The organism is Bradyrhizobium sp. ORS 375 (assembly GCF_000239775.1).
Taxonomy (GTDB): Bacteria; Pseudomonadota; Alphaproteobacteria; order Rhizobiales; family Xanthobacteraceae; genus Bradyrhizobium.
This window is the reverse complement of sequence record NZ_CAFI01000194.1, coordinates 1-51,933: the sequence shown is the minus strand read 5'-3', so window position 1 is coordinate 51,933 and position 51,933 is coordinate 1. Positions and strand designations below refer to the sequence as shown.

Genomic DNA, 51,933 nt, shown 5'->3' with positions numbered 1-51,933 from the left:
GACAGCAACGGCAACTACACGAGCAATGCGATCGGGGCCGTGGCAGGCAGCTCGGCATCTCTCGAGGCCCTGGAGGCCAGCTTCCACCAGGACCTGAACGGCGACGGCACCATCGGAATTCCGGTGTCCGTCAGCGCGGTGAACTCGACTGCCATGACCGCCAACACGTCGGACGTCGCCGACCTCCTCGCCGCACGGGCCTTCGGCGGCAATGTCGTCGGCTTTGGCAGCACCGCAGCCCAGATCGACCTGAAGAGCATCGCCTTCACGTCGCTGCAGACGCATTTCGACGAGGCGAGCGGGGTCCTGTCGCTGAGCGACGGGACGAACAGCTCATCGCTGCACTTCGTCGGTCCGCTGTCGCCGGAGAATTTCCACTTCGCCGCGGATGGCCAAGGCGGCACTTTGATCTCCAACGCGACGGCGCAAGGCGCCGGTGCGGCGTCCCAGACGGTGTCGCTGCAGGGTCACGACACCTTCGTGTTCGCCGCGCATTTCGGCCAGGTGAACATCGCCGACTTTACGCTCGGCACCGACAAGATCGTGCTCAGCCAGAGCCTCTTCGCCGACCAGTCGGCGTTGCAGTCAGCGATCCATGACGATGCGGCGGGCAACGCCGTGATCACCGATGCGGCACTGGACACCATCACGATCCAGCACGTGTCGGCCGCCGAGTTGCTGTCGCACCTGTCCAGCTTCCACCTGGTCTGAGACCCGCGGCGTTACAGACCGCGACAGGGTTGACCACCGCCGGGCCTCCGGCGGTTGGTTCATGACCGCCGGCAAAGCAGATAACGGCTCGCGCCAGGGCGTGTCTTGGCCTATACGGCCTTCGACCGCCTGAGACCGTGAGTTTGATGCCCCCGCCCCGCTCCGCTTCGCCGCGCCGCCTGCTTTATGTGGCCAACGAGGATTTCGCGTTCCTGATGCACCGGCTGCCGATGGCGCGCGCGGCGCGCGATGCCGGCTACGAGGTGCATGTCGCGACCAACGTCAACGCGGGCGCCGCCGCGATCGCGGCCGAGCGCTTCGTGCTGCATCCGATCCCGTTCCGGCGCGGCGGGCTGTCGCCATCATCAGCCATGCCCACGGTCCGCGCGATACGCGCCGTGGAAGCGGCGATTCAGCCCGACATCGTGCACCACTCGGGGCTTCAGGCGAGCGTGCTCGGCTCGCTCGCGGCGCTCGGACGCGCCACCCCCGTCGTCAACGCCATGACCGGCATGGGCTACGTCTTCACGTCGTCGAGCCGGCGCTCGCGGCTGCTCAAGCAGGGCCTGCTGTGGCTGCTGCCAAAGCTGATGAACCGGGCGCCGAGCTGCGTGCTGGTGCAGAATCCGGACGATCGCGATGCGCTGCAGGCGATGGGCGTCCGCCCCGACAAGATCACGCTGATCCCCGGCTCCGGCGTCGACACCGACCGCTTCCAGCCGCTGCCCGAGCCGGAGGGGCCGATCACCTTCGGCTTCGCCGGGCGGCTGCTGACCGACAAGGGCATCCGGGCCTTGGTCGCTGCCCACCGGATGCTGCGCCAGCAGGGCCGCGACGACCTGCTGCTGATCGCCGGCTCGCCCGACCCGGCCAACCCGGCCTCGGTCTCGGCAGTGGAGATCGAGGCTTGGCGGAACGAGCCCGGCATCACCCTGCTCGGCCAGATCAAGGACATCACCGAGCTCTGGCGCCGCTGCCACATCGCCGTGCTGCCGTCGCATCGGGAAGGGCTGCCAGTCAGCCTGCTCGAGGCCGCCGCCTGCGGCCGTCCGCTGGTCTCGACGGATGCGCCCGGCTGCCGGGAGATCGCCATTCACGGCCAGACCGGGCTATCGGTGCCGGTCGAGGATGCGGCAGCCCTGGCGGAGGCGATGGCGCAGCTGGCGACGTTGCCCGAGCTGCGCATCCGCTATGGCCGGGCCGCACGGCAGCTCGTCGAGGACAAGCTCTCGGCCAGGATCATCGGCCGCTCCGTCGTGGCGCTCTATGATCGCCTCACCGCGGCCGCGGACGCAGGCCGATGATCGCCACCCCAGCCGCCAATGCCGCCCTCATCGCCCTGCTGGCGGCAGTGATGTGCGCCGTGGCGATCGTGCTGCTGCGCCCGCTGCTGCAGCGCTATGCGCTGGCGCGGCCGAACGCGCGGTCCTCGCACAAGATCCCGACGCCGCAGGGCGCCGGGATTGCGGTCGTCGGCGCGACGCTCGTGGTCGGGGGCGCCTTTGCCTCGGTGCTGGGCTTTGCGCCCCTGACGATGCTGTTCATCGCCGTGCCGATGCTGGGGCTGGTCGGCCTGGTCGACGACATCAGGCCGATCCCGGTGCTGCCGCGCTTCGTCCTGCAGGGGCTGGCGGTCGGCCTCGTCGTCCTCACCGCGCCTGATGATCTCAGGCTGTTTCCGGTGCCGCTGGCGGTCGAGCGCGCGCTGCTGCTGATCGCAGGTCTGTGGTTCGTCAACCTCGTCAACTTCATGGACGGGCTCGACCTGATGACAGTGGCCGAGGCCGTGCCGATCACGGCGACGCTCGTCCTGTTCGGCCTCTCCGGCGAGCTGCCCTGGCCCGCGACCGCCATCTCCGCTGCGCTCGGCGGGGCCATGCTCGGCTTTGCGCCGTTCAACCGTCCAGTGGCCAAAGTCTTTCTCGGCGATGTCGGCAGCCTGCCCATCGGCTTGCTGCTCGGCTGGGGCCTGCTGCATCTGGCGTGGCAGGGATACGTCGCCGCCGCGCTGCTGCTGCCGTTGTATTATCTGGTCGACGCCACCTTCACGCTGCTGCGGCGGATGGCGCGGCGGGAGCCATTCTGGGCGGCGCATCGCACGCACTTCTATCAACAGGCGACCGACAACGGCTTCACCGTCGCGCGCGTCGTCGGCGAGGTGTTCATCCTCAACATCGCGCTGGCGCTCCTCGCCGTGCTCTCCGTGGCGCTGCAGTCGCGGGCAGCGGACGCCATTCTGCTCGTGTTCGGTCTCGGCGCCGTCACCTGGGTGTTGAGCCGGTTCTCGCGGCCACACCATTGAAGGCTCAGGCCGCGCTCGAGCCGAACTCCGGCACGGCATCTTTCAGCACCGACTTGATCGTGACCGGATCATTGCGCCCGATCGCCTGATCGAGCGCCGCGATCCAGGCTTTCAGCGTCGGCATTGGCGGTTCGTTGGGCGTCGCCGCCATGATGCCGGCGACACCGATCTCCGCCGGCGGCTCCTCGCTCGCGAACAAAATCTCGTTCAGCCGCTCGCCTGGACGAATGCCGGTGAACTTGATCTCGATGTCGTAACCCGGCTGCAGGCCGGACAGCCGGATCATGCGCTCGGCGAGCTCCACGATGCGGACCGGCTGGCCCATGTTCAGCACGTAGACCGAGACATCCGGCCGCTGTGGCGCAAGGGCGTGCGAGGCGGCGGTGATCACGAGGTCGCAGGCCTCGCGGATGGTCATGAAGTAGCGCACCATGTCCGGATGCGTCACGGTGACCGGACCGCCGGCCTCGATCTGCGCCTTGAACTTCGGCACCACAGAGCCGTTCGACGCGAGCACGTTGCCGAACCGGACCGAGATCAGCCGCATCGGCGGCCGCCCCGCCGGCCGATCGGCGAGTTGGCGGTCGAGCGCCTGGCAGTACATCTCGGCGAAGCGCTTGGTGAGACCGAGTATCGACACCGGCTCGATCGCCTTGTCGGTCGAGATCATCACCATCGCCTCGGCTCCTGAGGCCACGGCCGCATCGGCCACGTTGATCGAGCCGAAGATGTTGGTCTTGACACCCTCGCTCCAATCACGCTCCAGGATCGGGACGTGCTTCAGAGCCGCGGCGTGGAACACCAGCGCCGGCTTGAACTCGCCGATCAGCGCGAACACCCGGTCACGATCCCTGATGTCGGCGATGCGGCCTTCGACGACGACATTGGCCTCGGGATCGGCCGCGAGCGCCTCGGTGATCGCATACAGCGCCGGCTCGGAGTTTTCGAGGATGAGCAGCCGCGCCGCGCCGAACGCCACGACGCGCTGACAGATCTCGGCGCCGATCGAGCCGCCGCCGCCGGTGACGACCACGGCCTTGCCGCGCACCAGCGCTTCCAGCCGGCCGTAATCGATCTTGTGGCTGGGACGCAGCAGGAGGTCTTCCACCGCGACGGGCGTCAGCCGCGGTGCATCGCCGCTCTCCAGCGACGGCAGCCGGCTGACGATCAGGCGCAGCCTCCGTGCCCGCATCAGGAAGGTTTCCGGATGGCAGTCCGGATCGAACGCCGTCGGCATCATCAGCGCGCGCGCGATCGGCCGGTCGCGCCGGGCAAAATCAGCCGCGACATCCTCGACGTCGTCGATGCCGCCGAGCACCGGAACGCCGCGGATCAGCTGGCCCCGGTCGGCCATCGACGGCGAGAGAATGCCGATCGGCCAGATGCGCTTGACCGCCCCGCTCTCGATGCCGCGCAGCACGACCTCGGCATCGGCCGCGCGGCCGATCAGAAGCGCCGGCGCGGCGTCGTCGGATCGCGCGTGCCGCCGCACCCGCGTGTAGCGGAAATAGCGGTAGGCGAAGCGCAGCGTGCTGAGCGCAAAGATCTCCAGGAACCAGAACAGGATGATCGTGAGCTTGCCGAAGAAGAACGTGCCACGCACATTGGGCGCGACGATGATGTAGTCGAGCACCAGGAAGGCGAGCGCCAGCACGGTCGCGACGCGCACGATGTTGAGCGCATCGGGCAGCGAGGTGAAGCGCCACTTCGTGGTCAGCAGGTTCGAGAAGTAGAAGACGACGAAGCTGAAGGCGATGAAGTAAGGCAGGATCTGGAGCAGCAGCGGCACCCGGTCCCAGAACGTGCTGGCGCCCTCGAAGCGGATGTAGAACGCCGCGAACAGCGCCACGATGCTGGCCAGCAGGTCATGCGCCGCGATCAGCAGGTTCCGCGAGGTGAGTTGCGACAGGCGCGTCATGGCACGACGGCCCCCTGCTCCACACCGGACTGTTTCCGCGATCGCATCACCATGCCGCCGGCGACGCCGACGCCGATCACATACATCCACCCCTCGTGGAAATCGAAGATGTGGGAGTTGAACAGCGAGGTGAAGATGTTCTGCACCACCACGAGGAGCCCGATCCATGGCACGAGGCCGTCGCCGCGAAACAGCAGGAGATGCACCGCCCACATCGCGTAGAGGATGACCACGCCGAGCGTACCCCACTGGACCGCGACGTTGAGCGTCTGATTGTGCGGATTGCCGACCACGGTGCCGGCGGCGAGGTCCGTGCGGCCGCTCGCAGCGAGCTCGAACAGATGGCGCGTCGAGCCCGAGCCGTGGCCGATCAGCGGAGCGTCGGCGAAGAAGTGCAGCGATTTGCGCCAGAACTCCAGCCGCTCGCCGATCGAGGTGACGGCGCGGTCGTTCCGGTAATCCTGGTACTGCTGCGTGAACGTCGCCACCTTCTGCTGCAATTGCGGCGAGACCGACCATGCGGCCAAGCCGATCAAGACAGCCGTGACCGCGATCATCAGGTTGGCCCGCCATTTCAGATGGATCATGCCGAACACCGCGAGCAGGATCGGGATCGTGACCAGCGCGGTGCGCGAGACGACGATGAAGATCATGTTGGCCAGGAATGCGATCATGATCACAGTGAGAAGGCCGGCGGGCACGAAGCGGCGGGCGCGCAACAGCTGCGCGATCGGATAGGCCAGCGCCACCGCGCAGAGCGAGAACTCCTGCCCCTGGTCGATGTAGTTCTTCACGAAGATGCCGCGATCGGCATTGGCCTTGAGCGCCAGCGCCGGATTGAACGCGACCGCCGTGGACATCACCACCATCAGCACGCAGGAGGCAAGAAAGGCCGTGAACACCCACAGGCCGCGCTCGGAGCGCTGGAAGTGATAGAGCAGCGCCGGCAGCACCAGCAGCTTCGCCGCCGGGCCGACGGCGTAGAGCCGCGCGCCCCAGGCCGCGTCCGACCACAAGGTGCCGACCAGCGCCAGCACGAACAGCGCGACCGGCGCCAGCGAGATCGGCCGCCTGAGGATCTGCAGCAGGCGGTCGAAGTCGAGAAACGGCAGCATCGTGATCAGCATCACGACGCCGAGGATGGACACCAGCGACGTCGACCACGGCAGCGAGGCCGCGAGCAGAATCGCCACCACGTCGACGGTGGTGCGCCACGCCGCCGGATCGCGCCAGCGGCGCGCCAGCAGCGCCGGACCGGGATGACCTGCCAGCGCGCTCATCGCAGATCGCTCCGGGCACGGTCGACCAGCGCGGTCGTGCTGTGTCCCTTCAAGATGTCGATCAGAAGCACCTCGCCGCCGGAAGCCTCGACGACCTCGTGACCCACAACCTGCTCGCGCGTGTAGTCGCCGCCCTTGACCAGCACGCTCGGCCGGACCAGCTCGATCAGGCGCAGCGGCGTGTCCTCGGCGAAGATCGCCACGAGATCCACGGCCTCCAATGCAGCAAGGACCTCAGCGCGGGCACGCTCGTCCTGCACGGGACGGCTCTCGCCCTTCAGCCGCTTGACCGAGGCATCGCTGTTCAATCCGACCACCAACCGGTCGCAGGCAGCGCGCGCTGCGGTCAGCACCTTCACATGGCCAGGGTGGAGAATGTCGAAACAGCCATTGGTGAAGCCGACACGCAGGCCCTCGCCGCGCCACGCCGCGACTCGGGCCGCGAGCTCACCATCGCTCTCGATGATCTTCTCCTCGGCCGCGCGATAGGCATGCGGCAGGATCTTTCTGCGCAACTCCGCCGACGTCACGCTGGCCGTGCCCTGCTTGCTGACCGCCACCGCCGCCGCTGCGCTCGCCATCCGCAATGCGTCTTCCCAGGCCGCGCCGGCTGCGAGCGCAGCGGCAAGGACGGCGACGACCGTGTCGCCCGCGCCGGAGACGTCGCGCACCTTGACCGGGTAGGCCGGCACGTGGACTGGATCACCCTGGCGCGGCACCAAGGTCATACCCCGCTCGCTCTGCGTCACCAGGATCGCCTCGCAATCGGCGAGATAGATCGCATCCTGCGCGGCCGCTGCAATCTCCTGCTCGGTCTCGGCGCGGCTGCGGGTGGCTTCCGAGAATTCCTTGCGGTTGGGCGTCAGCACGCTGGCGCCGCGATAGATCGCGAGATTGGCGCTCTTGGGGTCGACGATCACGCGCTTGCCCGCCCTGCGCGCGGCATCGATCACGTTACGCAGCACACGCGCGGTCAGCACGCCCTTGGCGTAGTCCGACAGCAGCACGATGTCGGCGCGGGCGATCAGCGGCAGAATCGCCGCGATCAGCTTCTGCTCGATGTCCTCGGACGCCGGGGCAGCGCGCTCCCAATCCGCGCGCAGCATGTGGGTGGAGAAATGCTCGGAGACGAAGCGCACCTTGCGCGTCGTCGGCCGCGACGGGTCGCGCACCAGGACGCTCTCGATGCCATCAACCTTGGCAAGCTCGGCCTCGAGTTGGTCGCCGGCCGCATCCTGCCCGACCAGGCCGACGAAGATGCAGCGCGCCCCGAGCGCGGCGATGTTGCGCGCGACATTGCCGGCGCCGCCGATATTGGTCTCGCTGCGCTGGACCGCGATGACCGGCGCCGGCGCCTCGGGCGAAATCCGCGACACCTCGCCATAGACGAACTCGTCGAGCATGAGGTCGCCGACGCACAGCACCGTCTGGCGGGCGATCGCTTGCGAGAGATCGTCAAAGTCGAACATCAGCGGCAGTCTCGGTGCAGTGGTCGGAACGAACTCGTCTAGCGGAAGCGGTCGGCGGAATCGAGATAGTCTCGGACATAGAGGGCCACCGCATCCTCGAGCGGCGTGAAACCGCCGTTGTAGCCGGCGGCCAGCAGGCGGTCGACATTGCTCTGGGTGAAGTACTGGTAGCTGCCGCGAATCGCTTCAGGCATGTCGACGTACTCGATCCGCGGCGTTGCGCCGAGAGTGGTGTAGACCGCCAGCATCATGTCCTTGAAGCTGCGCGCCTGCCCCGTGCCGACATTGAACAGCCCGGAGACCGACGGCGTGGCCAGCAGCCACAGCATCACGCGCACGACGTCGTCGACATAGATGAAGTCGCGGCGCTGGTCGCCGTCGGCGATGCCGTCGCGGTGCGACTTGAACAGCTGCAGCGTCTGACCCGCCTTGATGTCGTCGAAGCGACGGGTCAGCACGCTCATCATCGAGCCCTTATGGTACTCGTTGGGGCCGAACACGTTGAAGAATTTCAGCCCGACATATTGCGGCGGCAGCCTTTCGCCGCGCTCGGCGCGCGCCGCGATCGCGGTGTCGAACAGATGCTTGCTCCAGCCGTAGAGATTCATGGGGCGCAGCGTCTTCAGCGCCGCGAGCGACGGATCATCCACGAACCCCTGCGCGCCGTCGCCATAGGTCGCCGCCGACGAGGCGTAGATGAACGGCGTCAGATTCGCCGTGCACCAGTCGAGCAGGCGCAGGGAACTGCGGAAGTTGCGCTCCATCACGAGGTCGCCGTCGACCACCGTGGTCGCGGAGATCGCGCCCATGTGCAGGACGGCGTCGAGCCTGCGGCCCTTCAGCCAGGCGTCCAGGTCGGATGGCGGCACGACATCGGCCAGCTGCCGCTTGGCCAGGTTGCGCCACTTCCCCTCGCTGCCCAGCGTGTCGCACACCACGACATCGGTCCGGCCGGCCTCGTTCAGCGCCGCGACCAGATTCGATCCGATAAACCCGGCGCCGCCGGTCACCAGCAACATTCCGCAACCCGTCCTTGACCCGAAAACCCGGCCCTCGCGTAGCGCATGCGGCGGCAAAGTGTAAGCGGTTTGGTGACGGCCGGGTCCGGCGCACTTTACCTGTGGCGGCTGAGCGGGTACCAGCGCGCCGGAGCCAGGCAGACAAAGAATGAATTCCAATTCGGCCAAGATCGCGGTGGACGCTGAGGACACCAGCCCCATCCTGATCATCCCCTACATGTGGATCGGGGATTTCGTCCGCGGGCACACCGTGGTGCGGGTGCTCAAGGAGCGCTGGCCGAATCGCCCTGTGGATCTGCTGGTAACATCGCTGTGCGCGCCGCTGGTCGATTACATGCCCGGCGTCCGCTCCGGCATCGTCTGGGACCTGCCGCGCAGCCGGCTGGCGCTGGCCAGGCAGTGGCATCTCGCCAGCATGTTGCGCGAGCGCCACTATCGCACGGCGCTGGTCATGCCGCGGACCTGGAAATCCGCGCTGGCGCCGGCGCTCGCTGGCATTCCCGAGCGGGTTGGCTTCGTCGGCGAGATCAGGTTCGGGCTGCTCAATCGCTGGCGCTGGGGCGAGAAGGCGCTGCCGCGGTTCATCGACAAGAACGCTGCCTTGGCCCTGCCCGACGGCGCGCCGCTGCCGCCGGAATGGCCGGTGCCGCAGCTGCGTGTGCCGGCAGAGGACGTCGCGCGCTGGCGGGAGGCCAACGGTCTCGGCAGCCGCCCCGCTGTGGCGCTGGCGCCGGGATCGGTCGGCGCCGCCAAGCGCTGGCCGTTCTACGGCGAGGCAGCCCGGCTGCTGCTCGCCGCCGGGCTGGACGTCTGGGTCGTCGGCGGCCCCGGCGAGAAGGCGCTGGCCGCTGAGATTGTCGCCACCGGCGGTCCTGCCGTCCGCGACTTGACAGGAACCGACCTGCGCAACGGTATCCTGGCCATGGCAGCCGCGGGCGTCGCGATTTCCAACGATTCGGGCCTGATGCATATCGCTGCCGCGCTTGGGACGCCGACCATGGGCATCTTCGGCCCGACCAGCCCGTACCACTGGGCGCCGCTGAACGGCCTCGCCGCCACGGTCCAGACCAAGACCCAGGTGCCCTGCCAGCCCTGCCACCGCCCGGTGTGCCGCATGAACGATCACCGCTGCATGCGCGACATCCCGGCGACTGATGTCGCTGCCATCGCCCGGCAGATCCTGGCCGGCGCGGCGATCCCGGTCGCCCCCTAGCTTGCCGAGCGCCCCGGCGCCTCCTACACCGGCTTCACCGCAACCCGAGCCGTCATCGTGACCCACGCCCCGGACAGCCTGATCGCCAGCCATCTCGCCCGCTCCCAAGCGGCGATGGAGCATGCTGCCGGCGATGCCACGATGCTCGCCAGCGCCGAGCGGATCGCGGCGGCGATCATCGCGGCGCTACGCGGCGGCCACAAGCTCTTGATCGTCGGCAATGGCGGCAGCGCGGCGGATGCGCAGCACATCGCCGCCGAGATCGTCGGCCGCTACAAGCGGGAGCGGCCCGCTTATGCGGCCATCGCGCTGACCACCGACACCTCGGCGCTGACCGCGATCGGCAACGACTATGGCTTCGACCACGTCTTCGCCCGCCAGGTCGAGGGACTCGGCGTTGCCGGCGACGTGCTGCTAGCGATCTCGACCTCCGGCCGGTCGCCGAGCATCCTCAACGCGCTGCGCAAGGCGCGCGAGCGCGGCTTGGTTACGGTCGGCTTCACCGGTACCAAGGGGCTCGCGATGGGCGAATTGTGCGACGAGCTGCTGGTCGCGCCCAGCGACGACACGCCGCTGATCCAGCAGATCCACCTCGCGACAGCGCATGGCATCTGCGAGACGATCGAGGCGGCCTTGATGCGAGACCAGACCTAGATGACCAGCGCTCCCCTGAAGCCCGCAGCGTTTCTCGACCGCGACGGCGTCATCAATCATGACGACAACTACATCGGCTCGCCCGAGCGCATCCGCTGGATGCCGAATGTGGCGAACGCCATCCGGCGGCTGAACGAGGCCGGCTATCACGTCTTCCTCTTCACCAACCAGTCCGGCGTCGCGCGCGGGCTGTTCAGCGAGGACGACGTGCTCAGCCTGCACGACTGGATGCGGGCGGAGCTGGCGGCGCAGGGGGCCGTGATCGACGACATCCGCTACTGCCCGTACCATACCGAAGGCTCCGTCGAGCAGTATCTGCGCGAACATCCCTGGCGCAAGCCACAGCCGGGCATGATCCTCGACCTGATGCAGCACTGGCCCATCCGGCGCGAGGGCAGCTTCGTGATTGGCGACCGCGCTTCCGACATCGCGGCAGCGGAAGCGGCCGGCCTGCCCGGCTTCCTGTTCGCCGGCGGCGACCTCGATGCGTTCGTCGCCGATGTCATTGCTCAGACCAGTCCGCGATAGACCGCGGCGATCTTCTCGGCCTCGGCTTCGAGGCTGAACTTCTCCATCACGCGCGTTCGCGCCCGCTCGCCCATCACGCGCGCCGCTTCCGGATCCTGCATCAGCGGCTCGAGCGCGGCCACCAGCGCATCGACATCGCCTGGCGGCACCAGCCTGCCCGTCACGCCCTCCTCAACCACGATCTCCGCCGCACCAGCCCGTGCCGCGACCAGCGCGGCGCCGACGGCCATCGCCTCGATCAAGGTCAGGCCAAAGCCTTCGTTGCGCGAGGTGAAAGCGTAGATCGTCAGCCGCTGATACCAGCGCTGCACATCGGCGATGTCGAGTTCGCCGGTAATGACAATGCGCTGCTCGAGCCCCGCCGCGGCGATCTGCTTCTTGAGATCGCTCGCGAACGGCATCTGTTCCGGCGTGACGGCGCCGACCAGCACCGCGGAGAAATCCGGATAGCGCGGCAACAGCCGGCACATCGCGGCGACAAATACGTCGCTGCCCTTTTGCGCGCGGACGCGGCCGAAGCAGCCGATGGCGTATTTGCCCGGCAGGCCGCTTTCGGCGAACGCGGCAGCGCGATCGGCGGGCGGCTCATAAACCTCGGTGTCGACACCGTGCGTGACCACCACAGCCTCGCGCTTCAGATAGGACGCCGAGATGTCGCTGGTGGCGATGATCGCGTCCATGCGGCGGATCAGCCAGCGGGTGATCCAGCTGTGATGGCGCTGCGCGGCTGACGTGAACACCAGCTTGAGTGGCCAGCCGAGCGCGCGCAGGATCACGCCTATGATCATCTCGTCGTTGCGGCGGGCGTGCCAGATCAACGGCCGGCGCCGGCCCCACACCTTGAGCAGATCGCGCGCGTGCATCCGCGCGATCCCGTCCGGCGCGTAGCTGCCGAGCCAGGCCGCGCGCACCAGCTTCGCGAGCTTCGGCGCCACCATGCGATTGGTCGCCGTCACGCCGGAATAGCGGCGGTGCAGGTTCGGCACGATGACATCGAGATCTCCTGCGGAAAACGGCTCGGCTTGCACCATTCACTCCAATTTTAACGGTTCCCTATACGCAACATTCAGCACCGCCGCCAGTTCGCGATCCCCCGCAACAGGTCCTTCATTTCGCGGGCGTTAGTGTGCCGCAAAACAAACAGGGATCGCGTCAAACAATGACCGTGCTTGTCACCGGCGGCGCCGGCTATATCGGCAGCCACATGGTGCTCGCGCTGGCGGAGGCCGGCGAAAGCGTCGTGGTGATCGACAACCTCTCCACCGGCTTCTCCGGCTTCGTGCCGAGCGAGGTGCCGCTGTTCATCGGCGATGCCGGCGACGAGAACCTCGTCGACGGCGTCATCAGCCAGCACGGCGTCGACAGCATCATCCATTTCGCCGGCTCCGTCGTGGTGCCGGAGTCGGTGCGCGATCCCCTGCTGTACTACCGCAACAACACTATGACCACGCGCAGCCTCTTGAACGCGGCGGTCAAGCGCGGCGTCAACCGCTTCATCTTCTCCTCGACCGCGGCCGTCTACGGCAATCCGGACCAGGTTCCGGTGCCCGAGACCGCGCCGACGCGGCCGACCTCGCCCTACGGCACTTCGAAGCTGATGGCCGAGATCATGCTGCACGACACCGCCGCGGCGCACGACCTCAACTATGTCGCCCTGCGCTACTTCAACGTCGCCGGCGCCGATCCGCACGGCCGCATCGGGCTCGCCACCGTCGGCGCGACGCATCTGATGAAGATCGCGATGGAGGTCGCGACCGGCCAGCGCGCCAAGATCGACATCTACGGCACCGACTATCCGACCCCGGACGGCACCGCGATCCGCGACTTCATCCATGTCAGCGACCTCGCCCAGGCGCATCGCGCCGCGCTCGCCTATTTGCGCGCCGGCGGCGCCTCCACCACGCTGAACTGCGGCTATGGCCGCGGCTATTCGGTGCTCGAGACCATCGAGGCCGTGCGCCGCGTGTCCGGCCGCGTCATTCCGGTGCAAACCGCCCCGCGCCGTCCCGGCGACATCATGAGCATGGTGGCCGATACCAGCCGTCTCAAGGCGCTGCTCGACTGGACGCCGGCCTATGACAATCTGGAAACAATCGCCGCCCACGCGCTGGCCTGGGAGGAGAAACTGTTCCTGGAACGCCACAGCGACAGGGAGCAGCGGGCCTCGGCCTAGAATCAAGCACTTAGCCGTGGACCGGGGGGCTTGAAAAAGCCGCCCCGAGCGGGCAAGCACTCTTGTCCGCCCGGCGATTTGCCCGCGCGGCCAGGGACCAGAATGGCCGAATTTCCGAAGAAGATCACCGACGATCCCTATGGCGCCGCGATCCTGATCCGCCGCCTCGTGATGGAACAGGGCCTCGTCTACTGGCGCCGCTATCTCACCGCCTTCGCGCTGATGGCGGTCGCCGCCGGAGCCAGCGCCACGGCGACCTACGTGCTCGGCCAGGTCATCAACAAGGCCTATGTCGAGAAGAGCATCCCCGGCATCGTCGCGCTCTCCGGCGTCACCGTGCTGCTCTTGTTCGTCAAGGGCATCACCACCTACAGCTACGCCGTCATCCTGTCGAAGATCTCCAACGCCATCCTCGCCAACAACCAGCGGCAGTTGTTCGCCAAGCTGATGAACGAGAGCGTCGGCTTCTTCTCCGAGCGCCATTCCTCCGAGTTCCTGGCCCGCCTGACCTCCGGCGCCAAGTCGATCACTGACATCCTGAGCATGCTGATCAACGCGATCGGGCGCGATCTCGTCACCCTGATCAGCATGATCGCGGTGATGGTGCTGCAGGATCCCTGGATGTCGCTGCTCGGCCTGCTCGTGGTGCCGCCGGCGATGCTGGTGCTGCGCAAGCTGGTCAAGCGCATCAAGGGCCTCGCCTACAACCAGTTCACCGGCACCGCCGACATCCTCGAGACGATGCAGGAATCGCTGCAGGGCATCCGCACCGTCAAGGCGTTCACGATGGAAGCGGCGATGCGCGCGCGCATCGACGAGAACATCGCCGCCGTCGAGCAGAACGCCAACAAGATGGCTCGCGTCTCCAACCGCTCCAATCCGCTGATGGAGATGCTCGGCGGCTTCGCCGTCGCCGGCTGCCTGATGTATGCCGGCTACTCGGTGGTCGCGCTCGACGCCACGCCGGGCCAGTTCTTCTCGTTCATGATCGCCTTCCTGATGGCGACCGAGCCGGCGAAGCGGCTGGCGCGGCTCAACATCGACCTCAACAGCCAGCTGGTTGGCGCCCGCATGCTGCTCGAAGTCGTCGACAGCCCGGCCAGCGAGCGGCCCGACGACGACAAGCCGGCGCTGAAGCTCAGCGACGCCAAGATCGAGCTGCGCGACGTCTCCTTCGCCTATCGCGACAACGAGCCGGTGCTCAAGCGCATGAGCTTTACGGCCGAGCCCGGCAAGGTCACCGCCCTGGTCGGCCCGTCCGGCGGCGGCAAGTCGACCGTGCTGGCGCTGCTGCTGCGCTTCTACGAGGCCACCGCAGGCGACATCTTGATCGACGGCCAGTCGATCTCGGCCGTGTCCCGGCACTCGCTGCGGGCGCAGACCGCCTATGTCGGCCAGGACGTCTATCTGTTCCGCGACTCGATCCGCGCCAACATCGCCTTCGGCAAGCCGGGGGCGACGGAGGCCGAGATCATCGAGGCGGCGAAGGCGGCCTGCGCGCACGACTTCATCATGGGCTTCCCGCTCGGCTACGACACGCCGGTCGGCGAGCACGGCACGCAACTCTCCGGCGGTCAGCGCCAGCGCATCGCGGTCGCCCGCGCGCTGATCCGCAACGCACCCGTTATCCTGCTCGACGAGGCCACCGCGGCGCTGGATTCCGAGTCCGAACGCCAGGTGCAGGAGGCGATCGAGCATCTCTGCCAGAACCGCACCACCATCGTCATCGCGCATCGCCTGCACACCATCATGAACGCCGACGCCATCCTGGTGGTCGAGGCCGGCGAAATCGTCGAGCGGGGCCGGCATGACGATCTGTTGCGCCGTGGCGGCCGCTATGCTTCGTTCTTCCGCCTGCAACAGCGCGACATGGGGCCGAACGTCATCCTCATGACCGCGACATCCTGAAAAGCCCATTTCACCGCATCGAGACCTTTCATGAGCTCCACCGTCATCCCGGCCTTCCCGCAGCCTTCTCTTCCCGTCCAGGGCGAAGCCGGTGTCTTCCCGGTCCGCCGCATCTGGTGCGTCGGCCGCAACTATCTCGAGCACATCCGCGAGATGGGCAATGACGAGCGCGATCCGCCGTTCTTCTTCGCCAAGCACGCCGACATGCTGGCGCCCGAGGGCGCCGTCATCCCCTACCCGCCGCTGACCCAGGACATGCATCACGAGGTCGAGCTGGTGGTCGCGCTCAAGAGCGGCGGCCTCAACATCCCGACCGACAAGGCGCTGGACCACGTCTACGGCTACGCCGTCGGCATCGACCTCACCCGCCGCGACCTGCAGCTCGCCTCCCGCAAGATGCAGCGCCCCTGGGAGGTCGGAAAGTCGTTCGACCATTCCGCGCCGTGCTCCGCCATCCAGCCCGCATCCAAGATCGGCCACCCTGCGAAGGGCAAGATCTGGCTGTCGGTCAACGGCACCGAGCGGCAAAAGGGCGACCTCTCCGAGCTGATCTGGAACGTGCCGGAGATCATCTGGAAGCTCTCCCAGCAGGTCGAACTCGCCGCCGGCGACATCATCATGACCGGCACGCCGGCCGGTGTCGCGGCGGTGGTCGCAGGCGACAAGATCGAATGCGGCGTCGACGGCGTCGGCACGCTGAAGGTGAGCATCGGGCCGGCGGCGAAGTAAGCCGTCGCGCCTCGCAGAGCGGCCTCAGCGCCGCAGACCTCATCGTCAAAAGGCCGCGCCCCGCGCGGCCTTTTTTCGTTCGCCAGACGTCTGAAGTGCAGCACCCAGCCACGGCACCCGACGGTGCACTCCCCTCCCCCTTGCGGGGAGGGGAGCGCACCGTCCGCGCGGCGAGATCTTCGACCCCCATGGTGAGGAACGCCGCACCGATCGGGCCGATCCGAGGCGAGATCATCGTCCGCGGCGCGTCTCGAACCATGAGGCCCCGAACGTGCGGCACACCTCATCGCCGACGGCAAAGCCATCAGCCGGCGCATGGGCATGCACCATCATCTGATCCACAATCTCAAACAGCATCGGGCTATCAGGGAAACAAGCACCCACCTTCTCGCGACGCATCCCGCGCCCGAGTGATGCTCCAACTCCCGCCCTCTCCAATCGGAGGGCGCAGGGAAGGCCGGGCGCTGGCCGCGCCCGTGGCCCGCCTGCAGAAAAAAAGCAGGCGGCAGTCACCACAGGTCTGGCCGAACACACCCGGCCTTCCCCGCGCGATGGTTTTAACAGGCTATAGCGCGCTCTTCCTGGTGCACCGGGCTTTCTGGCCACCATGTCGCGCCATGCGCTATCGCGCATGACGCTGGATACTAGCATCGGAGTATCAGAACCACGCGCCTTCACCGTCCGCGAGCGAAACGTTCGTCCGTGCTCATCACACGCCGCCGCCCGCGTCCACCGCTCCCCGCTGCCAACGTCCGTGACGACCGCGAACCGTCCCCTACCGCGCAACGGGATGGGCGAGACTGTAATACTGATTTTACGAAATTATCAAGCGATTTATGTTTTCCGGAAGGACTTGACAGGCTGATGACGGACGTGATTTGCCCGACGACCAGGACCAGCGCGCTGTACGACACTGAGAAAAGAAAGCCGACCGGCAGCGACCCGACCTCAAAAGCAACGATCTCGTATTCTGCTTGCGACAGATCATCAATTCCTCGTTTCAACGAATAAACTGCGCGGAGGCGGCGTTTTGTCAGCGCTTTGAAATCAGTTTTGGGATCAGTGCCTATGTCCGAACTTACTGAACCATCGGCACGTCTCCGATTGGCTGCAGAGCTGGCCATCGGCCTCGCACGACGGCTTGCGATGACGCTCGAACCAAGCGACATGCCGGGCTACTACTGGCACTACGCACAAACGCCGTTCGAGGACGGGTGCTACGTGCTTTGGGAACTCGGCGCCGCCATGACATTGGTAGAGACCCAAAGCGGCTTCGAAGGCATGACTCATCCGCAATACGAGCTCGCAAAGCGGCGTCGTGGCGAGGAAGCATTTGCAGTGTACAGCTTTTTCGAAGCTCCCAAAACACGTGCGAGTGTCCTGGCCTATGGCGAGCTACCGGACGCACTATTTGCGCGCTTACTCGACGTTTATCTGAAAACGGCATGCGAGTATGGTCCGGAGGGAACACAGCTTTATTCGGGACGTGAGCCATTCACGCCGGCACTCGAATTCGTGCAAGAAATTGCGGCATTCATCGCGTGCGGATACGCAGAAGAATGCGGGAACATGATCCGATGGAGCGACAAGATCGCTTCTGCGATCTAGCAAACGTAGGGCGGATTAGCCGAAGGCGTAATCCGCCGTCCCTCCGCGGACAAGGAGCGGCGGATTACGCTTCGCTAATCCGCCCTACCCGTCCCCGCCCCTCACCGAAACGCCGACACCACGATCGCGCCGACGATCGCCACCGTCAGCGTGTACTTCGCCGCGTAGTACACCGTCCTGTTCCACGCCTTCACCTTGCGCGTGGCGAGATGAAACTCATACAGCTTGCCGAACACCTTGTTCAGCACGCCGACATGCTCGCCCTCGACGTTCTGCGTCGCCGAGGCCTTGACGATGTGGTGGCTGACCCAGCGGTTGATGGCGGTGAAGGCGCCGTATTTCATCGGGCGCTCGACGTCGCAGAACAGGATGATACGGTTGACGTCGGTCAGGTTCTCCGCGCTGTGAATAAAAGTCTCGTCGAACATGAAGGCCTCGCCGTCGCGCCAGACGCAGGGCACGCCGTCGACCAGGATGCGGCACTTGTCGGAGTTCGGGGTGACGAGGCCAAGGTGATAGCGCAGCGAGCCGGCGAAGGGGTCGCGGTGGGCGCCGAGCTTGCCGCCGGGCGGCAGCATCGCGAACATCGCGCCGTGGACGTTCGGGATGGAGTTGAGCAGCTCCACCGTCTTCGGGCACAGCGTGCGCGCCGACGGCAGGAAGTCGTCGTACCATTTCAGATAGAAGCGCTTCCAGCCGCTCTTGAAGAAGGAATAGAAGCCCCAGTCGTTGTTGGCGGCGGCGGCGCGGATGAAGCCGTCGTCGAACAGCCGCACCGCCTCCTCGCGGATCTCCTGCCAGTTGTCGGTGAGCTTCTGCAGCTCGGGAAACTGCTCGACCGGGATCACCGGCGTGTTCGGCACGGCCGAGCCGGCATACATCAGCACGTTGTAGGGGGCGAGATAGGTGGAGTGATCGCCGAGCTGGCGGGCGAAGCGCAGCCGCTCCTTGCCGCGGAAATGGACGTAGATGGTGGCCCCGATCAGAGCGTAGAGCCCAATGAGCTGTGGCGCGAAGAGCTGACGCAGCATACCCGATCCCCAATGATCCGGCCGCTCAGAGCGCTAGCGCAGAACCGTGTCGCCCCGATGGACGTTCTCGACGACGGTGATCTGATACAGGCCGCAAGGCCCTACAATAGCCGCATGTGCGGCGGGCTGCATCCCCTCGCCTGGGAGTTGTGAGCAAAAAGCTGGGGTGGCGAGCCGAAATGTGCCTGATGGGCAACAGCAGGAACCAACAGGTCCTCTGCGGAAATTCTGATCAGACTCGGATGCCTACGGAGCCTCCCGCTGTCATCGCCGGCCTTCGGGTCTCGCCTCCGGCGAGCTTGAGGAGAGGCTCCGGCGGACGATCCGGGACGCCGGAAGTCTCAATTCAAGAATTTCTGCCGCGGAGTACTGGATGCTCCGCTTTCGCGGAGCATGACACCTGTGGGGCTCGCGAGAGCCCGCCTCCCACGCTCGCAGAGTTAGCGAACGAGCCCCCTATCCTCTAGCCGCGTATCCGCTAGTTGCGGGTCAGCTCCTGCAGGCCCTTGAAGGTCAGGCGCTTGGGATCGCGGACGCCGGCGAGATACATGCGCCGGATATAGGCGGCGACGGCGTCGCGGTCGTAGCCGGTCAGGACGACGATGGCGTCGACGGCGGTCTTCTGGGCCTCCATGGGACTGGCTCCTCCTGGACGTGCGAACCCGGCGCACACGAGCGTTCACGATGTCGCTTAACACCGCGTTAACTGTGCGAGCGGGTGACCCGTTCCATGCATGGATTCGCGCGCTCGCGGGAATACGCGAAACCGCGCAGGGCGAGCGACTGCGTGAGCCGGCGACATCGAGTCGCCGCGGTCAGACCATGAAGAAGTCCTCGGGCGCCTCGATGCGGCCATCATCGGCATGGGCGACGAGCTTCTGCCGGGTCGGCCGGGTCGGCGGCGTGATGACGCGCCGCTCGAGCTCGGTGGTGGCCGACAGCGCGTCGACGAACTTGATGGCGAAGCCATCGGGGAAGTGCCTGACGACGCGGCCGACGCAGCTGCCGACGGCGAGCGGCGTGCCGATCTCCGGCTGGATCTCCGCCGACACCGCAGCCCCCGACATCGATGCATCGATCACGAAGCACGGGATGATGCTGCCGTCGGCGAGCGTCAGCGCGGAGTGCGGCGAGTTCGGCACAAAGCGCGCATCGCGGCGGGAGTCGCGGACCGTCGGATCCTTCTGCTTCTTCTCCAGCCAGACCAGCTTCTCGGCGAGCTTGGCGCGCTCGGCGCGCGTCATCTCCAGCTCGAGCAGGAAGCCGCCATGCACGGTGTCGCTGATCTCGCCTTCGAACTTGCCGAAGTCGCGGAAATACGACGTCAGCCGGTCCCCGACCTTGCCGACCACGGGCACGTCGAGCAGCGCGCGAAACGGCGATACCCGCGTGGTGCGGCAGGCGAAGGAGCGCAGCTTGCCTTCCGGGTCATACCAGTTCGGCAGCGTGTAGGTCCCCGCCGTCTGAATCCTGACAGCGCGCTGCTTCAGGAATCGGGCAACTGATGACATTGCACGCCTCCCCCCGATCCCCATTCATCCCCGTGACCCGCGACCGCCCGCCGCTGATCGCAGCGCGCCACGGTCAATACAATTTCTGCGTGTATTCTTGAGCAAGATACACCGCGCACGAACCCAGCCATCATGGCCGGACGGTGCGCGCAAAAGCCTAAGGAAGTCTGAAAATCCGGTCGGAAATCCCGCCTAACGGAATCGTATGTCCAACCCCTTTCCGCTTTCTGAAGATGCGGCCCCGTCTGATTACGGTGCAGCGCGGCATGCTGTATCGGCATCGTCGCTCCCCTGGAGAGTGCAGCGCGCACATGTCGTGCGGGCGCGGAGGCAAGCGAGATCGGCTGATCCTCTTCTCCTCGCGCGACGGCACAATCGCGTCGACACCGTCATCGTTCCTCCGCCTGAGTTGTTAGCAAACGATCAAGCTTAACGAGATGACCACTGAGGCTCGGCTGCAACTCACGATCTCATTCTGCTGCGCGCGCGACGACGGATACGTGCGGGCACACCGCGCGCAAATAGCTAACACATTCGCGGCGTTTCACTATTCGTGCGCTAACAACCTGTTCACCACTTGCGCAATCGCCGCTTTGCCGAGGGGTCGCGGCCGGCCTCGTTCAAGTCTGCTTATACCATTGGCGCTTAGTCGTTAGTCAGGGAGAACCGCTGACCGCAGGTCTCGCGTGTTGCTTCCCGGCGTATGAGTAGAAAGTAGTTCCGCTGATGATGACGGCACGCATCGTGGTGTTAACCATCGCTCTCGGCGCGGGCGGTGTTGCGGCCTATCTGGTCAGCAGCTCCGAGAGCCAGCAGCCGGCGCCGGTGGCGCCCGTCGTGCAGCTGCCCACCGTCGAGGTGCTGGTGGCGAAGGCCGACATCGGGCTCGGACAGGCGATCAAGCCGGGCGACCTGATCTGGCAGACCTGGCCGGAGGCCGCGAGCAACATCTTCATTCGCCGCGGCGACCGGCCGGAGGCGGCCAATCAGCTGGTCGGCTCGATCGCGCGTGCACCGTTCGTGATCGGCGAGCCGATCCGCGAGCAGAAGCTGGTCAAGTCGGACGGCTCCGGCTTCATGGCGGCGATCCTGCCTGCGGGCATGCGCGCCATCTCCACCGAGATTTCGCCGGAGACCGGCGCCGGCGGCTTCATCCTGCCGAACGACCGTGTCGACGTGATCCTGTCGAAGCGCGAGAAGAATCCGGACAAGCCGGGCGCGACCGACAGCGTCAGCTCCGAGATCATCCTCTCCAATGTCCGCGTGCTGGCGATCGACCAGGCGCCCAAGGAGAAGGAAGGCCAGAACGCGGTGCTCGGCAAGACCGTGACGCTCGAGCTGAAGCCCGAGCAAGCCGAGACGCTGGCGCGGGCGCGACAGGCCGGCACGCTGGCGCTGGCACTGCGCAGCATCGCCGACATCAACGCGCCGGACACCGGCAAGACCGAAACAGAGCAGCAGCAGATGGCGCGGCGGGGCAACGCCATCGAGATCATTCGCTACGGGATCACGAGCGCCCAGACGGCGCAGAAGTGATGAGAAGGATGGGGACAATGATGGGTGGGGATCAACGCAAGAAAATGGGGATGGCGCTGGTGCGCGCGCTCTCCATGTCGGCGGCCATCGCCCTGGCGCTCAATCCGGCGCTGGCGCCGGTGAAGGCGGCTGAGGACAGGGATACGCCGATGGTGTCGGTCGGCTCGTCGAAGGTGCGCTATCTGTCGCTCGGGATCGGCAAGTCGGTCGTGGTCGACTTCCCGCAGGACGTCAAGGACGTGCTGGTGGCCGATCCGAAGATCGCCAACGCGGTGGTGCGCTCGGCGCGGCGCGCCTACATCATCGGTGCTGCGGTCGGCCAGACCAACGTGGTGTTCTTCGACGGCGAGGGCCAGCAGGTCGCGGCCTATGACATCGCGATCAAGCGCGATCTCAACGGCGTGCGCCAGGCGCTGAGCCAGAGCATTCCCGGCGTCAAGATCGACGGCGTCGGCGACGGCGTCATTCTCACCGGATCCGTGTCGAGCCCGGTCGAAGCGCAGCAGGCCGGCGAGATCGCAGGCCGCCTGGTCGGCGGCGCCGACAAGGTCGTCAACTCGATCGTCGTGCGCGGCCGCGACCAGGTGATGCTGAAGGTCAACGTGTCGGAGGTGCGGCGCGAGATCGTCAAGCAGCTCGGCATCGATCTCAGCGCCAGCATGACCTATGGCACCGCGGTCGTGAACTTCAACCAGACCAATCCGTTCACGGCCTATGGCAAGTCGCTGGTGTCCGGCAACGGCCTCTCCGCCATCGGCGGCGGCAACCTTTCGTCGGTGTCGGCGACGATGCGCGCGATGGAGACCGCAGGCGTCGTCAAGACCCTGGCCGAGCCGAACCTGACCGCGATTTCCGGCGAGTCCGCGACCTTCATCGCCGGCGGCGAATTCCCGGTCCCCGGCGGCTACTCCTGCGATCCCAAGACGGGCCTGTGCAGCACCTCGGTCATGTTCAAGAAGTTCGGCATCTCGCTGAACTTCACCCCGGTGGTGCTGAGCGAGGGCCGCATCAGCCTGCGCGTCATGACCGAAGTGTCGGAACTGTCGAACGACAACGCGATCACGCTGTCCTACGCAACGAGCGCAAACTCGGCCTCGTCGGTCACGATCCCTGCGATCCGCACCCGCCGCGCCGAGACCACGCTGGAAATTCCCTCCGGCGGCTCGATGGCGATGGCCGGCCTGATCCAGAACCAGACCAAGCAGGCGGTCAACGGCCTGCCCGGGCTCAATCAGCTGCCGGTGCTGGGCCAGCTGTTCCGCAGCCAGGACTACGTCAACAACGAGACCGAGCTGATGGTGCTGGTGACGCCTTACGTCGTGCGCGCCGTCGCGCAGAAGGAGCTGTCGCGGCCGGATGACGGCTTCGCGCCGGCGACCGACTCGGAGTCGGCGCTGCTCGGCCGCATGAACCGGCTCTACGGCGTCGCCGCCAAGGTCGACGCGGTGACCGGGCAGCCGGCCGGCTTCGGCTTCATCATCGACTGAGACGGCGGGATCAGGGGCACGGGGGATAAGATCATGACGGGATCATCTGCAGACAGGCGGCGCGCACTGGCCAGCCTCGGCGCGCTGGCGGGGCTGGCACTGACGCTCGGCGCCTGCAATTCCACCAGCGGCGAGGTCGTGGCGACGATCCCCGATGACTACAAGATGCGGCATCCGATCGCGATCGAGGAAGGCCGACAGTCGATCGTCGTCTTCATCGGCTCAGGCCGCGGCGGCCTCACCACGCCGCAACGCGCCGACATCGCGGGGCTGGCGCGCTCCTGGCAGCGCGAGGGCACCGGCGTCATCACGGCCGATGTGCCGGCCGGCACGCCGAATGCGCGCGCCGCGGCCGACGCCTATCGCGAGATCCATGCCATGCTGACCGCCGGCGGCGTGCCGTCGCGCGCGATCACGATGCGCCATACCACGCCCGACGATCCGCGGCAGCTCGCGGTCATCCGGCTGAGCTATCCGAAGATCGCCGCGGTCGCCGGTCCTTGCGGCCTGTGGCCGGACGATCTCGGGCCGAACATCAACAATCCCGGCTACAGCAGCAACCAGCACTATCAGAACTTCGGCTGCGCCACGCAGCGCAATCTGGCGGCGATGATCGACAATCCGGCCGATCTCGAGCAGCCGCGCTCCGAGACCGCCGCCTACACGCCGCGCCGCTCCGCGCTGTTCGAGAAGTACCGCAAGGGCGAATCGACGGCGGTGACCTATCCGGAGACCGAGAAGGCCAAGCTCAGCGATACAGGCAAATGATCAACGCGTCCCGTCACAGCCAGGATGAGCAGCCGGCGCCGAGCGGCCCGGTGCTCGACGACCACATCGCGCCGGTCCCCCGCGTCTCGGTGCAGGCGTTCACCGAGACCGACCAGACCTCGTCCGCGGTGCTCGCGGCGAGCCAGGACCGCCGGCTCGGCAAGGCGCATATCACGATCAAGGCGGGCGGCATGGCCCGCGCGATCGAGACCTATCATTCGCAGCCGACGCCCAACGTCATCGTCATCGAGACCAAGCCGGGCGGCGACATCCTGGGCGGCCTCGACGATCTCGCCAGCGTCTGCGATCCCGGCACCCGCGTGGTGCTGATCGGCAGCATGAGCGACGGTGTCGCCTATCGCGAGCTGGTGCGGCGCGGCGTCAACGACTACGTCATCGGGCCGGTCGAGACGATCGACGTGATCCGCTCGATCTGCAGCCTGTTCTCCGCCTCGGAGGCCGTCATCACCGGCCGCATCATCGCGGTGGTCGGCGCCAAGGGCGGCGTCGGCGCCTCCACGGTGGCGCACAACGTCGCCTGGAGCATGGCGCGCGACCTGACGCTGGATTCCGTCGTCATCGATCTCGACATGGCGTTCGGCACCGCCGGCCTCGACTATAACCAGGACCCGCTGCAGGGCATCGCCAACGCGATCTTCCAGCCCGACCGGCCGGACACCGCGCTGATGGAGCGCCTGCTCGCCAAATGCACCGAGCATCTCAATTTGCTCGCCGCCCCCGCGACGCTCGATCGCGTCTATGATTTCGGGGCGGACGCGTTCGACGCGATCTTCGATACGCTGCGCCTGACCCAGCAATGCATCGTGCTCGACGTGCCGCACCAATGGTCGGCCTGGACGCGGCACGCGCTGATCAATGCCGACGACATCCTGGTCGTCGCCGAGCCGGATCTCGCCAATTTGCGCAACGCCAAGAACCTGCTCGGCGTGCTCAAGGCCTCGCGGCCGAACGACCGGCCGCCGCTGTACTGCCTGAACCAGGTCGGCATGCCCAAGCGGCCGGAGATCGACCTGAAGCGCTTCGCCAAGACGGTGGAGGCCGAGCCGGTCGCGGTGATCCCGTTCGACTGCAAGCTGTTCGGCACCGCCGCCAACAACGGCCAGATGATCGCGGAGATCGGAGCGCTGAGCCGGACGCCGAAACTGTTCCAGCAGATCGCCAACCGGCTCACCGGCCGTGTGGACGCGAAGCCGCAACGCGGCTCGCTGCTGGCGCCGATCGCCAAGCTGCTCGGCGCAAAGTAGCCTCAGTCGTCGGAGCGGCTCAGCGCCTTCGCCAGCGCCTTGTCCGGCTGCCCCGCCACGGGGCGGTCGTGGCGCGGCGACAGCTCGCGCTGGGCGACCTGCCGGCGCACCAGGATCTTTTTCACATAGGCGACATTGGCATTCGCCTGCTCCGGCGGCAGGCCGGAGCGCGCGATGCTCTCCGCCTCGCTCATGCGGCCCTGCAGGCCGACGATGACGGCGAGATTGGTGCGGACCCGTGGGCTGGCGTCGGGATTGGCAGCGGCCTTCCGCAGCTGCTCCTCAGCCTTGGGCAGCTCGTTGGAGAGTGCGTAGGACAGGCCGAGATTGGACAGCACGGAGGGATCATCGGGCGCGATCTTCAGCGCGGTGATGTAATATTGCCGCGCCTCCTCGTTGCGCCCCATCTGGTCGAGCGTGGCGCCCTGCGCCGAGAGGATCCGCCAGTCGGGATCCTCGGGCGAATGCGCCCGGCTCAGCACATCGAAGGCCTGCTGGAAATTGCCGTTGTCGGCGAGCGCGCGGCCATAGGCCGCGAGCAGCGCCCGGTTGCCGGGATTGGCGATGGTCGCCTGCTCCAGCACCGCCACCGCCTGGGAGCGCTGCCCGGTGGCGCGCAGCGCGCTGCCATAGCGCAGCGCGAGCTCGGGATCGTTCGGGGTGGCGCGGAAGCGCTCGCGCAGCTGGTCGACCTCGGCGCGCGGATCAGCCGCCGGCGCGCCGGGCTTCTCGGACTTGCCGCCAAGCGCGCCGGTGATGTCGCCGAGATCCGTCGTCTGGCAGGCACCGAGGCCGAGCAGCACGACGGTGAAGGACAGCGCGAACGCAGCCGGCCGCAACAGAGGACGAGAGCAAGAGGGCCGCATACGCATGCAACTGAACTACTTCGGGACCGATGCCAGACACGCTGGCAGATTAACCCTAAGGTCCCGTTAAGCAGGCGCGGCCGCCAAGGCTCAAATAAAGGCCCAATCCATCGATCAATCGATGAATTCGGCGCCGAACTCGCAGCCGATGCGCCAGGCCAGCCGGCATTTGCGCTGGTGGTCCGGCGCGAACACGATCGTGAACTGCGGCGGGATCTCGACGAACTCGGCGACCACCTTGACGCCGCCGTCGGAAATATCCGTGACCGTGCAGTCCCGCGGCAGGCTGCCATTGCCGTAGTGGATCTTCGCGATCCTCCTGCACAGCCGACGTTCGCTCTTACGACGGTTCGCCAACATCAACATTTCGCCACTCGCCCACTCAATCGTCCATCCGAGGAGATCAGGTGTAACGGGGAAACATTGGGATCTGGCTAGCATCAGCCCCGGAAATCCGGAGCTGAGATTTGCATTTCGTTTACCTTCCGGCCGCCTTCAGCATGAAGCCGTCGAAATAGCCGACCAGCCTGGCGTGATCGTCGAGCGGCATGATGTCGGCGACATACTGATCCGGCCGGACAATCACGAGGCAGCCGCTGGCGCGATCGATGCCGCGCATCGCAAAGATGTCCTGGCCGCTCTTCAGATCGGGGCAGAACATCTTCTCGTAGTCGAGAAGGCCGTAGCGCCCCTTGCGCGGCAGCAGCAGCGCCGGCATCCGCTCCAGCGCGAGCTCGCGATGGCCCTGCTGGAACACCGCGCGCAGGTCGATCACCGAGTCGATGTCGGCGCCAGCGGGCGTGTAGCGCCGCAGCGGCGATGCGGCCTCCTCGCTGAGGAATGTGCACAGGCGACGGATCGCCGAGCTCGGCGCCAGCGGATCCTCGGCGCCGGCAAAGGCGAACAGGCGGAAGCGGCCGTCGGCCTGGACGACGTGACCGAGCTGCAGCGGCTTGGCATCGCCGAGACGGATCACCGGTGCCGAATGGAAGCGCTTGCCGATCACGAAGCCGGTCGCGAGCGGCTGGAAGGTGTCGTCGCCGGTCAGCACCGAGGGCCGATAATGCGTGGCCGTGCCCGCGGTGTAGCGTCCGTGACGGATGAAATAGTCCTGCGTCTTGGCGGCATCGGCGCCGCCCTGCTTGGCGGCGGAGGCGAGGATGCCCGACCATTCGCGATCGAAATCGATCAGCTCCTGCGCGATCGCCTTGCGCTCTGCCGAATAGCTGTGCAGCAGCTCCGGCGTGCAGCGGCCGCCCAGTACGGCGGCGAGCTTCCAGCCGAGATTGAAGGTGTCCTGCATCGACACGTTCATGCCCTGCCCCGCCTTCGGGCTGTGGGTGTGGCAGGCGTCGCCGGCGATGAACACGCGCGGCAGGCGGGTCGCGACGTCCGCCTCCGGCACGTCGTCGAACTTGTCGGTGATGCGCTGGCCGATCTCGTAGACCGACCACCACGCGACCTCCTTCACCTCGAGTGTATAGGGCGCGAGAATGCGCTTGGCCTTGGCGATCACCTCCTCGACGGTGATGTTACGGCCCGCGACACGCTCGCCGACCTCGAGCTTGGCGAGCTCGACATAGAGCCTGACGAGATAGCCGCCCTCGCGCGGGATCACCAGCAGGCTGCCGTCCTTGGCCGACTGGATCAGCGACTTGAAGCGGATGTCGGGGAAATCGGTGACGGCGAGCACGTCCATCACGCCCCAGGCGTGATTGGCGGAGTCGCCGTGCAGCTCGCGGCCGATCGCCTTGCGCACCACGCTGCGCGCTCCGTCGCAGCCGACGACATAGCGCGCGCGCACCGTCTCGACCTGCCCCTCGTGCTCGGGGTCGATGCGATCGAAGCTGACGGTGACACCGTGCGCGCCGGCAGCGGCGGTCGTATCGATCGTGAGATCGCGCAGCCGCCGTGCGTAGTGCGGCTCGAGCTTGGCTGCCGAGCGCCGCATCACCTCGAGGAAGAAGTCGTGCACGCGGGCCTGGTTGAGCACGACATGCGGCATCTCCGACAGGCCGTCCTCGACGTCCTGCACGCGACCGCTGCGCGCGATGTGGGCGCTGTCGGCGTCATCAGGCTTCCAGAACGTGGTCTCATTGATCCAGCAGGCTTCCTTCAGCACCTTCTCGGCAAAGCCATAGGCGTTGAACATCTCCATGGTCCGGCACGCGATGCCGTCGGCCTGGCCGAGCAGCAGCCGGCCCGGCTTCTGCTCGACGATGGCAGTCTTGATGCCCGGGAAAGCCGAGAGCTGGGCGGCGAGGTTCAGCCCCGCCGGGCCGCAGCCGACGATGAGGACGTCGACCTCCGATGGCAGGGTGCCGGCGGCGCCGGAGCTCGCCACGCGCTCGGCGGCATCGAAAATCTCGGGATCACCCGGCTGGAAGCCGTTGAGATGAAACTGCATGAGACCACCCTCCCTCGCTTTTCCTTATTGATCAGTATGCTGATCATCAGTATGCTTGTCAAGCAAGCCAGAGGAGATTCGTGGTGACCGAGATGCGGGACATGCCGGGGCACCTGGCGCGCCGGTTTCAGCAGATCGCGGTGGCGGTGTTCCTGGCGGAGGTGGAAGCCGCCGGCTTCGACCTGACCCCGGTGCAATATGCGGCACTGGCGGCGATCGCGGCCAACCCGGCACTCGACCAGATCACGCTTGCCGGCCTGATCGCCTATGACCGCACCACCATCACCGGGGTGATCGACCGGCTGGCCCAAAAGAACCTCGTCATCCGCCGCGCGGGTGTGCGCGACCGCCGATCACGCGAGCTCCTGATCACCGAGGAGGGTCGGCGGACGCTCGACGCGATCACGCCGGCCGTCGAAGCCGCGCAGCGGCTGATGGTGCGCGGCCTCACCAAGGTCGAGGCGAACGAGCTGATCCGGCTGATGCAGAAGGCCATCGCCGCCGGCAACGAGCTCAGCCGCGCGCCGTTGCGCGAGGATGCCGGCACGCAGCGGCAGTGATCGCCCGGGGCCAATCTCCGGACGAGCCAAGCTCCGCCGCTCCGCCCGCCATGGACTCGTAGACCATAAGATACGTCGTCGGGCCGCGCCCGCGGTCCGCCATGTATCTCCAATGTATCTCCTCGGCAGATGAGCGGGCCGGTCCGCCGCGCTACGCTGTGCAGAATTGTGATCAGTTCATATTGCAGTTCATGGCGGGAGCGGCGCATGCCCACGACGTCCGATACATCCGCAGACAGTCACGACGAGAATGATGCCGACAGCTGTCTCTGCGGCGTCGAGCACATCGAGGATGAGTTCACCTCGGACGCCGAGCTGCCGCCGGCCATCGGCGGAGTCAGGATCGAGGTCGCGGCGGACATCGATCCCGATGACGGCGATGAAGACCACGTCGATGGATGTGACCTCGACTTCCAGCTCGACGATCTGACGAGCGACTCGGAACTGCCCGCAGCGGTCGGAGGAGTCTGAGATGGCCTTCGCACTCACCTGGCTTGCCGAAGTTCTCGAAGACGCCGGCCTCAAGGTCGCCGAGCAGCCGGGATGGCGCTCGCGGGGACGCGGCGAGATGGGCAGCGTCAAAGGCGTGATCTGCCACCATACGGCGGGGCCCGGGCCGGAAAAGGGCGTCATGCCGAGCCTCGGCATCATCACCAATGGCCGGCCTGATCTCGCCGGACCGTTGGCGCAGCTCGGCCTCAGCCGCGACGGAACGTACTTCATCGTCGCCGCCGGACGCTGCAATCATGCCGGCGTCGGCATGTGGCAGGGGCTGCGCACGGGCAACGAGAACTTCATCGGCATCGAAGCCGAAAATTCGGGCACCGCCAACGACCCCTGGCCTGCCGTTCAGCTCGACGCCTATCGTCGCGGGGTGGCCGCGATCCTCAGGAAGATCAACGCCGACCCAGTGATGTGCTGCGGCCACAAAGAGTACGCGCTGCCTCCCCGCCGCAAGAACGACCCGACATTCGACATGAATGAGTTCCGGTTGCAGGTCGCGGCCATCCTGGCGGGCACGGCTCCTGCGCCGATCATCGTTCCGCCGATCGACGAGGAGAAGCGTCCCACCCTGCGGCGCGGCGCCCGCGGTGATCTCGTCCGGCAACTGCAGAACGATCTGAAGATCGAAGTCGATGGCATCTTCGGCGCCGGCACCGAGGCCGCGCTCCGCGAATTCCAGCGCCAGCACGACATGGTGCCGGACGGGATCGCCGGCCCCAAGACCTGGGCCGCGCTCGATGCGTCACCAGGCCCCGCATTGGCCCCGACTGCTGCACCTGCGATGCAGCCTTTCGCGGCCCCGGCGGCGGGTCCAAGCTCGATCGATGAGCTGAAGCAGATGGCTGCAAGCAGTCCGGTCGCGCGCATCAATTGGAGGGATCGGGGGGCCGCGCCGAAGGGCTACGTCGTCGGCATGGCGCTGACTTTCGGCCGCGTCTACCACAAGCTCAAATCCGGCGACGCAGCCGCGCTGGACATGGCCCGCAAATCCTCCGGCAACGTCAACCGCGATGCCCTCGCCTGGTACAACGACGTGTTCACCGCGTCGGGAATGAGCAACGCCGCCGATGGCGCCGAGACATTGCGGCACCTCTTCGTGCTGATGCTCGGGCTGGGCATGCGCGAGAGCTCCGGCCACTATTGCGAGGGGCGCGACAGGTCGGCCGACAACACGACGTCCGACACGGCTGAGGCCGGCCTGTTCCAGATGAGCTTCGACGCCAATCGCGCGAGCCCGCTGCTGGGGCAGATCTTCGCCCGCTACAAGAACAGCCCGTCTGGCTTTCTCGCCGATTTCAGCGTCGGCGTGCACTGCAGTGCCGGCAATCTCGAAAACTTCGGCTCCGGTGACGGACTCGAATTCCAGCGGCTCTGCAAGCAGTGTCCCGCCTTCGCGGTCGAGTACGCTGCGGTCGCGCTGCGGCACATCCGCAAGCATTGGGGGCCGATCAACCGAAAGAAGGCGGAGGTCCGCGCCGAATGCGATGCCTTGCTGGCCCAGGTCGCGACGGCGATCGACAGAAATCCGGCTCTCGGTCAGGCGCTGCAGTGACCGACAATGAGTCCGGGGCGGCGGCGCCGTTCACGAATACCGCATGACGCCATCATCGACCTTGCCGTAACGGAGCGAGACGATGTCGAGCGCGTAGTTCTGATACAGCCGCCACGGCCGCTTCGAGCCCTGCTTGGGCAGATCGGCAATCGACCGCTGCACGTAGCCGGAGCTGAAGCTCAGCGACGGCAGCGGCGTGACGGTGCTGTCGTCATTGTGCGGCACGCATTGTCGATAGCCGTGCCGATCCATGTAGTTGATGAGACGGCAGACATATTCGCAGGTCAGGTCGCATTTCAGTGTCCAGGACGCGTTGGTGTAGCCGAGCGTCGCCGCCAGGTTCGGCACGTCGGAATACATCATGCCCTTGTAGTTGAGCGTCTTGGCGAAATCGACCGTGCGGCCATCGACCGTGACCTTGATGCCGCCGAGCACCTGCAGGACCAGCCCGGTCGCAGTGACGACCACGTCGGCTTCGATCTCGCGCCCATCGGATAGGCGCAGGCCCCGCTCGGTGAAGGTCTCGATGCCCGCTGTGACAACGGAGGCGCGCTGCTCGCGAATGGTCTTGAACAGGTCGCCGTCCGGCACCAGGCACAGCCGCTGATCCCAGGGGTTGTAGCGCGGCGTGAAATGGGTGGCGACGTCGTAGTCGGCGCCCAGCGCGGCGCGCACGCCGCCGAGGATGAGCTGCTTGACACGCTCCGGCTTGCGCCGGCTGAGCTGGAAGAAATACATCCCGAACAGCACGTTGCGCCAGCGGATCAGGTGATAGGCGAGGCTCGGCGGCAGATGCCGGCGCAATTTGTTGGCCAGCGCGTCCTGCGCCGGGCGCGACACCACATAGGTCGGCGAGCGCTGCAGCATCGTGACATGGGCCGCAGTCTTGGCCATCGCGGGCACCAGCGTGACCGCTGTCGCGCCGGAGCCGATCACGACGACACGCTTGCCGGCATAGTCGAGATCGTCAGGCCAGGCCTGCGGATGCACGATGCGGCCCTTGAAATCGGCCATGCCCTTGAAGTCCGGCAGGTAGCCCTTCTCGTAGCGGTAGTAGCCCGAGCACATGAACAGGAAGCTGCAGGTGATCAGCACGGTCTCGGTCGTGCCCTGCTCCGTTGACCGCTCGGCCTCCACGGTCCAGCGCGCGTCCGCGCTCGACCAGGACGCACTGAGAACGCGATGATTGAAGCGGATGTGGCGGTCGATGCCGTTCTCGGTCGCGGTGTCGCGGACGTATTTCAGGATCTGCGGCCCATCGGCGATCGCCTTGGGATCGGTCCACGGCTTGAATGAATAGCCCAGCGTGTACATGTCGCTGTCGGAGCGGATGCCGGGATAGCGGAACAGATCCCAGGTGCCGCCGATGGCGCCGCGCCCCTCCAGGATCGCGAAGCGCTTGCCGGGACATTTGTGCTGCAGATGATAGGCGGCGGCGATGCCGGACAGTCCGGCGCCGACGATCAGCACGTCGACATGCTCTGTTGACATGAGGTGGTCCTGGCGTTCCCTGGTCCGACGTCCCGCGCCGGCTGGCCGACAGTCGCAACCCGGCCCGCCGCTGTCAAATCGGCGTACGTTGGCATTCGATCAACCCTCCTGCTCTATCAAGAGGGTCACCAGCAGACGGACCTCGTGATGAACGCCCCTGCCCCGCAGCACGACACGCCCGGCAACGACGGCAGCCGGGAACGCGGCAGTGCGCAGGCGCAGCGCGTCGCCCTGGGCTTCACCCTCGCCGCGATCGCGCTGGCCGGCTGGTCGCTCTTCCCGAGCTTTCCGGCCGGCCAGTTGATCGCGGTCGTCACCGTCATTCCGCTGCTCGCGCTGATCCTCACCTTGCGCTTCCCCGGCCGGTTCCGCATCGGGCTGGGCTCCGGCTACGGCGCCAATCTCGGCACCGGCTGCATCGTGGCCGCCGGCACGCTCGCCGCACGCACGCTGTCGGACATCAACCTCGTCAGCTGGCTGCCGCTGACGGCGTTCGCGATCGCCGTCGCGGTCGTCTTCCTGATCGTGGCAGCGCGGTTCGAGACCCAGTTGCGCCGCCGCGGCTGGCGGCTGCTGCTGGCGGCCGTCTTCGTCAGCGCCTATGCCTTCGGCGCGCTCGGCCAGTTCAACACCGCGCTCGACCGCTCGGCCCCGGCGCTGCTGCGCAGCCGCGTGGTCGCCAAGCATCTCGGGCACAGCCGGCTCGCCACGCATCAGGTGACGCTGGAGGCGTGGGGGCCGTTCGCGAGGGCGGCTGACGCGCATGTGGCGCAGGCACTGTACGAGCGGCTGCAGCCCGGCGACACGGTCTGCCTGCGGCTCGGCGACGGCGCGTTCCGCATGGCTTGGTTCAGTGTCGCCGCGTGCCGGTGATTGGTGGCGGGCACATTGTGCGAACGGGCGACGCTGCGTAGAATTCGTCGCCCGCATGAGCGCCTTGTCCGCCGAAGCCCTGCGGGGCGGAGGCGACATGCGGGGTCTCAGGCACCATCGCGGTGACCCCGGATATCGCTCCGCTCATCCGGGCTGCGACAGCCACGACAGCGAGCCGTTTCGCATGACCGATGTCCTGCCCCGCCCCTTCGCCGTCGATCATCCCGACGTATTGCAGCTCGACGTCGCGGCGCTCGACGCGCGCCCCGGCGCGGTGCTGCTGGCGCGCTCGCCGTTCTATCCCGGCGGCGGCGGCCAATTGCCGGACCGCGGCACGATCGCCTGGAACGGCTTCGTTCGCGATGTCGTGGGCTTCGAGCCGACCGCAGACGGCCTCTGGCACCTGATCGGGGACGATGCCATTCCCGACGGAACGATCGAGCTCCACGTCGATCCGGCCTTCCGGCAGCGGATGTGCGAGCAGCACACGGTCGCTCATCTCGTCAACAGCGCCGTGTACACGCTGTTCGACGGCGCGCTGCTGACCGGCGTCCGCATGACCGACAGCGATGAATTCAGCGTCGATTTCGATCTGCCCAAGGTCGCACCGGAGCAACCGCGCGCGGTGGAGGACGCCGTCAACGCCGCGATCGCCGACGATCGCCCGGTCCGCGCCTTCGACATGCCCTATGACGACGCGCAGGCCACCGCCGGCCTGTTCCGCGCCAAATCCGTTGCCCCGCCGCGCCAGGCCGACGGCCTGATCCGCATCGTCGACATCGACGGCCTCGACCGCCAGGCCTGCGGCGGCACGCATCTGGTGTCGACGGTGCAGGCAAGGCGCGTGCGCGTCCTGAAGGTCGATAACAAAGGCCGGCAGAACCGGCGTTTCAGGATCGGGCTGGGAAGCGATTAGCAACGGCCCCGTAGCCCAGATGAGCGCAGCGACGTCGGGTTCACCTAGACCGCGCGTGAACCCCGGATATCGCTGCGCTCATCCAGGCTACACGATCGACAACTACGGCCGATGGACGATCACGTCGAATTCTTCCTCAGACGTCGGCGCGACGAAGTAAGAGGTGAACAGATCGAACTCTTCGTCGGTCACCTTGAACGCATGCCCACCCGCTTCATTGCGCGCGCGCAGGCGCGCCTTGCAGACCTCGTCGGGCACGTCGAGATGATGCAGCTGGTGCGGCACGCCGGCGGCTTCGAACAGGCCGCGCATCCAGGCGCGGCTCGCCAACGTATTCGCCGGGAAATCGAGCACGACCGAAACGCCGGCGCGCAGCAGCGCCACCACATGCGGCCCCATCACCGCACGCAGCCGTGACGAATTGCGGACGTAATCGGCGAGGCTGGTCTGCTCGCCCGGATAGAGCTGCGCCAGCCAGTCGTCCTCAGCGATCATGATAGTCGCCGGGCGCCGGCCCAGCTCGGCGACGAGCGTCGATTTTCCGGCAGCGATTTTGCCACACACGAGGTGCAGCATGGGTTGGTTCGGAGACATGGATTGAGACCTCGCGTGCGGCGCCACCTTGGGCGCCAAAGATGTTCACAGATCAATCGCAGGCAAACGCGCCCGGCCCGACGGATCAGGCCGGGTCGGTAATTCGGCGGCCGAAGGCCGCGCCTGCAAGGTGAACGCGAGAGGTCATTTCATGATAGTGACAGATGTGCGCAACGACGTCTAGTTTAAGAAGCGGCAACCGCCTTGAGGCGCGCGAGCTGGATTGGTCGCCCTGGATTGCTTCGCTTCGCTCGCAATGACGCTGCTGCAGCGTCGGCTTGCAGCACCATCTCAGGGTCCCGTGGGCGGGATGCGATACGCGCCCTCGTCAGTGCGAGCGAAGCAATTCAGTTGAGCCACAGATAGACTCTCTCGGTACTCCATGGACCGGGCGATCGAGCGGCTGCTGAAGTCCATCAGCATGGAAGCGAGACCTAACGTCGCGGACGCAACGGCTCCTGCCGTATCCCTTGTTTTACAAGCCGGGCGTCAATCTGGAAAAGCTCTAAGAGCGATTCCAGTCGCCGCTCCGTTGACACATTCGTGCCAGTGCCGTCTTCCCTGATCCCACGATGCATCGTGTTTGAATTTGCTCATTGGAGGGATTGATGAGACTGACCACCGCCGCCGTGATCGGCGCCGTCCTCGCTGGCTTTGCCGTCTCGCCAGCTCTGGCCGACGGCTACAAGGACTGCACCAAGCTCGACAAGGCCCAGTGGAAGCCGGCGGCCGAGGCCGAGGCGAAGGCCAAGGATGCCGGCTACGAGGTACGCCGCTCCAAGGTCGAGGGCAGCTGCTACGAGGTCTACGGCGTCAAGGGCGGCAAGCTGTATGAGCTGTTCTACAGCCCGGAAGACCTCAGCCTGAAGCACACGGTCGCCAAGTAATCGGCTCGCGGCGTGCAGCATGGCTGCACGCCGCAACGAGATCCTCATGCACGGCACGGCGCCCAGAACCAGCTTGAAAGACCCGGACCAGGCCGAGACCGTGCTGGTCTGGGATCTGCCGCTACGCCTGTGGCACTGGATGCTGGCCGTGCTGGTGCTCGTCGCCTGGGTGACGCCGAACGTCCATGACGGCCTGCATCGGACGGCCGGCTACGCGATCCTCGGGCTGCTCGCCTTCCGCCTGATCTGGGGCATCATTGGCACGCGGCATTCGCGCTTTCGCAGTCTGCGCGCCCGGCTGCGCGCGACGCCGGCCTATCTGTGGAATCTGTGGCGCGGCAAGACCGGGCGCTATCTCGGCCTCAACCCCGCCGGCACGGCCATGCAGCTTCTGCTGCTGCTGGTGCTGATCGTCTCCGCGGTGACCGGCGCGATGCAGGTGACGGTGCGCTTCTTCGGCATCTGGTGGGTGGAGGACACTCACGAGGTGACGTCGTATCTGCTGATCCCGTTGGTGGTGCTGCATGTCGCGGGCGTCGTGCTGGTGAGCCGGCTGCAGCGCGAGAATCTCGCGCGCGCGATGCTGACAGGACGCAAGCTGCTGCGGCGCAGCCGCCGCGACATGCCAAGCGGAAGCTGACCCGATCAGCCGCGCACCGCGTAGGGCGTCTGCGCCAAGCGGTCGGCGCCCATGATGAGGTCGCGCTGTGCGTCCGCCAGCGCCTTGCGCTCGCGCTTCTCTTCCGGCAGCAACCAGATCGAATCGTCGGGCGCGTAGTCCCGGATGAGCTTGGTGCCGCCGACGATGATCTCGATGGTGCTCATGATCCCAGCTCCACGAACCCGTACGGTGAGACTACGCCTTGCGCTCAGCCGCGGCAACCAATCAGCAAGCGTCGACAGCGTGGCCGCGCTGGTCTGCGAATGAACCGTCGTTCGACGTGACGCGCCCCGATCGTTGCATACAAGCCACAGTTCCCGCAAAAGCTGCCGACACCTCTTGCTGCGTTATTGCGCCCCGCCGCCAAGCACCGAACAATCGCAGGTATCGGATGCCTGACCGCCTCTGCTCGCAGGGGCCTGGATCTTGGAGGCCGGATGATGAGCTCGCAGCAGTTCACCACGCGTGCGTTGTGTCGATCGGTTGTCCTCGCAGGCTGCGTCATGGCCTGGCCCGCAACCGCCGCCGAGCCGGAGACGACCACACCGGTCGTCGCTGAAGTAAAGGCATCCACGACACCGACCGTCACACAGCCGCTCTCCACAGAGACGGCGCTCACGACCGCATCGGTCACGCCCTCGGCGACCCTGCCGCCGGACGAGCTGGTCTCGCCGATCACGTCCGGCGAAGCGCCCAAGTCCGCCGTCGCCAGCGCCGACCGCATCGAGATCCTCGACGAGTGCCCCGACATCGACGCCTGCGTCGACCGCTATCTGTGGGCGCTGTACGAGCGCGCGCCGAAGCTCGACAAGATCAGGGAGACCGAGCGGCGCGTCGTCACGGTCAAGCGCAAGGGCCGCATGGTCAAGGTGACGCGGAGCTTCACCAGGCTCGTCGACAATGATTTCACCTGGAAGGATCCGAAAGCAGCCGAGCGCGTCGGCCGCACGATGATGGAGTACGTCATCGGCGGCATGGACCGCGGCTTCAAACTGAAGCTGTTTCACACGCTGCATGCGGCCGAGGCCGCGGGGCTCGCGCCCGGCATCACCAGCGGCTTCCGCGACGACTACCGCCAGGAGATCGCCAGCGGACTGAAGGCGGCAACCAACCGATCCTACCACGGCGGCAGCCTGCGCGGCGGCTACGGCCACGGCCTCGCCGCCGACATCGTCAGCGTCAACGGGGCCACGCGCGCGCAGCGCTGGGTGGCGACCGAGCAGCTGTGGAAATGGGTCGACGCCAACGGCAAGAGCTTCGGTGTCGGCCGGCCCTACCTCGATCGCGACCCGCCGCATGTCGGCCCCGTCGACGGCGAGGAATACACCAAGCACCGCACGCCGGCCGTGAAGGTCGCGGCGGCGGAGACGAGGAAGCACAAGCGGATTGCGGCGCGGTCGGACCATCATGCGGCGAAGCGGGCTAAGGCCGTGCGGGCTTCGGCACTGGCGTCGCGGCGGACGGGGTGATTGTCTCGCTGCTGCGGGTGGCGACGTCAGAGTGATGTCGTAGGGCGCGCCGCATTCTCCGTCATTGCGAGCGAAGCGAAGCAATCCAGAGTACCGCCCACGACTCTGGATTGCTTCGCTTCGCTCGCAATGACGGCGCGTTACTGACCGTCGATGACGCAAACAAAAAGGCCGGGGCAATGCCCCGGCCTTCGTCGTCTCCGCCGCGCGTGAGCGCAGAAGTCAGTAGCGGTAGTGGTCCGACTTGAACGGGCCTTCCGGCTTTACGCCGATGTAGGAGGCCTGGTCGGGACGCAGCTTGGTGAGGTTCACGCCGATCTTGGCGAGGTGCAGCATCGCGACCTTCTCGTCGAGCGACTTCGGCAGCACGTAGACTTCCTTCTTGTACTTGCCGTCCTTGTTGTTGGCGTAGAGCTCGATCTGCGCCAGGGTCTGGTTGGTGAACGAGGCCGACATCACGAAGGACGGGTGGCCCATCGCATTGCCGAGGTTCACGAGGCGGCCTTCGGACAACAGGATCATGCGCTTGCCGTCGGGGAAGGTGATCTCGTCGACCTGCGGCTTGATGTTGGTCCACTTCAGGTTCTTCAGCGAGGCGACCTGGATCTCGTTGTCGAAGTGGCCGATGTTGCAGACGATGGCGCGATCCTTCATCGCGCGCATGTGCTCGATGGTGATGATGTCCTTGTTGCCGGTGGCGGTCACGAAGATGTCGGCGCGCGGCGCGGCGTCTTCCATCGTCACGACCTCATAGCCCTCCATCGCCGCCTGCAGCGCGCAGATCGGATCGATCTCGGAGACCATGACGCGGCAGCCGGCCTGGCGCAGCGACGCGGCCGAGCCCTTGCCGACGTCGCCGAAGCCCGCGACCATCGCAACCTTGCCCGACATCATCACGTCGGTGCCGCGGCGGATGCCGTCGACCAGCGACTCGCGGCAGCCATAGAGGTTGTCGAACTTCGACTTGGTGACGCTGTCGTTGACGTTGATCGCCGGCCACAGCAGGGTGCCGGCCTTCTGCATGTCGTAGAGACGATGCACGCCCGTGGTGGTCTCTTCCGAGACGCCCTTGATCGACGTGGCGATCTCGGCGAAGTAGCCCTTCGGCTTCTCCTTGAGCTGCTTCTTGAGCAGCGCGAAGAACACTTCCTCCTCCTCGGAGGCCGGCTTGTCGAGGAACGCCGTGTCGCCGTTCTCGGCGCGCAGGCCGAGATGGACGTACATGGTGGCGTCGCCGCCGTCATCGAGGATCATGTTCGGATGGCCGCCGCCATGCCAGTCGAACAGCTTTGCGGTGTAGTCCCAATAGTCGACCAGGGTCTCGCCCTTGACGGCGAACACCGGAATGCCGGCGGCGGCGATCGCAGCGGCGGCGTGGTCCTGGGTCGAGTAGATGTTGCAGGAGACCCAGCGGATGTCGGCGCCGAGTGCCTTCAGCGTCTCGATCAGCACCGCGGTCTGGATGGTCATGTGCAGGGAGCCTGCGATGCGCGCGCCCTTCAGCGGCTGCTTCGGGCCATACTCCTCGCGCGTCGCCATCAGGCCGGGCATCTCGGTCTCAGCGAGCGAGATCTCCTTGCGGCCGAACTCGGCGAGCGAAATGTCCTTGACGATGTAGTCGGTAAAACCTGGCTTGGCGGTCATGTGGGGTTCCTGGTCGGATGTAATCGGACGGGTCGTGACGAACGAAAATAGACGCGTCGAGGCGACGTCTAGATCACTGTCCCCGGTCTTTGCGGGGAGAGATGACGGCGGCCTTCTGCCGCCGTCCTTCTTAGTCGGACTGATGCACAGCGAGGGTGAAGAGCAGCCGCACACGAAGTGCGCATTGTCGCTCTGTCACCTCTTGTTTGACGATGCATTCCGACCTCTCCCCGCGAGCGGGGAGAGGGAAGTAGCAACTGCTACACCGCGCGCTTGAACGCTTCGGCGAGGTCGGTCTTCTCCCAGGAGAAGCCACCCTCGTTGTCGGGCGTGCGGCCGAAATGGCCGTAGGCCGCGGTACGCGCGTAGATCGGACGGTTGAGGTCGAGGTGCGAGCGGATGCCGCGCGGGGTGAGGTTCATCACCTCGGCCGCCGCCTTCTCCAGCTTGTCCTCGGAGACCTTACCGGTGCCGTGGGTGTCGATGTAGATCGACAGCGGCCGTGCCACGCCGATGGCGTAGGCGAGCTGCAGGGTGCAGCGGTCGGCGAGGCCGGCGGCCACGATGTTCTTGGCGAGATAGCGCGCGGCATAGGCGGCCGAGCGGTCGACCTTGGTCGGATCCTTGCCGGAGAACGCGCCGCCGCCATGCGGGGCCGCGCCGCCATAGGTGTCGACGATGATCTTGCGGCCGGTCAGGCCGGTGTCGCCATCGGGGCCGCCGATGAAGAACTTGCCGGTCGGGTTGATGTGCCAGATCGTGTCCTTGGTGATCCAGTCCTTCGGCAGCGCCTCGCGCACATACGGCTCGACGCGCTCGCGGACCTGCGCCGAGGTCATGTCCGGGATCAGGTGCTGGTGCGAGACGACGATCTCGCGCACACCGACCGGCTTGCCATTCTCGTAGCGCACGGTGACTTGGCTCTTGGAGTCCGGGCCGAGCACCTTCTCGACGCCGGAGTGGCGGGCCTCGGCGATCAGGCGCAGGATCTTGTGGGCGTAAAAGATCGGCGCCGGCATGAGATCGGGCGTCTCGTTGCAGGCGTAGCCGAACATGATGCCCTGGTCGCCGGCACCTTCTTCCTTGACTTCGCCCGGCTGCAGCGCGTCGACGCCCTGCGCAATGTCGGCCGACTGCGGATGCAGGAGGATCTCGATGTCGCAGGTCTTCCAGTGGAAGCCCTCCTGCTCATAGCCGATGTCCTTGATGGCCTCGCGGACGACGTGCTCGATGTGCTCATTGGTGACCGAGGCCGGGCCGCGGGTCTCGCCGGCGATCACGACCTTGTTGGTGGTGGCAAGCGTCTCGCAGGCGGCGCGGATCGCCCACGGATCGATGCCGGCCTTCGGCCCTTCGCGGTAGAACAGGTCGACGATCTCGTCCGAAATACGGTCGCAGACCTTGTCCGGATGGCCCTCGGACACCGATTCCGAGGTGAACAGATAAGACGCGCGCATCAAGCAATCCCTTCTTTGCCGCCCACGGCGGTCGTTCGTATTGATCTCAAGGTGACCTCGAGTGATCCCTAGGATGTCAGTCGCGACGCCGCGAGATGACGTAGGACTCGTCGTAGAACCACAGCCCGTTGTGCTTTCGCAGAACCTCTCTGGCGGCGTCGAGCGCGCGGGATGAGTGGGCCACCTCAGTCAGGCGGTCTTCCTCGATCTGCGCGACATACACCGCCGCGTTCCAGGCTGCAAAGGCCGTCGAGGTTCCGATCGCACCGGTGACCTCGTTGGGCAGAGCCTCCATCTCATACCTGAAAATTGAGCGATTGTCCGCATAGGCGTTAAAATTTAAGTCCCGCCCACTGGAGCCCAGCTCGTACTTGACGGCGCGCAATAGCTCATGGCGGCTGACCGAGAAAGGATTTTCTCCGGGCCACACCGCCTGGATGATTTCCAGGCCCGGATCCTGGCCATGGGAGTGGATTCCGATCAGCCGGCCGCCCGGTTTCAAGGCCCGCGCGAGCGGTGCGATGATGCGCTTGGCGCGGAAATTGACCGAGGAGCGCGCCCGATAAGGCTGCGAGGCGATGATCAGGTCGAAATTGGCCTCGACCCGCCCTGCCCTCGGGATGATGTTGTCGAGCAGGAAGCGGTGATCCTCGCGGTACAGCACCAGCGCGATCGGCCGCTCATAGACCGGCATGCCGGTGCGCTGGGAGACATTGGCGCGCCAGTTCTGCTCCAGGAACGGCTTCAGCGCCGTGATCTGGGCCTCGAAATCCCCCGAGGAATCGCCCTGCAGGACAACCTCGTGCCAGATCATCGACGCCGCCACCGACGGCGAGGCCGGCGTCAGCCAGGGCGCCTCGGCATAGTTCATGTTGGTGAACACGAATACCGAGGCCGGATGCTCGAACAGCCGGTCCGGCACCTTTTCCAGCGTCAGCCGGACGTCCTCGAGGCTCAGCTCCTTGCCAGCCACATAGAACGGAATGTGTGGAAAACGGCCGTGCATCGTGCGGAGCACCTTCGACAGCACGGTGCCGTCGCCGACGCCGGCATCGAACAGCCGCAGCGCCGGCGGCCGCGGATGGATGCTGGCGAGCTCGAGGCCGACGCGCTCGGCCACCACGCGCTTCTCGCTGCAGGTGTGCACGAACAGCAGGTATTTCTGCCGGTTCTCGAAGAAGCGGAAATTGCTCTTGGGGTCGCGCTTCTCCGGCACCACGTCGAGCCGCGGCGGCGGCAGGGTGCCGGTGGACGCTGCGATATAGGCCTGGATGCGGTCCAGCGTGTCGATGGTGATGCGCTTGCCCTCGCGCAGCCGCTGCACGAGCTTGCCGTCGTTGACGGCCCGCCGGCCGAACGTCGATTCCGCCATGTCCGACTGGCGGCAGAACTCCGTGATCTGGGCGAGCAGCTGGTCGTTCTTCATCCGGCCTAGTCATCCGCCAAGTTCGGTGGGAAAAGGGAGTGGGCAGAAGGCCACTGGCCCAACTTCCTAGCACCGTCTGCCCACCAATGAAAGGGCCTGAACCCCGAACCCTCCGGACGCAACAAAACGGATAGGATCCCTGCCCGCCTCCCGTCCTGGTCCCTGCCGATGCGCCGTTTTCTCCTGCTGCTGCCGCTGCTCGCCCTCCCCCTCGCGCAGCCCGCGACCGCCCAGTCCCGCGCCCAGCTGGGGCCGCTCTGCACCACCGAGACCACGCCGGCGGACCAGATGATCTCCGCCTGCACCAAGATCATCGCGCTGAAGGTGTTTTCCGGCGGGCAGCTCGCCACGATCTATTTCTGGCGCGCGGTCGGCTGGAACAAGAAGGGCGACTACGCCCATGTGATCGCTGATGCCACCGAGGCGATCCGGCTGCAGCCGTCACAGGCGGTCTACAACCTCCGCGGCTCGGCCTATTACGACAAGGGCGAGGACGACATCGCCATCGCCGACTTCAACGACGCCCTCAAGCTCGGACCCCCGAGCGCGACCATCTATCACAACCGCGGCAATGCCTATCGTTCCAAGGGCGACTACGCCAACGCGCTCGGCGACTACGACCAGGCCATCAAGCTCAGCCCGCGCGAAGCCTATAGCTGGCAGAACCGCGGCATCACCAAGGCCGCCCAGGGCGACCTGGACGGCGCGCTGAGCGACATCAACGAGGCGATCCGGCTCAATCCATCGCTCGCCTCGGCGATGACCAACCGCTCGGTGATCTGGCGGGCCAAGGGCAACATCGAGCGCGCCATCGCCGATGGCTCCGAGGCGGTCCGGCTGGCACAGAATCCGCCCGCCAACGTGATGACGCCGCCCGGCAGCGTCGTCATCGCCGCGCTTGTGCATCGCGCGCTCGCCTATGAGGCCAAGGGCGAATTCGATGCCGCCAAGAGCGACTACGCGGCCGCGCTCAAGCCGACCGCGTCGGATTCCGGCAGCAAGGCCAACCAGGCCACCGCCAAGGTGCGGCTGTCGCTGCTGTCGGAGCCGGCCCCACCGCCGCAGCGGGCCGATGCGCCGGCCTCCGCCTCGCCAGCCGCGGCGACCGGTCAGCGCATGGCGCTGGTGATCGGCAACGGCGCCTATACCCACGTTCAGGCCCTGCCCAATCCGCCCCGGGATGCCCGCGCGATCGCCAAGAGCCTGCGCGAGATCGGCTTCACCGTGGTCGAGGGCATCGACCTAGATCGCGCAACGATGCAGGCGAAGACGCGCGAGTTTCTGCGCGAGGCGACGCGGGCGCAGGTTGCCGTCGTCTTCTATGCCGGCCATGGCGTGCAGATCGACGGCCGCAACTACCTCGTGCCCACCGACATCGCCTTGTCCGGCGGCAGCGACGTCGTGTCGGCGATGGTCGACATGGACCAGATCCTGGCCGGGCTCGACGACCAGGTGCGCACCAACATCCTGATCCTCGATGCCTGCCGCAACAATCCGTTCGCACCGCCGGAAGGCACGGGCCAGGCACCGAGCCGGAGCCTCAGCGCGACCGGTCTGGCCGCGCCCGCGTCGCTCGGCAACGGTGCGACGTCGGGCGCGGGGACGCTGATCGCGTTTGCGACCGCGCCCGGCAAGGTCGCGCTCGACGGCGACGGCGAGAACAGCCCGTTCTCGGCGGCGCTGTCGCGCCACATCGGCACGCCCGGGCTCGAGGTGCAGCAGATGCTGACGCGGGTCCGCGCCGAGGTCGTCGCCGGCACCAAGAACAGGCAGGTGCCGTGGTCGAATTCCTCACTGCTGGGCGAGGTGTATCTGGCGGCGAAATAGGTCCTGGCTGGCGGGAGACTGCGACAGCCTGACCAGCACAGCCGTCCCTCGAACACGGTGCAGAGCCACCGAATCCTGGTATCCTGATCGCCCAAGGGAGACGACGCTCATCGTCGACGGCGCGCCGCGCCGCCGACATGATCGGCAGGCAACAAGCTTCGTCTCGAAGAATGCAAGGGAGGCTCGCATGATCGGTCGTTTCGTTGTTGGATTCGGTGTCGCGCTCGCGCTGGCTTCTGGCCCGGCGCTGGCGGACGAGGTCACCGGCGTCTGGCTGCGCGAGACCGGCGCGTCCAAGGTCAAGTTCGCCCCCTGCGGCGGCGCCATCTGCGGCACGCTGGTCTGGATCAAGGAAGGCACCGACACCCCGGCCAAGGTCGGCCAGCGGCTGTTCTCCGGCATGAAGCCGACCGGGCCCAACGCCTGGGCCGGCAGCTACAGCAATCCCGACGACGGCAAGACCTATGATGCCAAGATGACGCTGTCCGGCGGCACGCTGACGACCGCCGGCTGTGCCTTTGGCGGCGCGATCTGCCGCTCCTCGACCTGGACTCGGACGAACTAGCGCTCCAGCATCGCACCACGGCGGGTCGCACGAGGACATCGATCGTCCCATGGCAGTGAAGACGCAGGCCCGGCTGGGATTCGTGCTGTTCGCGGTGATCGCCGCGGCGGCCGCGACCTTCGTGCTGGTGCGCCGCTCGGCCGCGCCAGCCGGCAGCGATCACCGCACGGTTCGCCAGCTCGTCGTGCACTACAACCTGCTGTCGCGCGCCGATGACCCGATCATCGTGCTCGGCGACAGCATCGTCGAGGCGGCGACCTTGCAGGCCAGCGCCTGCGGGCATCCGATCGTCAACGCGGGCTTGGCCGGCGCCGGAACGCGCAGCGATCTCGCCGGCTGGCTCAAGCCGGCGCTGGGACCCAAGCGGCCGTTCGCCATCATCGTCTCGCTCGGCGTCAACGATGCGCTGACCGCCAAGCCCGACTCCAGCCAGGTGTTCGCCGGACGCTACGAAGCCTTGCTGCGCGAGCTGGCGACATTGACGCAGCGCCTGTTCATCATCGAGTTTCCTCCGGTCGAGGTGCGCGGCCCGTTCACGGCGGCGATGGAAAAGGCGACGGCGGCGAGCATCACCGGTTATCGTGCCGCACTGCCCGACCTCGCCAGGCGCGCCGGCGCGACCTTCCTGCCGCTGCCGCCGATGGAAGCGCCGTTCACGCTCGAGGGCATCCATCTCAACGCCGCCGGCTATCGGTCCTGGGACCAGGCGATCCAGCAGGCCACCGAGTTCGCCTGCCGCTGAGGCCGATAGCGCCAAGACGTCATCACCACGGGCGAAAACAATCCTTCACTCCGGTCCGGCTAGGATCGGGCAGCGTCCGACGTGTACACGGTTAACAAATCACTGCATGGCCCTGCCCCCACCATCGCCGTCGCCAGGAACTGACAAGCTGCTCGGACTCGAGCTGCTGCGCTTCCTCGCCACGATCTCGGTGCTGCTGTGGCACTATCCGCATTTCGCCTACGCCGCCGACGCGCCGGTCGGCCTCGTCCGCAGCGAGCTGCCGTTCTACCGCGTGCTGTTCCCGTTCTATGAGCTCGGCGAATATGGCGTCGTGATCTTCTGGTGCATCTCGGGCTTCATCTTCTTCTGGAAGTACAGCGCGCTCATCCCGAACGGCGCGGTCGACGGCTGGACCTTCTTCGTCAACCGGCTGTCGCGGCTCTATCCGCTGCATCTTGCGACCCTGCTCCTGGTGGCGGGCCTGCAGGCGATCTACGTGGCGCAGCACGGCTTCGCCTTCGTCTATCAGAGCAACGATCTCGGCCATTTCCTCGCGCAGCTGGTCATGGCGAGCGACTGGCTGCCGCCGACCGGCGTCAGCTTCAACGGACCGATCTGGTCGGTCTCGATCGAGGTGCTGGTCTACGCCGCGTTCTTCGCAGGCCTGCGCTTCGTCACGACATCGCCGCTGCTGAACCTCGCAATGATCCTGGCCGGGATCGCCAGCGGCACGCTGGTCGGCAAATGTTTCGTGTTCTTCTATGCGGGCGGGCTCGCCGCGATGACGCGGCAGAGCGTGGCCGATGCCTGGTATCGGCCAAGGCTCGAGGTGTTCGCCGCGGGCGCCGTCGTCGGCATCCCCTTGGTACTCTGGCTTTCAGGCACCGATCTGGCCGAGCGAGCGGCCGCGTTGCTGCTCATCTACACACCGGTGCTGTTGTTCGTCTGCACAATTCCGCTGACACTGCCCGGGCGGGCCGAAGACCTGCTGCAGGCCGCCGGCAACATGACCTATTCGTGCTACCTGCTGCACTTCCCGATCCAGCTGACGATCGCGCTGGCCTTCGCATCCTGGGGACAACCGATACCGTATGGCAGCCATATGTTCTGGATCGGCTTCATGGGGCTGACGCTGAGCGCAGCGTATCTCACCTATGACTGGTTCGAGGCTCCCGCCCAGCGGCTGATCCGGCGCGCCCTGCTGCGCAAAAACAAAGCGGGGCGGATTGCTCCGGCCCCGCTTCCACATCATTGATCGGCACGATCAGCGCGCCTGATCGCCAGCCGCGCAATCTCGGGCAGCTGACTACTTGCCCCAGATCTCCTCGGCGAGCTCGACGCAGAGGCGCAGCTTGGCCCACTGCTCTTCCTCGGAAAGGATGTTGCCTTCCTCGGTCGAGGCGAAGCCGCATTGCGGCGACAGCGCGAGCTGGTCGAGCGGGGCGAACTTCGAGGCCTCTTCCATGCGGCGCTTGATGTCGTCCTTCTTCTCGAGCTCGCCGACCTTGGAAGTGACGAGACCGACGACGACGACCTTGTTGCCCTTCGGCAGGAAGCGCAGCGGCTCGAAGCCGCCGGCGCGCTCGCTGTCGTACTCCAGGAAGTAGCCGTCATAGTTGGTGTTGGCGAGCTTGGTCTCGGCCACCGGCTCGTAGCCGCCCGAGGAGATCCAGGTCGAGCGGAAATTGCCGCGGCAGACATGGGTCGTGATCGTCATGTCGGCAGGCCGCTCGGCGATCGCGTAGTTGATGATGCGCGAATAGATCTGCTGCAGGCCGTCGGGATTGTCACCGCGCTCCCGCGCCTTCTTCAGCTCGTCCTGCGAGCACAGATAGGCCCACACGGTGTCGTCGAACTGCAGATAGCGGCAGCCGGCGTCGTAGAACGCCTTCACGGCCTTGCGGTAGGTCTTGCCGAGATCCTCGTAGAAGGCATCGAGATCGGGATAGACCTCCTTCGAGATCGACTTGCGGCCGCCGCGGAAATGCAGCACGGCCGGCGACGGGATCGTCATCTTTGCCGTCACATGCGCCGTATCGGCGTGCTTCTTGAGGAAGCGGAAGTGGTCGAGCATCGGATGATCATCCGGGAAGTCCAGCTTGCCGATCACGCGCACCGCGTCGTGACGGGTCTGCACGCCGGTGAACTGGATGCCGGTGTCCGGATGGAACAGCTCGCAGCCGGTCAGCTTCGCGAGGAAATCAAAGTGCCACCAGGAGCGGCGGAACTCGCCATCGGTCGCGAGTTTCAGGCCGGTCGAGGCCTGGCGATGGACGACCTTCTCGATCTCCATGTCCTCGATCTTGGCGAGGTCGGCCGCGGAGATCTCGCCCTTCTCGAGCTTCGCGCGGGCCTCCTTGATCTTCTGCGGCCGCAAGAGGCTGCCGACTTCGTCGGCGCGGAATGGGGGCTTGGTGCGTTGCATGGGCTCACTCCTTGGAAGGCGTCGATTCGTTGGATAGGGTTATTGGACCGGTTGCGATCTGCCTCGGCTTGCGCTGGGCGAAACGTCACGGGCTGGGTTCATCCCCTACCCCGTATCCGGTCGGTATACAATTCTGTCGAAGGGGGATCATGGAGGTGCATGGCGCAGTCCATGCCCAATTCGATCTTGCAGGCTGGTCTGACTAGCTCCAATGCATAATCCTGAGGTGAATTCGTCAAAGCCGGCCTCTGATCAGTGCCGTTAGAACGACAGCTGCGCCGGCGTTCATCCCTCACGAACCGATTCCTGCATACCGGGCAACGGCCGCACCGTACCTTCGCACCTCAATGGCCCCAAATTACGGAACGCGCGAACAGCATCACTCCTGCAACCGAGGATGACGCCTCCCGGGCTGCGGTTCAAGCCCGTCGATCAGATCAATGCGCGGCGGCGCTGGAGACGCCGAGATGCCGCTCCAGCGGCGCGGGGTCGGCCTTCAAGTCGCTCGACGGCGCGTCGTGCACGATGGTGCCGCGCTCCAGGATCACGACGCGATCCGCCAGCGCCAGAAGCTTCTGCGCGTGCTGCTCGACGATGATCGAGCACAGGCCGCCAGCTCGGCTGATGGTGCCGATCGCGGCCAGCAGTTCCTCGACGATGATCGGCGCCAGGCCTTCGGTCGGCTCATCCAGCAGCAGCACCTTCGGGTTCAGCGTCAGCGCGCGGCCGATCGCCAGCATCTGCTGCTCGCCGCCGGAGAGCTGGTTGCCGAAATTGTTGCGACGCTCTTTCAGCCGCGGAAACATCTGGTAGACGCGCTCGACCGTCCAGGGCCCGGGCTGCGCCACCGCGGTCATGTTCTCCTCCACCGTCAGCGAGCGGAAGATGTTGCGCTCCTGCGGCACCCAGCCGATCCCGGCGCGGGCGCGCTGGTCGGCGCGCAGCGATGTGATGTCGGTGCCCGCCAAAGCGAGCTTGCCCTGGAAGCGGCGGGTGACGCCGACGATGGAGTTGATCAGCGTGGTCTTGCCGGTGCCGTTGCGGCCGAGCAGCGCCAGCACCTGCCCTTCCGGCAGCGCCAGCGACATGTTCGGCAGCACGACCGCCTGGCCGTAGCCGGCGCGGAGATTTTCGATTGTGAGCAGATCGGTCATCACGCGGCCTCGCCGAGATAGACGGCCTTGACCTGCGGATCGCGCGCGACCTCGTCGGGCGCGCCCTCGACGAGCAAAGCCCCCGAGACCAGGACCGAGATGCGGTCGGCGAACGAGAAGACGAGATCCATGTCGTGCTCGATCAAGAGCACCGTGACCTCGCGCGGCAGCGCGGCGACGGCGGCGAGAATGTCCTTGCGCTCGCCCTCGGGCACCCCCGCCGCCGGCTCGTCCAGCAGCAGCACGCGCGGCTTGGCGGCGATCGCCACCGCGATCTCCAGCAGGCGCTGCTTGCCGTAAGGAAGCGTCGAGGTGCGGTCGTTCATCACGTCGAGCAGCCGGAAGCGCTCCAGGGTCTCGGCGATCTCGGCATTGATGTCGTCGCGCGTGCCCATGCGCCGCCACCAGTTACCGCCGCCGCCGAGCCGCTCGGACACGGCAAGCCCGATGGTCTCGAGCGGCGTGAGGTCGGGATAGAGCTGGTTGATCTGAAAGGTGCGCGACAGGCCGCGCAGCACGCGCTTGTGCACGGGCAAGTCAGTAATGTCTTGGCCTTCGAGCAGGATGCGTCCCGCGCTCGGCTCCAGCACGCCGGTGAGCTGATTGATGACGGTGGTCTTGCCGGCGCCGTTCGGGCCGATCAGCGCGTGCCGCGCGCCGGGCCGGATCTGCAGCGACAGATCGCGCGTGACGTGAAGTCCGCCGAAATGCTTGTCGAGGCCGCGCGTTTCCAAGGCGTAGGTCATGGCGCCTCATTATCGGTGAGGACCACCGCGGCCTTGCGGCCGGCGATCTGATTCAGGATCAGGTTGGGGAGCCACAGCGCATAGGCGTGGATGCGATGGCGTCCGACGAGCACGATCACCACGAGCACGAGGCCGATCCAGAACATCCAGTATTGCGGCGTGATCCACTGGAACAGCTCCTGCAGCATCCGGAACACGGCCGCGCCGATCAGGCCGCCATAGAGATAGCCGGAGCCGCCGATCACCAGCAGCAGCACGAGATCCGCGGAACGCTCGAACGAGAACACGTCGAGCGACGCAAGCGCCGTGGTCTGGGTGAACAGCGCCCCGGCAATGCCGGCATAGAACGCCGCGACGGTGTAGATCGCGATCAGGCGCTTGTTGACGGGAATGCCGATGGCCGACGCCCGCAGCGGATTGTTCTTGATCGCGCGCAGCGACAGGCCGAACGGCGAATGCACGATCACCCGCGCCAGTAGGAACAGCACGAACAGCACCGCCAGGGAATAGAAGAAGCCGGTCCTGCCGAACATGTCGAAGGCGAACACCCCGAAGATCGGCTGGATGTCGATGCCCTGCAGGCCATCCGTGCCGCCGGTAATGTTGGAGAAGCGCTCCGCGAGCGCCTCCATCAGCAGCGCAATTCCGAGCGTCACCATCAGCCGCGTCAGGTCGACGCCGCGGATGACGAGAAAGCTGGTGGCGAAGCCGAGCACCGTGGCGGCGAGGCCAGCCACGATCAGCGCCAGCACTGGCTCGTTGATTAGGCCGTGCACCGACAACAGACCCGCGCAGTAGGCGCCGACGCCGAAGAAGGCGGCGTGGCCGAGCGAGACGATGCCGGCGTAACCGAGGATCAAATCGAGCGACAGCGCGAACAGCGCCAGCCGGAGGATCTCGGTCATGATCAAATAGCGCGAGGGAAACGCCAAGCCGACCGCCAGCACGACGATCCAGAAGGCGAACTCGCTCCAATGCCAGCGGCCATGCTGCCTGGCGTGGAAGCCGACCTCGGTTTGTGCGTTCGTGGTCATGCGATCCTCACCGCGTCGCCGTGCGACCGAACAGGCCGTTCGGACGCCAGATCAGGATCACGATCATGATGGTGTAGATGACGAAGGGGCCGAGCTTCGGCACGTAATACTTGCCGGCGACGTCGCCGATGCCGAGCAGGAGCGACGCCAGGAACGGACCGGTGATCGAGGACGAGCCGCCGACGGTGACGACGATCAGGAAGTAGATCATGAACTTCAGCGGGAAATACGGATCGAGGCCGAGGATCTCCGCGCTGAGCGCGCCGCCCAGGCCGGCAAGGCCACAGCCGAAGGCGAAGGTGAAGGCGAACACCTGCGGCACGTTGATGCCGAGGCCGCTGGCCGCGCGCGGATCATCCACCGCGGCACGCAGTCGGCTGCCGAACCGGGTCTTGGACAGCACGAGCTGGAGGCCGACCGTCAGCAGTCCGCAGATCACGATGATCATCAGCCGATAGCGGCCGATGCCGACGCCGAAAATGTCGAACTGGCCCTGCAGCACGTCGGGCAATTTGATGAAGATGCGCGACGAGCCCATGATGTAGTCGACGGTCGCGACCGTCATGAACACCAGCCCGATCGAGAACAGCACCTGGTCGAGGTGACTGCGCGCATAGAGATGCTGGTACAGCGTCCGCTCCAGCAGCGCGCCGATCATGGCGCTGGCGACAAAGGCGAGCGGCAGCGCGGCGAAGAACGGCCATCCCATCCGGTTGACGAGCACGGCGCAGACATAGCCGCCGGCCATGGCGAAGGCGCCGTGGGCCAGATTGACGAAGTTCATCAGGCCGAGCGTCACGGCGAGCCCGCAGGCCAGCACGAACAGCAGCATGCCGTAGGCAACGCCGTCGAACAGGTTGGTGAGGATGGCGGTCATTGAAGTCTTCGTCGGCCCCCGGTCTCATCCCTTCCAGGGAAGGGCACGCATGTCACGCTTCGTTCGATCTGCGCCTCCCCCGCGTGCGGGGGAGGTCGGATCGCATCGAACGATGCGATCCGGGTGGGGGAAACTCTCTCCACACGAACAGTGCGCCGTGGGGC

General features: G+C 66.4%; 46 protein-coding genes and 2 pseudogenes. 26 read left to right on the top strand and 22 right to left on the bottom strand.

Annotated features, from left to right (window positions below; all coding sequences use genetic code 11):
* The 3 genes and pseudogenes from BRAO375_RS16515 to BRAO375_RS16505 all read left to right on the top strand — a co-directional run.
* Positions 1–711, top strand: a pseudogene (locus BRAO375_RS16515) (S8 family serine peptidase); the annotation flags it as partial.
* A 146-nt stretch (positions 712–857) separates the two neighbouring features.
* Positions 858–2,015: a glycosyltransferase family 4 protein gene (locus BRAO375_RS16510; protein WP_009028606.1), complete on the top strand. Its 1,158-nt coding sequence runs from the start codon at positions 858–860 to the stop codon at positions 2,013–2,015.
* Complete coding sequence (locus tag BRAO375_RS16505) at positions 2,012–3,013, top strand: MraY family glycosyltransferase (protein ID WP_009028605.1); 1,002 nt, start codon at positions 2,012–2,014, stop codon at positions 3,011–3,013. Before BRAO375_RS16510 ends, BRAO375_RS16505 begins: the two co-directional genes overlap by 4 nt.
* 4 nt (positions 3,014–3,017) lie before the next feature.
* Here the strand turns inward: BRAO375_RS16505 and BRAO375_RS16500 are convergent, their stop codons facing one another.
* From BRAO375_RS16500 to rfaD, 4 genes are read right to left on the bottom strand one after another with little or no spacing between them, the layout of a single operon-like run.
* A complete protein-coding gene (locus BRAO375_RS16500) occupies positions 3,018–4,931 on the bottom strand; it encodes a polysaccharide biosynthesis protein (RefSeq protein ID WP_009028604.1) in 1,914 nt (637 codons plus the stop codon).
* Positions 4,928–6,211 carry an O-antigen ligase family protein gene (locus BRAO375_RS16495; RefSeq protein WP_009028603.1) on the bottom strand — a complete coding sequence of 428 codons (1,284 nt, stop codon included), beginning with the start codon at positions 6,209–6,211 and terminating at the stop codon, positions 4,928–4,930. Before BRAO375_RS16495 ends, BRAO375_RS16500 begins: the two co-directional genes overlap by 4 nt.
* Positions 6,208–7,680 carry a D-glycero-beta-D-manno-heptose-7-phosphate kinase gene (rfaE1, locus tag BRAO375_RS16490; RefSeq protein WP_009028602.1) on the bottom strand — a complete coding sequence of 491 codons (1,473 nt, stop codon included), beginning with the start codon at positions 7,678–7,680 and terminating at the stop codon, positions 6,208–6,210. Before rfaE1 ends, BRAO375_RS16495 begins: the two co-directional genes overlap by 4 nt.
* Positions 7,681–7,718: 38 nt before the next feature.
* Positions 7,719–8,699: an ADP-glyceromanno-heptose 6-epimerase gene (gene rfaD, locus BRAO375_RS16485; protein WP_009028601.1), complete on the bottom strand. Its 981-nt coding sequence runs from the start codon at positions 8,697–8,699 to the stop codon at positions 7,719–7,721.
* 148 nt (positions 8,700–8,847) lie between these two features.
* Here rfaD and waaF point away from each other — a divergent pair, with 148 nt between their 5' ends.
* Genes waaF through BRAO375_RS16470 form a run of 3 tightly spaced genes read left to right on the top strand, consistent with a single transcriptional unit; the run spans position 8,848 to position 11,094 of the window.
* Positions 8,848–9,912, top strand: coding sequence for a lipopolysaccharide heptosyltransferase II (waaF, locus tag BRAO375_RS16480; protein ID WP_009028600.1), 1,065 nt, complete (start codon positions 8,848–8,850; stop codon positions 9,910–9,912).
* 57 nt (positions 9,913–9,969) lie between these two features.
* Positions 9,970–10,566 (top strand): D-sedoheptulose 7-phosphate isomerase, encoded by a 597-nt coding sequence (locus BRAO375_RS16475; protein WP_009028599.1) that lies wholly within the window; start codon positions 9,970–9,972, stop codon positions 10,564–10,566.
* Positions 10,567–11,094, top strand: a complete 528-nt coding sequence (locus BRAO375_RS16470; protein ID WP_009028598.1) for a D-glycero-alpha-D-manno-heptose-1,7-bisphosphate 7-phosphatase — start codon at positions 10,567–10,569, stop codon at positions 11,092–11,094. It begins immediately after the preceding gene.
* Here the strand turns inward: BRAO375_RS16470 and BRAO375_RS16465 are convergent.
* Entirely contained in the window at positions 11,076–12,125 is a 1,050-nt protein-coding gene (locus tag BRAO375_RS16465) for a glycosyltransferase family 4 protein (RefSeq protein ID WP_085964510.1), read from the bottom strand. The genes BRAO375_RS16470 and BRAO375_RS16465 overlap by 19 nt on opposite strands.
* 128 nt (positions 12,126–12,253) lie before the next feature.
* Between BRAO375_RS16465 and galE the strand changes: the two genes are divergently transcribed.
* The 4 genes from galE (at position 12,254) to BRAO375_RS16445 (ending at position 17,512) form a co-directional block, all read left to right on the top strand.
* Positions 12,254–13,267 (top strand): UDP-glucose 4-epimerase GalE, encoded by a 1,014-nt coding sequence (gene galE, locus BRAO375_RS16460; protein WP_009028596.1) that lies wholly within the window; start codon positions 12,254–12,256, stop codon positions 13,265–13,267.
* 102 nt (positions 13,268–13,369) lie between these two features.
* Positions 13,370–15,175: an ABC transporter ATP-binding protein gene (locus BRAO375_RS16455; RefSeq protein ID WP_009028595.1), complete on the top strand. Its 1,806-nt coding sequence runs from the start codon at positions 13,370–13,372 to the stop codon at positions 15,173–15,175.
* A gap of 30 nt (positions 15,176–15,205) precedes the next feature.
* Entirely contained in the window at positions 15,206–15,904 is a 699-nt protein-coding gene (locus tag BRAO375_RS16450) for a fumarylacetoacetate hydrolase family protein (RefSeq protein WP_009028594.1), read from the top strand.
* A gap of 1,068 nt (positions 15,905–16,972) precedes the next feature.
* Positions 16,973–17,512 carry a hypothetical protein gene (locus BRAO375_RS16445; RefSeq protein ID WP_035640644.1) on the top strand — a complete coding sequence of 180 codons (540 nt, stop codon included), beginning with the start codon at positions 16,973–16,975 and terminating at the stop codon, positions 17,510–17,512.
* Positions 17,513–17,613: 101 nt separating this feature from the next.
* Here the strand turns inward: BRAO375_RS16445 and BRAO375_RS16440 are convergent, their stop codons facing one another.
* The 3 genes from BRAO375_RS16440 to BRAO375_RS16435 all read right to left on the bottom strand — a co-directional run bounded on the left by BRAO375_RS16440 (position 17,614) and on the right by BRAO375_RS16435 (position 20,054).
* Positions 17,614–18,543 carry an aspartyl/asparaginyl beta-hydroxylase domain-containing protein gene (locus tag BRAO375_RS16440; protein WP_009028591.1) on the bottom strand — a complete coding sequence of 310 codons (930 nt, stop codon included), beginning with the start codon at positions 18,541–18,543 and terminating at the stop codon, positions 17,614–17,616.
* Between the two features lie 478 nt (positions 18,544–19,021).
* Entirely contained in the window at positions 19,022–19,177 is a 156-nt protein-coding gene (locus tag BRAO375_RS38030; RefSeq protein WP_009028590.1) for a hypothetical protein, read from the bottom strand.
* Positions 19,178–19,358: 181 nt separating this feature from the next.
* Positions 19,359–20,054, bottom strand: a complete 696-nt coding sequence (locus tag BRAO375_RS16435; protein WP_009028589.1) for a PilZ domain-containing protein — start codon at positions 20,052–20,054, stop codon at positions 19,359–19,361.
* A 726-nt stretch (positions 20,055–20,780) separates the two neighbouring features.
* Here BRAO375_RS16435 and cpaB point away from each other — a divergent pair.
* From cpaB to BRAO375_RS16415, 4 genes are read left to right on the top strand one after another with little or no spacing between them, the layout of a single operon-like run.
* Entirely contained in the window at positions 20,781–21,590 is an 810-nt protein-coding gene (gene cpaB, locus BRAO375_RS16430) for a Flp pilus assembly protein CpaB (protein ID WP_009028588.1), read from the top strand.
* 17 nt (positions 21,591–21,607) lie between these two features.
* A complete protein-coding gene (locus BRAO375_RS16425; protein WP_502688912.1) occupies positions 21,608–23,077 on the top strand; it encodes a type II and III secretion system protein family protein in 1,470 nt (489 codons plus the stop codon).
* Positions 23,078–23,110: 33 nt separating this feature from the next.
* A complete protein-coding gene (locus tag BRAO375_RS16420; RefSeq protein WP_009028586.1) occupies positions 23,111–23,845 on the top strand; it encodes a CpaD family pilus assembly protein in 735 nt (244 codons plus the stop codon).
* Entirely contained in the window at positions 23,842–25,110 is a 1,269-nt protein-coding gene (locus tag BRAO375_RS16415; protein WP_009028585.1) for a CpaE/TadZ family protein, read from the top strand. Before BRAO375_RS16420 ends, BRAO375_RS16415 begins: the two co-directional genes overlap by 4 nt.
* 2 nt (positions 25,111–25,112) lie before the next feature.
* On the opposite strand, the gene BRAO375_RS16410 is transcribed toward BRAO375_RS16415, so the two are convergent.
* The 3 genes from BRAO375_RS16410 to BRAO375_RS16400 all read right to left on the bottom strand — a co-directional run bounded on the left by BRAO375_RS16410 (position 25,113) and on the right by BRAO375_RS16400 (position 28,383).
* Positions 25,113–25,982: a tetratricopeptide repeat protein gene (locus tag BRAO375_RS16410; RefSeq protein WP_035640640.1), complete on the bottom strand. Its 870-nt coding sequence runs from the start codon at positions 25,980–25,982 to the stop codon at positions 25,113–25,115.
* A gap of 108 nt (positions 25,983–26,090) precedes the next feature.
* On the bottom strand, positions 26,091–26,336 hold the full coding sequence (locus BRAO375_RS16405) for a PilZ domain-containing protein (protein ID WP_035640658.1): 246 nt from the start codon (positions 26,334–26,336) through the stop codon (positions 26,091–26,093).
* Positions 26,337–26,454: 118 nt separating this feature from the next.
* A complete protein-coding gene (locus BRAO375_RS16400; RefSeq protein WP_009028583.1) occupies positions 26,455–28,383 on the bottom strand; it encodes an FAD-binding monooxygenase in 1,929 nt (642 codons plus the stop codon).
* Between the two features lie 101 nt (positions 28,384–28,484).
* Between BRAO375_RS16400 and BRAO375_RS16395 the strand changes: the two genes are divergently transcribed.
* The 3 genes from BRAO375_RS16395 to BRAO375_RS16385 all read left to right on the top strand — a co-directional run bounded on the left by BRAO375_RS16395 (position 28,485) and on the right by BRAO375_RS16385 (position 30,999).
* Entirely contained in the window at positions 28,485–28,943 is a 459-nt protein-coding gene (locus BRAO375_RS16395) for a MarR family winged helix-turn-helix transcriptional regulator (protein WP_009028582.1), read from the top strand.
* 207 nt (positions 28,944–29,150) lie between these two features.
* Complete coding sequence (locus BRAO375_RS16390; protein WP_009028581.1) at positions 29,151–29,414, top strand: hypothetical protein; 264 nt, start codon at positions 29,151–29,153, stop codon at positions 29,412–29,414.
* 1 nt (position 29,415) lies between these two features.
* Complete coding sequence (locus BRAO375_RS16385) at positions 29,416–30,999, top strand: peptidoglycan recognition protein family protein (protein WP_009028580.1); 1,584 nt, start codon at positions 29,416–29,418, stop codon at positions 30,997–30,999.
* A gap of 30 nt (positions 31,000–31,029) precedes the next feature.
* On the opposite strand, the pseudogene BRAO375_RS16380 reads toward BRAO375_RS16385, so the two are convergent.
* Positions 31,030–32,496 (bottom strand): annotated as a pseudogene (locus BRAO375_RS16380) (flavin-containing monooxygenase); the annotation flags it as partial.
* A 141-nt stretch (positions 32,497–32,637) separates the two neighbouring features.
* On the opposite strand from BRAO375_RS16380, the gene BRAO375_RS16375 reads away from it, so the two are divergent.
* Together BRAO375_RS16375 and BRAO375_RS16370 are read left to right on the top strand one after the other, a co-directional pair.
* Positions 32,638–33,363, top strand: coding sequence for a hypothetical protein (locus tag BRAO375_RS16375; protein WP_009028578.1), 726 nt, complete (start codon positions 32,638–32,640; stop codon positions 33,361–33,363).
* Between the two features lie 184 nt (positions 33,364–33,547).
* Complete coding sequence (locus BRAO375_RS16370) at positions 33,548–34,279, top strand: alanyl-tRNA editing protein (RefSeq protein ID WP_009028577.1); 732 nt, start codon at positions 33,548–33,550, stop codon at positions 34,277–34,279.
* Positions 34,280–34,381: 102 nt separating this feature from the next.
* Here the strand turns inward: BRAO375_RS16370 and BRAO375_RS16365 are convergent, their stop codons facing one another.
* A complete protein-coding gene (locus BRAO375_RS16365) occupies positions 34,382–34,873 on the bottom strand; it encodes a P-loop nucleotide/nucleoside kinase family protein (protein ID WP_009028576.1) in 492 nt (163 codons plus the stop codon).
* Between the two features lie 608 nt (positions 34,874–35,481).
* Between BRAO375_RS16365 and BRAO375_RS16360 the strand changes: the two genes are divergently transcribed.
* Together BRAO375_RS16360 and BRAO375_RS16355 are read left to right on the top strand one after the other, a co-directional pair.
* Positions 35,482–35,760 (top strand): PepSY domain-containing protein, encoded by a 279-nt coding sequence (locus BRAO375_RS16360; RefSeq protein ID WP_009028575.1) that lies wholly within the window; start codon positions 35,482–35,484, stop codon positions 35,758–35,760.
* A gap of 19 nt (positions 35,761–35,779) precedes the next feature.
* Positions 35,780–36,400: a cytochrome b/b6 domain-containing protein gene (locus BRAO375_RS16355; RefSeq protein WP_009028574.1), complete on the top strand. Its 621-nt coding sequence runs from the start codon at positions 35,780–35,782 to the stop codon at positions 36,398–36,400.
* Between the two features lie 5 nt (positions 36,401–36,405).
* Here BRAO375_RS16355 and BRAO375_RS16350 read toward each other — a convergent pair whose 3' ends face one another.
* Entirely contained in the window at positions 36,406–36,585 is a 180-nt protein-coding gene (locus tag BRAO375_RS16350; protein ID WP_009028573.1) for a hypothetical protein, read from the bottom strand.
* Positions 36,586–36,858: 273 nt separating this feature from the next.
* Between BRAO375_RS16350 and BRAO375_RS16345 the strand changes: the two genes are divergently transcribed.
* Positions 36,859–37,890: a M15 family metallopeptidase domain-containing protein gene (locus tag BRAO375_RS16345; RefSeq protein WP_009028572.1), complete on the top strand. Its 1,032-nt coding sequence runs from the start codon at positions 36,859–36,861 to the stop codon at positions 37,888–37,890.
* Positions 37,891–38,112: 222 nt separating this feature from the next.
* Here BRAO375_RS16345 and ahcY read toward each other — a convergent pair whose 3' ends face one another.
* The 3 genes from ahcY to BRAO375_RS16330 all read right to left on the bottom strand — a co-directional run bounded on the left by ahcY (position 38,113) and on the right by BRAO375_RS16330 (position 42,417).
* Complete coding sequence (gene ahcY, locus BRAO375_RS16340; RefSeq protein WP_009028571.1) at positions 38,113–39,534, bottom strand: adenosylhomocysteinase; 1,422 nt, start codon at positions 39,532–39,534, stop codon at positions 38,113–38,115.
* Positions 39,535–39,794: 260 nt separating this feature from the next.
* A complete protein-coding gene (gene metK, locus BRAO375_RS16335; protein ID WP_009028570.1) occupies positions 39,795–40,991 on the bottom strand; it encodes a methionine adenosyltransferase in 1,197 nt (398 codons plus the stop codon).
* 76 nt (positions 40,992–41,067) lie between these two features.
* Positions 41,068–42,417, bottom strand: coding sequence for a hypothetical protein (locus BRAO375_RS16330; protein WP_009028569.1), 1,350 nt, complete (start codon positions 42,415–42,417; stop codon positions 41,068–41,070).
* Between the two features lie 168 nt (positions 42,418–42,585).
* Between BRAO375_RS16330 and BRAO375_RS16325 the strand changes: the two genes are divergently transcribed.
* The 4 genes from BRAO375_RS16325 (at position 42,586) to BRAO375_RS16310 (ending at position 46,788) form a co-directional block, all read left to right on the top strand.
* Positions 42,586–44,244, top strand: coding sequence for a caspase family protein (locus BRAO375_RS16325; protein ID WP_009028568.1), 1,659 nt, complete (start codon positions 42,586–42,588; stop codon positions 44,242–44,244).
* 187 nt (positions 44,245–44,431) lie between these two features.
* Positions 44,432–44,809 carry a DUF2147 domain-containing protein gene (locus tag BRAO375_RS16320; RefSeq protein ID WP_009028567.1) on the top strand — a complete coding sequence of 126 codons (378 nt, stop codon included), beginning with the start codon at positions 44,432–44,434 and terminating at the stop codon, positions 44,807–44,809.
* A gap of 49 nt (positions 44,810–44,858) precedes the next feature.
* Positions 44,859–45,551 (top strand): SGNH/GDSL hydrolase family protein, encoded by a 693-nt coding sequence (locus BRAO375_RS16315; RefSeq protein ID WP_009028566.1) that lies wholly within the window; start codon positions 44,859–44,861, stop codon positions 45,549–45,551.
* A gap of 106 nt (positions 45,552–45,657) precedes the next feature.
* Positions 45,658–46,788, top strand: a complete 1,131-nt coding sequence (locus BRAO375_RS16310) for an acyltransferase family protein (protein WP_009028565.1) — start codon at positions 45,658–45,660, stop codon at positions 46,786–46,788.
* 51 nt (positions 46,789–46,839) lie between these two features.
* Here the strand turns inward: BRAO375_RS16310 and BRAO375_RS16305 are convergent, their stop codons facing one another.
* From BRAO375_RS16305 to BRAO375_RS16285, 5 genes are all read right to left on the bottom strand, one after another.
* Positions 46,840–47,958: a cobalamin-independent methionine synthase II family protein gene (locus BRAO375_RS16305; RefSeq protein ID WP_009028564.1), complete on the bottom strand. Its 1,119-nt coding sequence runs from the start codon at positions 47,956–47,958 to the stop codon at positions 46,840–46,842.
* A 437-nt stretch (positions 47,959–48,395) separates the two neighbouring features.
* Positions 48,396–49,112 (bottom strand): ABC transporter ATP-binding protein, encoded by a 717-nt coding sequence (locus BRAO375_RS16300; RefSeq protein ID WP_009028563.1) that lies wholly within the window; start codon positions 49,110–49,112, stop codon positions 48,396–48,398.
* Entirely contained in the window at positions 49,112–49,858 is a 747-nt protein-coding gene (locus BRAO375_RS16295; protein WP_009028562.1) for an ABC transporter ATP-binding protein, read from the bottom strand. The genes BRAO375_RS16300 and BRAO375_RS16295 overlap by 1 nt, the downstream gene beginning before the upstream one ends.
* Complete coding sequence (locus BRAO375_RS16290; protein ID WP_009028561.1) at positions 49,855–50,892, bottom strand: branched-chain amino acid ABC transporter permease; 1,038 nt, start codon at positions 50,890–50,892, stop codon at positions 49,855–49,857. Before BRAO375_RS16290 ends, BRAO375_RS16295 begins: the two co-directional genes overlap by 4 nt.
* 7 nt (positions 50,893–50,899) lie before the next feature.
* Positions 50,900–51,769 carry a branched-chain amino acid ABC transporter permease gene (locus BRAO375_RS16285; RefSeq protein WP_009028560.1) on the bottom strand — a complete coding sequence of 290 codons (870 nt, stop codon included), beginning with the start codon at positions 51,767–51,769 and terminating at the stop codon, positions 50,900–50,902.
* Positions 51,770–51,933: the final 164 nt, after the last annotated feature.

Excerpts from the sequence above, each read along its gene's own strand:
- BRAO375_RS16510 (WP_009028606.1), top strand. The coding sequence starts at position 858 with ATGCCCCCGCCCCGCTCCGCTTCGCCGCGCCGCCTGCTTTATGTGGCC.
- BRAO375_RS16505 (WP_009028605.1), top strand. The coding sequence starts at position 2,012 with ATGATCGCCACCCCAGCCGCCAATGCCGCCCTCATCGCCCTGCTGGCG.
- BRAO375_RS16500 (WP_009028604.1), bottom strand. The coding sequence starts at position 4,931 with ATGACGCGCCTGTCGCAACTCACCTCGCGGAACCTGCTGATCGCGGCG.
- BRAO375_RS16495 (WP_009028603.1), bottom strand. The coding sequence starts at position 6,211 with ATGAGCGCGCTGGCAGGTCATCCCGGTCCGGCGCTGCTGGCGCGCCGC.
- rfaE1 (WP_009028602.1), bottom strand. The coding sequence starts at position 7,680 with ATGTTCGACTTTGACGATCTCTCGCAAGCGATCGCCCGCCAGACGGTG.
- rfaD (WP_009028601.1), bottom strand. The coding sequence starts at position 8,699 with ATGTTGCTGGTGACCGGCGGCGCCGGGTTTATCGGATCGAATCTGGTC.
- waaF (WP_009028600.1), top strand. The coding sequence starts at position 8,848 with ATGAATTCCAATTCGGCCAAGATCGCGGTGGACGCTGAGGACACCAGC.
- BRAO375_RS16470 (WP_009028598.1), top strand. The coding sequence starts at position 10,567 with ATGACCAGCGCTCCCCTGAAGCCCGCAGCGTTTCTCGACCGCGACGGC.
- BRAO375_RS16465 (WP_085964510.1), bottom strand. The coding sequence starts at position 12,125 with ATGGTGCAAGCCGAGCCGTTTTCCGCAGGAGATCTCGATGTCATCGTG.
- galE (WP_009028596.1), top strand. The coding sequence starts at position 12,254 with ATGACCGTGCTTGTCACCGGCGGCGCCGGCTATATCGGCAGCCACATG.
- BRAO375_RS16455 (WP_009028595.1), top strand. The coding sequence starts at position 13,370 with ATGGCCGAATTTCCGAAGAAGATCACCGACGATCCCTATGGCGCCGCG.
- BRAO375_RS16450 (WP_009028594.1), top strand. The coding sequence starts at position 15,206 with ATGAGCTCCACCGTCATCCCGGCCTTCCCGCAGCCTTCTCTTCCCGTC.
- BRAO375_RS16445 (WP_035640644.1), top strand. The coding sequence starts at position 16,973 with ATGTCCGAACTTACTGAACCATCGGCACGTCTCCGATTGGCTGCAGAG.
- BRAO375_RS16440 (WP_009028591.1), bottom strand. The coding sequence starts at position 18,543 with ATGCTGCGTCAGCTCTTCGCGCCACAGCTCATTGGGCTCTACGCTCTG.
- BRAO375_RS38030 (WP_009028590.1), bottom strand. The coding sequence starts at position 19,177 with ATGGAGGCCCAGAAGACCGCCGTCGACGCCATCGTCGTCCTGACCGGC.
- BRAO375_RS16435 (WP_009028589.1), bottom strand. The coding sequence starts at position 20,054 with ATGTCATCAGTTGCCCGATTCCTGAAGCAGCGCGCTGTCAGGATTCAG.
- cpaB (WP_009028588.1), top strand. The coding sequence starts at position 20,781 with ATGATGACGGCACGCATCGTGGTGTTAACCATCGCTCTCGGCGCGGGC.
- BRAO375_RS16425 (WP_502688912.1), top strand. The coding sequence starts at position 21,608 with ATGATGGGTGGGGATCAACGCAAGAAAATGGGGATGGCGCTGGTGCGC.
- BRAO375_RS16420 (WP_009028586.1), top strand. The coding sequence starts at position 23,111 with ATGACGGGATCATCTGCAGACAGGCGGCGCGCACTGGCCAGCCTCGGC.
- BRAO375_RS16415 (WP_009028585.1), top strand. The coding sequence starts at position 23,842 with ATGATCAACGCGTCCCGTCACAGCCAGGATGAGCAGCCGGCGCCGAGC.
- BRAO375_RS16410 (WP_035640640.1), bottom strand. The coding sequence starts at position 25,982 with ATGCGTATGCGGCCCTCTTGCTCTCGTCCTCTGTTGCGGCCGGCTGCG.
- BRAO375_RS16405 (WP_035640658.1), bottom strand. The coding sequence starts at position 26,336 with ATGTTGGCGAACCGTCGTAAGAGCGAACGTCGGCTGTGCAGGAGGATC.
- BRAO375_RS16400 (WP_009028583.1), bottom strand. The coding sequence starts at position 28,383 with ATGCAGTTTCATCTCAACGGCTTCCAGCCGGGTGATCCCGAGATTTTC.
- BRAO375_RS16395 (WP_009028582.1), top strand. The coding sequence starts at position 28,485 with ATGCCGGGGCACCTGGCGCGCCGGTTTCAGCAGATCGCGGTGGCGGTG.
- BRAO375_RS16390 (WP_009028581.1), top strand. The coding sequence starts at position 29,151 with ATGCCCACGACGTCCGATACATCCGCAGACAGTCACGACGAGAATGAT.
- BRAO375_RS16385 (WP_009028580.1), top strand. The coding sequence starts at position 29,416 with ATGGCCTTCGCACTCACCTGGCTTGCCGAAGTTCTCGAAGACGCCGGC.
- BRAO375_RS16375 (WP_009028578.1), top strand. The coding sequence starts at position 32,638 with ATGAACGCCCCTGCCCCGCAGCACGACACGCCCGGCAACGACGGCAGC.
- BRAO375_RS16370 (WP_009028577.1), top strand. The coding sequence starts at position 33,548 with ATGACCGATGTCCTGCCCCGCCCCTTCGCCGTCGATCATCCCGACGTA.
- BRAO375_RS16365 (WP_009028576.1), bottom strand. The coding sequence starts at position 34,873 with ATGTCTCCGAACCAACCCATGCTGCACCTCGTGTGTGGCAAAATCGCT.
- BRAO375_RS16360 (WP_009028575.1), top strand. The coding sequence starts at position 35,482 with ATGAGACTGACCACCGCCGCCGTGATCGGCGCCGTCCTCGCTGGCTTT.
- BRAO375_RS16355 (WP_009028574.1), top strand. The coding sequence starts at position 35,780 with ATGGCTGCACGCCGCAACGAGATCCTCATGCACGGCACGGCGCCCAGA.
- BRAO375_RS16350 (WP_009028573.1), bottom strand. The coding sequence starts at position 36,585 with ATGAGCACCATCGAGATCATCGTCGGCGGCACCAAGCTCATCCGGGAC.
- BRAO375_RS16345 (WP_009028572.1), top strand. The coding sequence starts at position 36,859 with ATGATGAGCTCGCAGCAGTTCACCACGCGTGCGTTGTGTCGATCGGTT.
- ahcY (WP_009028571.1), bottom strand. The coding sequence starts at position 39,534 with ATGACCGCCAAGCCAGGTTTTACCGACTACATCGTCAAGGACATTTCG.
- metK (WP_009028570.1), bottom strand. The coding sequence starts at position 40,991 with ATGCGCGCGTCTTATCTGTTCACCTCGGAATCGGTGTCCGAGGGCCAT.
- BRAO375_RS16330 (WP_009028569.1), bottom strand. The coding sequence starts at position 42,417 with ATGAAGAACGACCAGCTGCTCGCCCAGATCACGGAGTTCTGCCGCCAG.
- BRAO375_RS16325 (WP_009028568.1), top strand. The coding sequence starts at position 42,586 with ATGCGCCGTTTTCTCCTGCTGCTGCCGCTGCTCGCCCTCCCCCTCGCG.
- BRAO375_RS16320 (WP_009028567.1), top strand. The coding sequence starts at position 44,432 with ATGATCGGTCGTTTCGTTGTTGGATTCGGTGTCGCGCTCGCGCTGGCT.
- BRAO375_RS16315 (WP_009028566.1), top strand. The coding sequence starts at position 44,859 with ATGGCAGTGAAGACGCAGGCCCGGCTGGGATTCGTGCTGTTCGCGGTG.
- BRAO375_RS16310 (WP_009028565.1), top strand. The coding sequence starts at position 45,658 with ATGGCCCTGCCCCCACCATCGCCGTCGCCAGGAACTGACAAGCTGCTC.
- BRAO375_RS16305 (WP_009028564.1), bottom strand. The coding sequence starts at position 47,958 with ATGCAACGCACCAAGCCCCCATTCCGCGCCGACGAAGTCGGCAGCCTC.
- BRAO375_RS16300 (WP_009028563.1), bottom strand. The coding sequence starts at position 49,112 with ATGACCGATCTGCTCACAATCGAAAATCTCCGCGCCGGCTACGGCCAG.
- BRAO375_RS16295 (WP_009028562.1), bottom strand. The coding sequence starts at position 49,858 with ATGACCTACGCCTTGGAAACGCGCGGCCTCGACAAGCATTTCGGCGGA.
- BRAO375_RS16290 (WP_009028561.1), bottom strand. The coding sequence starts at position 50,892 with ATGACCACGAACGCACAAACCGAGGTCGGCTTCCACGCCAGGCAGCAT.
- BRAO375_RS16285 (WP_009028560.1), bottom strand. The coding sequence starts at position 51,769 with ATGACCGCCATCCTCACCAACCTGTTCGACGGCGTTGCCTACGGCATG.